At 63.8% G+C, this 57671-nt stretch carries 44 protein-coding genes (2 of these 44 running past the window's edge); 19 read left to right on the forward strand and 25 right to left on the reverse strand.

All coding sequences use genetic code 11. The annotated features are described in order from the left end of the window. The 5 genes from AC0ZT5_RS08985 to AC0ZT5_RS09005 form a co-directional block, all read left to right on the forward strand. Nucleotides 1-213: the 3' portion of an ABC transporter permease gene (locus AC0ZT5_RS08985; protein WP_488496160.1), read on the forward strand. The gene continues 1911 nt to the left of window position 1, outside the view; only the last 213 of its 2124 coding nucleotides appear in the window; its start codon lies beyond the left edge, outside the window; it ends in the stop codon at nucleotides 211-213. Next, nucleotides 210-1265, forward strand: a complete 1056-nt coding sequence (locus AC0ZT5_RS08990) for an SMP-30/gluconolactonase/LRE family protein (protein WP_488496161.1) — start codon at nucleotides 210-212, stop codon at nucleotides 1263-1265. Before AC0ZT5_RS08985 ends, AC0ZT5_RS08990 begins: the two co-directional genes overlap by 4 nt. Then, nucleotides 1265-2761: a sugar ABC transporter ATP-binding protein gene (locus AC0ZT5_RS08995; protein ID WP_488496162.1), complete on the forward strand. Its 1497-nt coding sequence runs from the start codon at nucleotides 1265-1267 to the stop codon at nucleotides 2759-2761. Before AC0ZT5_RS08990 ends, AC0ZT5_RS08995 begins: the two co-directional genes overlap by 1 nt. Before the next feature lie 155 nt (nucleotides 2762-2916). Next, on the forward strand, nucleotides 2917-3324 hold the full coding sequence (locus AC0ZT5_RS09000; RefSeq protein WP_488496163.1) for a carboxymuconolactone decarboxylase family protein: 408 nt from the start codon (nucleotides 2917-2919) through the stop codon (nucleotides 3322-3324). Between the two features lie 30 nt (nucleotides 3325-3354). Then, nucleotides 3355-3885 (forward strand): GNAT family N-acetyltransferase, encoded by a 531-nt coding sequence (locus tag AC0ZT5_RS09005; protein WP_488496164.1) that lies wholly within the window; start codon nucleotides 3355-3357, stop codon nucleotides 3883-3885. A gap of 56 nt (nucleotides 3886-3941) precedes the next feature. Here the strand turns inward: AC0ZT5_RS09005 and AC0ZT5_RS09010 are convergent, their stop codons facing one another. From AC0ZT5_RS09010 to AC0ZT5_RS09065, 12 genes are all read right to left on the reverse strand, one after another. Further along, nucleotides 3942-4829: an amidohydrolase family protein gene (locus tag AC0ZT5_RS09010; RefSeq protein WP_488496165.1), complete on the reverse strand. Its 888-nt coding sequence runs from the start codon at nucleotides 4827-4829 to the stop codon at nucleotides 3942-3944. After that, complete coding sequence (locus tag AC0ZT5_RS09015) at nucleotides 4829-5971, reverse strand: vWA domain-containing protein (protein ID WP_488496166.1); 1143 nt, start codon at nucleotides 5969-5971, stop codon at nucleotides 4829-4831. Before AC0ZT5_RS09015 ends, AC0ZT5_RS09010 begins: the two co-directional genes overlap by 1 nt. Next, nucleotides 5968-6849, reverse strand: a complete 882-nt coding sequence (locus AC0ZT5_RS09020; protein WP_488496439.1) for an AAA family ATPase — start codon at nucleotides 6847-6849, stop codon at nucleotides 5968-5970. Before AC0ZT5_RS09020 ends, AC0ZT5_RS09015 begins: the two co-directional genes overlap by 4 nt. Nucleotides 6850-6858: 9 nt before the next feature. Then, nucleotides 6859-7863, reverse strand: a complete 1005-nt coding sequence (locus AC0ZT5_RS09025; RefSeq protein WP_488496167.1) for a xanthine dehydrogenase family protein molybdopterin-binding subunit — start codon at nucleotides 7861-7863, stop codon at nucleotides 6859-6861. Between the two features lies 1 nt (nucleotide 7864). Further along, nucleotides 7865-9232: a xanthine dehydrogenase family protein molybdopterin-binding subunit gene (locus tag AC0ZT5_RS09030; protein ID WP_488496168.1), complete on the reverse strand. Its 1368-nt coding sequence runs from the start codon at nucleotides 9230-9232 to the stop codon at nucleotides 7865-7867. An 11-nt stretch (nucleotides 9233-9243) separates the two neighbouring features. After that, on the reverse strand, nucleotides 9244-9726 hold the full coding sequence (locus AC0ZT5_RS09035) for a (2Fe-2S)-binding protein (RefSeq protein ID WP_488496169.1): 483 nt from the start codon (nucleotides 9724-9726) through the stop codon (nucleotides 9244-9246). A 61-nt stretch (nucleotides 9727-9787) separates the two neighbouring features. Beyond that, complete coding sequence (locus tag AC0ZT5_RS09040) at nucleotides 9788-10582, reverse strand: FAD binding domain-containing protein (RefSeq protein ID WP_488496170.1); 795 nt, start codon at nucleotides 10580-10582, stop codon at nucleotides 9788-9790. 12 nt (nucleotides 10583-10594) lie between these two features. Next, a complete protein-coding gene (locus AC0ZT5_RS09045; RefSeq protein ID WP_184875027.1) occupies nucleotides 10595-11038 on the reverse strand; it encodes an SRPBCC family protein in 444 nt (147 codons plus the stop codon). Nucleotides 11039-11175: 137 nt separating this feature from the next. Then, entirely contained in the window at nucleotides 11176-12003 is an 828-nt protein-coding gene (locus AC0ZT5_RS09050) for a helix-turn-helix domain-containing protein (RefSeq protein ID WP_488496171.1), read from the reverse strand. 185 nt (nucleotides 12004-12188) lie between these two features. Beyond that, the gene (locus AC0ZT5_RS09055; RefSeq protein ID WP_488496172.1) at nucleotides 12189-12956 is read right to left on the reverse strand and encodes an SDR family oxidoreductase; all 768 of its coding nucleotides are present in this window, start codon (nucleotides 12954-12956) and stop codon (nucleotides 12189-12191) included. An 87-nt stretch (nucleotides 12957-13043) separates the two neighbouring features. Continuing rightward, on the reverse strand, nucleotides 13044-14042 hold the full coding sequence (locus AC0ZT5_RS09060; protein ID WP_184875024.1) for an ABC transporter permease: 999 nt from the start codon (nucleotides 14040-14042) through the stop codon (nucleotides 13044-13046). 35 nt (nucleotides 14043-14077) lie between these two features. Continuing rightward, nucleotides 14078-14818, reverse strand: coding sequence for an ATP-binding cassette domain-containing protein (locus AC0ZT5_RS09065; protein WP_095091448.1), 741 nt, complete (start codon nucleotides 14816-14818; stop codon nucleotides 14078-14080). A 469-nt stretch (nucleotides 14819-15287) separates the two neighbouring features. On the opposite strand from AC0ZT5_RS09065, the gene AC0ZT5_RS09070 reads away from it, so the two are divergent. Beyond that, complete coding sequence (locus AC0ZT5_RS09070; protein ID WP_488496173.1) at nucleotides 15288-16277, forward strand: sugar-binding protein; 990 nt, start codon at nucleotides 15288-15290, stop codon at nucleotides 16275-16277. 183 nt (nucleotides 16278-16460) lie between these two features. After that, complete coding sequence (locus tag AC0ZT5_RS09075) at nucleotides 16461-17243, forward strand: FadR/GntR family transcriptional regulator (protein ID WP_488496174.1); 783 nt, start codon at nucleotides 16461-16463, stop codon at nucleotides 17241-17243. Between the two features lie 62 nt (nucleotides 17244-17305). Here AC0ZT5_RS09075 and AC0ZT5_RS09080 read toward each other — a convergent pair whose 3' ends face one another. Beyond that, nucleotides 17306-18244 (reverse strand): NAD(P)-dependent oxidoreductase, encoded by a 939-nt coding sequence (locus tag AC0ZT5_RS09080; RefSeq protein ID WP_488496175.1) that lies wholly within the window; start codon nucleotides 18242-18244, stop codon nucleotides 17306-17308. A 119-nt stretch (nucleotides 18245-18363) separates the two neighbouring features. On the opposite strand from AC0ZT5_RS09080, the gene AC0ZT5_RS09085 reads away from it, so the two are divergent. Beyond that, entirely contained in the window at nucleotides 18364-19260 is an 897-nt protein-coding gene (locus tag AC0ZT5_RS09085) for an NAD-dependent epimerase/dehydratase family protein (protein WP_488496176.1), read from the forward strand. A gap of 102 nt (nucleotides 19261-19362) precedes the next feature. Next, nucleotides 19363-20139 (forward strand): FadR/GntR family transcriptional regulator, encoded by a 777-nt coding sequence (locus AC0ZT5_RS09090; protein WP_477286699.1) that lies wholly within the window; start codon nucleotides 19363-19365, stop codon nucleotides 20137-20139. Between the two features lie 18 nt (nucleotides 20140-20157). On the opposite strand, the gene AC0ZT5_RS09095 is transcribed toward AC0ZT5_RS09090, so the two are convergent. After that, nucleotides 20158-20445 carry a DUF3175 domain-containing protein gene (locus AC0ZT5_RS09095; protein ID WP_477286701.1) on the reverse strand — a complete coding sequence of 96 codons (288 nt, stop codon included), beginning with the start codon at nucleotides 20443-20445 and terminating at the stop codon, nucleotides 20158-20160. A 176-nt stretch (nucleotides 20446-20621) separates the two neighbouring features. Between AC0ZT5_RS09095 and AC0ZT5_RS09100 the strand changes: the two genes are divergently transcribed. The 7 genes from AC0ZT5_RS09100 (at nucleotide 20622) to AC0ZT5_RS09130 (ending at nucleotide 28597) form a co-directional block, all read left to right on the forward strand. Further along, on the forward strand, nucleotides 20622-21851 hold the full coding sequence (locus AC0ZT5_RS09100) for an MFS transporter (protein ID WP_488496177.1): 1230 nt from the start codon (nucleotides 20622-20624) through the stop codon (nucleotides 21849-21851). 156 nt (nucleotides 21852-22007) lie between these two features. Next, a complete protein-coding gene (gene gntR / locus AC0ZT5_RS09105) occupies nucleotides 22008-23036 on the forward strand; it encodes an HTH-type transcriptional regulator GntR (RefSeq protein WP_477286705.1) in 1029 nt (342 codons plus the stop codon). A gap of 304 nt (nucleotides 23037-23340) precedes the next feature. Further along, a complete protein-coding gene (locus AC0ZT5_RS09110) occupies nucleotides 23341-24468 on the forward strand; it encodes a sugar ABC transporter substrate-binding protein (protein ID WP_488496178.1) in 1128 nt (375 codons plus the stop codon). 79 nt (nucleotides 24469-24547) lie between these two features. Next, complete coding sequence (locus tag AC0ZT5_RS09115) at nucleotides 24548-26095, forward strand: sugar ABC transporter ATP-binding protein (protein WP_488496179.1); 1548 nt, start codon at nucleotides 24548-24550, stop codon at nucleotides 26093-26095. Further along, nucleotides 26092-27072, forward strand: a complete 981-nt coding sequence (locus tag AC0ZT5_RS09120; protein ID WP_488496180.1) for an ABC transporter permease — start codon at nucleotides 26092-26094, stop codon at nucleotides 27070-27072. The genes AC0ZT5_RS09115 and AC0ZT5_RS09120 overlap by 4 nt, the downstream gene beginning before the upstream one ends. Further along, complete coding sequence (locus AC0ZT5_RS09125) at nucleotides 27069-28055, forward strand: ABC transporter permease (protein WP_477286711.1); 987 nt, start codon at nucleotides 27069-27071, stop codon at nucleotides 28053-28055. Before AC0ZT5_RS09120 ends, AC0ZT5_RS09125 begins: the two co-directional genes overlap by 4 nt. A 2-nt stretch (nucleotides 28056-28057) precedes the next feature. Then, nucleotides 28058-28597: a gluconokinase gene (locus AC0ZT5_RS09130; RefSeq protein WP_488496181.1), complete on the forward strand. Its 540-nt coding sequence runs from the start codon at nucleotides 28058-28060 to the stop codon at nucleotides 28595-28597. Here AC0ZT5_RS09130 and AC0ZT5_RS09135 read toward each other — a convergent pair. From AC0ZT5_RS09135 to AC0ZT5_RS09185, 11 genes are all read right to left on the reverse strand, one after another. Continuing rightward, on the reverse strand, nucleotides 28594-29043 hold the full coding sequence (locus AC0ZT5_RS09135) for an RrF2 family transcriptional regulator (RefSeq protein ID WP_013530871.1): 450 nt from the start codon (nucleotides 29041-29043) through the stop codon (nucleotides 28594-28596). The two genes, AC0ZT5_RS09130 and AC0ZT5_RS09135, sit on opposite strands and share 4 nt — an antisense overlap. A 353-nt stretch (nucleotides 29044-29396) precedes the next feature. After that, nucleotides 29397-30383, reverse strand: coding sequence for a sulfate ABC transporter substrate-binding protein (locus AC0ZT5_RS09140; protein WP_488496182.1), 987 nt, complete (start codon nucleotides 30381-30383; stop codon nucleotides 29397-29399). 230 nt (nucleotides 30384-30613) lie between these two features. Next, nucleotides 30614-31654: a sulfate/molybdate ABC transporter ATP-binding protein gene (locus tag AC0ZT5_RS09145; RefSeq protein ID WP_488496183.1), complete on the reverse strand. Its 1041-nt coding sequence runs from the start codon at nucleotides 31652-31654 to the stop codon at nucleotides 30614-30616. 13 nt (nucleotides 31655-31667) lie between these two features. Next, nucleotides 31668-32552 (reverse strand): sulfate ABC transporter permease subunit CysW, encoded by an 885-nt coding sequence (gene cysW, locus AC0ZT5_RS09150; RefSeq protein WP_488496184.1) that lies wholly within the window; start codon nucleotides 32550-32552, stop codon nucleotides 31668-31670. Next, on the reverse strand, nucleotides 32545-33396 hold the full coding sequence (cysT, locus tag AC0ZT5_RS09155; protein WP_184875007.1) for a sulfate ABC transporter permease subunit CysT: 852 nt from the start codon (nucleotides 33394-33396) through the stop codon (nucleotides 32545-32547). Before cysT ends, cysW begins: the two co-directional genes overlap by 8 nt. Before the next feature lie 22 nt (nucleotides 33397-33418). After that, nucleotides 33419-34447, reverse strand: coding sequence for a sulfate ABC transporter substrate-binding protein (locus AC0ZT5_RS09160; RefSeq protein ID WP_488496185.1), 1029 nt, complete (start codon nucleotides 34445-34447; stop codon nucleotides 33419-33421). A 223-nt stretch (nucleotides 34448-34670) separates the two neighbouring features. Beyond that, nucleotides 34671-35774, reverse strand: a complete 1104-nt coding sequence (locus tag AC0ZT5_RS09165; RefSeq protein WP_488496186.1) for a TIGR03032 family protein — start codon at nucleotides 35772-35774, stop codon at nucleotides 34671-34673. 182 nt (nucleotides 35775-35956) lie between these two features. Next, a complete protein-coding gene (locus AC0ZT5_RS09170; RefSeq protein ID WP_488496187.1) occupies nucleotides 35957-40246 on the reverse strand; it encodes a beta strand repeat-containing protein in 4290 nt (1429 codons plus the stop codon). 167 nt (nucleotides 40247-40413) lie between these two features. Continuing rightward, entirely contained in the window at nucleotides 40414-41097 is a 684-nt protein-coding gene (locus AC0ZT5_RS09175) for a M15 family metallopeptidase (RefSeq protein WP_488496188.1), read from the reverse strand. Between the two features lie 57 nt (nucleotides 41098-41154). After that, nucleotides 41155-43245 (reverse strand): penicillin-binding protein 1C, encoded by a 2091-nt coding sequence (gene pbpC, locus AC0ZT5_RS09180; protein WP_488496189.1) that lies wholly within the window; start codon nucleotides 43243-43245, stop codon nucleotides 41155-41157. 108 nt (nucleotides 43246-43353) lie between these two features. After that, entirely contained in the window at nucleotides 43354-48834 is a 5481-nt protein-coding gene (locus tag AC0ZT5_RS09185; RefSeq protein WP_488496190.1) for an alpha-2-macroglobulin family protein, read from the reverse strand. Nucleotides 48835-49106: 272 nt separating this feature from the next. On the opposite strand from AC0ZT5_RS09185, the gene AC0ZT5_RS09190 reads away from it, so the two are divergent. The 3 genes from AC0ZT5_RS09190 to AC0ZT5_RS09200 form a co-directional block, all read left to right on the forward strand. After that, the gene (locus AC0ZT5_RS09190; RefSeq protein ID WP_488496191.1) at nucleotides 49107-51035 is read left to right on the forward strand and encodes an autotransporter assembly complex protein TamA; all 1929 of its coding nucleotides are present in this window, start codon (nucleotides 49107-49109) and stop codon (nucleotides 51033-51035) included. A gap of 3 nt (nucleotides 51036-51038) precedes the next feature. Further along, entirely contained in the window at nucleotides 51039-57092 is a 6054-nt protein-coding gene (locus AC0ZT5_RS09195; RefSeq protein WP_488496192.1) for a translocation/assembly module TamB domain-containing protein, read from the forward strand. A gap of 265 nt (nucleotides 57093-57357) precedes the next feature. Continuing rightward, nucleotides 57358-57671, forward strand: partial view of an ABC transporter substrate-binding protein gene (locus tag AC0ZT5_RS09200; protein ID WP_488496193.1) — the 5' portion only. It continues 1339 nt past the right edge of the window; the window shows 314 of its 1653 coding nt (coding positions 1-314); it begins with the start codon at nucleotides 57358-57360; its stop codon lies beyond the right edge, outside the window.

Below are 57671 nucleotides of genomic sequence, written 5' to 3' on the forward strand. Positions count from 1 at the left end.
GGCGGCGTGGTGAAGTTCAATGAAAAGGGCGGCATCGTCGAGGCGATGGGCGACCTCACCGGCGGCGCACACCCGATGGTCACCTCGATGCGCGAGCACAAGGGACATCTGTTCGTCGGCGGCATCCTCAACAACCGCATCGGCCGCTACAAGATATCAGGTGCCGACCCGAACTGGACCAGCCCCGCTTCCTATTGGGGAGCGAAGTCATGATCCTCGATCCGGTGCTTGACCTGTTTCGCGGCAAGGCAGTGACCATTCCGCCGCTCGACGGCGCCTTCCGTCCCAACACGCGGCTGGACGACGCGCCGGCGGTCGCTGAGCTGACCGAGCCGGACAATCTGCTGATTTCCAGCGACAGGCTGTTGGCCTCCAGCGGCAATGCCATACACGCTATTGCTGCCGGCGCCGTGCCAACCTTGGTCGAGACCTTTCCATCTCCGGTTACGGCGTTGGCGCTGTCGCCATCGGGCGAACTGACGGTCGGGTTGGAGAGCGGTAGGCTGTTGATTGCCGGCAAGGAGATTTCGCTGCCGGCCGGGATCGGCTGCATCACCGCACTTGCCTATGCAGACGACGGCACGCTGTGGCTGGCCAATGGTTCGGCTGAACACGCGCCGTCGCTATGGGCCGCCGACCTGATGAAGAAGGGTGCGTCTGGTTCGCTGTGGAAGCGGGACGCGGCGGGCGGTGACTTCCGCAAGGTGGCCGGCGGGATCGCCTTTCCCTATGGGCTCCATCCCATAGGGCGGGATGTGCTGGTCAGCGAAAGCTGGCGCCACCAGCTCGTCCGCTTCGACGGCGCGACCGGCAACCGCTCGACGGTGCTGGCGCATCTGCCCGGCTATCCCGCACGGCTGTCGCCGACCGCCGATGGCGGGGCGTGGCTGACCTTGTTTGCGCCGCGCAACCGGTTGATCGAACTCGTGCTGCAGGAAACGCACTACCGGCAGGACATGATCGAGCAGGTGCCGCCGGCCTACTGGATCGCGCCGGCGCTGGCTTCCAGCCGCAGCTTCCTCGAACCGCTGCAATGCGGCGGCATCCGCACCATGGGCATCCACAAGCCTTGGTCGCCAAGCCGCTCCTACGGGCTGGTGGTCAGGCTCGATCAGAAGCTGCAGCCGCAATTCAGCCTGCACAGCCGCGCCAACGGCACGCGCCACGGCATTTGCAGCGTCGCCGAAAGGGCCGGCCTTCTGTTCATCGCCTCGAGGGGCGGCGACTGCGTGTTGTCCGTCGACCTCGCGTCGGGAGGGTTTTGATGGAACCGATCGTCCGCCTGGAAAACGTCACCAAGACTTATCGCGGCGTGCCCGCGGTGAAAAACGTCAGCTTCGACCTGCGTAAGGGCGAGATCCACGCGCTGCTCGGCGAGAACGGTGCGGGTAAGTCGACGCTGACCAAGATCGTCGCCGGGGTGGTCGACGCCACCTCTGGCAGGATGTTCCATAAGGGCGCCGAAATCGCCTACGCCTCGCCTCATGCGGCGCTCGAAGCCGGCATTGCCATGGTGTTCCAGGAGACCAGCCTGGTGCCGTCGATGACGGTGGCGCAGAACCTCTATCTCGGCACCGAAAAATTCCTCAACCGGCTGCGCGGCACCTACATTTCGGCGCAGCAATTCCTGCAGTCCCTCAACTTTCCCGTCGACCCGAACGCGATGGTGGCGATGCTGGGTGCCGCCAAGCGGCAGATGGTCGAGATCGCGCGCGCGGTACATCACAATGCCGAGGTCATCATCTTCGACGAGCCGACGGCGACGCTGACGCCGGAGGAGAAACGGCATTTCTTCGCGCTGATCCGGCGGCTGAAGGCGAATGGCGTGTCGATCGTCTTCATCAGCCATGCGCTGGAAGAGGCGCTTGATATCGCCGACCGCATCACAATCTTGCGCGACGGCGAGCTGGTCATCACCGACGACACGTCCGCCTTCGACCGCGACCGGATCGTCGCCGCCATGGTCGGGCGAACACTGTCGGGACAGATCTACCGCCAGCGCGACGAAGCGAAACTGCGCAAGGCCGGCAAGAAGGCGCTGTCGGTGCAGGACATTTCGATGAGCAATGTCGTGCGCAACAACTCCTTCTCGATCTTCGAGGGCCAGATCACCGGCGTGTTCGGGCTGATCGGGTCTGGCCGCACCGAGACGTTCAAGATCGTCTCCGGCATCTACAAGCGCGATTTCCTGCGTGGCGGGGCGATCGAACTCGACGACAAGCCGGTGCGCTATCTCGTGCCGAGCGAGGCGGTGGCCGACGGCATCGTCTATGTCACCGAGGACCGCAAGAGCGAGGGCATCTTCGAAACAATGGGCATTGCCGAAAACCTGTTCGGTGGGCTGCTGGCGGCGGGCCGCGAAAAGGCCTGGGTGATCAACCAGCAGGAGATGCGGGCATTGTCAGCAGAATGGACGAAGACGCTGAACATCAAGGCGATCAACGACAATGCACGCGTCGTCGAGCTGTCCGGCGGCAACCAGCAGAAGGTGGTGATCGGCAAGGGGCTGGTGCAGCGGCCCCGCATCGTCATCTTCGACGAGCCGACGCGCGGCGTCGATGTCGGCGCGATCGCCGAGATCCACCAGATCATCAACCGGCTGGCCGATGATGGCCTCGCTGTCGTCGTGATTTCCTCCTACCTGCCGGAGATCATGAACCTGTCGGACCGCATCCTGGTCTGCCGGCAAGGCCGCATCGTCGAAGAGTTTTCGCCGGCGGAGGCAACCGAGGAAAAGATCATGTACGCGGCGGTTCACTAGATTCAGGTGAGGCCAGCCTGCAAATGGCGACTTTCTTGGGCTTCCTGACCTGGATCGCCACGCCGCCGCTAAAAAGTGAATCGGGCAAATGGATTGGCTGCGATTGCTCAAGACCTGATTTAATTCACAAGACGATTCAAACGAAAGGACCAGCCATGGCCACCACGAAACTTCTGAGCGATGCCGAGGTGGAGAAGATCCCGGCTGTGAAGGCGGTGTTCGACGACATCCGTGCGACGCGCAAATCCGATTTCGTCAACAATTTCTGGCGCGGGCTGGCCAATGATCCACCGGCGTTGAAGCGGATCTGGGAGCAGTTGAAGGTGGTGATGGTCGCTGACAGCGCCATCGACCCATTGACCAAGGAGATGATCTATATCGCGGTGTCGACCGCCAATGGATGCTCCTACTGCGTCCACTCGCACACGGCCGCCGCTCGTGCGAAAGGCATGACAGACGTGCAGCATAGCGAACTGGTGTCGATCATCGGGCTGGCCGGGCAGACCAATCATCTGGTCACGGCGATGCAGATCCCGGTCGATCCGCAGTTCGAGGTGAAGTGAGGGCGGCTGCTTTCCGGGGCTGGAATTTTCATGAACAAAAGCACCAGATTTCCAACGTCGCTCTCTGGTTACGAGATTGAAGGCCTGATTGGAATTGACGCTCCCCGACTGGTGCCGCTGTATCAGGGCTGCTCTGACTATGTCGTGCTGGAACGAGGCGAGCCGCCCAACGCTGCCACTGCAAAGGAGGAATTTGAGACCTTTCCACCGAACCGGACGGAAGCCGATAAGTTCATATTCGGGGTGAAGGCGATCGATGGTGAATTTGTAGGCTTGCTGGCCTGCGACCGCAATTATCCGCGAGTGGAGTGTTGGTGGATCGCGTTGTTCATGATCGACAAAACACTTCGCGGAAGAGGGTTGGGGCGAGCACTGTGCGACGACTTTTTCAGGTGGCTGAAATCCCAGAACGTCAAGCGGGTGGAACTTGGTGTGATCGCAGAGAATGAGCGGGCTCTTCGGTTTTGGCAGGGGCAAGGCTTCGAGCTGGTGCGGACCGCGGGGCCAGTCAGCATTGGGGCAAAACGGCATATGGTCCAGATTTTAGGCCGGCCGTTGTGAGCAGATCCAACACATGCACTCGGCCACCTTCATGAAATGAGAAGGGAAGGCGAGCGCTATGCCGGCCGATAAACCCTCTCGGCCGTGTTCCAGAAAATATCCGCCTCAGCTTTCGCGCCATGCTTTGACACCGCAGTGCGATGCGCCTTGAACAGCTCGGCGTGGCTGGTCCACAGTTTCTCGATCGGGAAGTTCGAGCCGAACATCAGGTGGTCCGCGCCCAGGATGTCGATCGCATTGTCGACGATATAGGCGATCAGCGCCGGGTCGTTGCGATGGACGAAGGTGCCGAGGCCGGACAGCTTGGCGTAGACGTTTGGCGCTGCCGACAGCGTGCGCAAGCCAGCCTTCCAGGCTTCCGTGATTTCAGGCTCCATGCCGGTGAGCATGCCGGCATGGGTGAGGATGAAATTGGTCTCGGGGTTCTCGCCGACCAGCGTCAGCCCGTCCTTCATCTGGGCGGGAAAGAGCTGAAGGTCGAAAGAGAGGCCATAATCCCTGAGTCGCGCCACATTCGCCCGCACCTTGGGGTCGATGACCTGATCGGCCGAAGTGGCAAAGCGGAAGGCCGGCGTCTCGTGCCAGTGCAGTTGCATGCGCACGCCGCGCAGCAGCGGATATTTTTTCAACCGGTCGATCTGCGGCCTGATATCGTCCACGGTCATCTCGGTATAGCCGACGATGGCGTGCGGCCAGCCGGTCTCATCGGCAGTTTTCTGCAGGAAGGCGACCTCCTTCTCGAAATCCTCCTTGGCCCAGTTGGTCTGGACATAGACGGCCTTTTCGACACCGGCACCCTTCTGGTCGGCCAAGAATTCCGCGATCGGGTAGTCGCGGCGGATCGGCTCGTACGGGCCGAAGATGCGCGGCACCATCGGCCCGACCAGCCAGGGCTGGTCCTGCTGGCGCCAGATGTGGAAATGCGCATCGATTGCTTTCCGCATCACGAAACCTTCTTCCAGATTGTCGCCGCCGCCGGTGCTGGACGGGCGAGCGACAGGATGAAATCGGTGAGGCCCTTGAGCGACGAGCCGTCGATGAGATCGTCGAGCATTGGCAGGATGGCGCGCAGTGCGGCCGTCGCCGGCCAGAAGCGCGGATCGCCGGCCAGCGGCGTTGCAAGAGACAATCGGAAGGCACGCGCGCTCAGCCGGCGCATCGCTGTCTCCAGTTCGGCATGGTCGCCGCGCTCCAGCGCATCGGAGAGGATGACGACCGCAGCACCGCGTGCGAAAGCGGAGAAGCGTGGCACCGACAGGAAAGCGAGCAGCGTCGGCCCCATGCGGGTGCCGCCGTCCCAGTCGTCGACCTGGGCTGCCGCGCGGGCCAGCGCCTGGTCGCGGTCGCGAATGCGAAGTGCGGCGGTGATGCGGGTGAGCCGGGTGCCGAAAGTGAATATTTCAGCGCGGTCCGCGCCCTGCACGGCGGCATGGGCCAGCCTGAGATAGTCGGATGTGTGCAGCTTCATCGAGCCGGAGACGTCGATCAGGATCAGCAGCTTGCGCGGCACGGTCTGCCTGCGGCGGAGCAGCGGCGAGGGTACGTCGCCATCGGCGCTGACGATTTCTCTGAGCGACCGGCGCAAGTCGAGCTTGCCGCGCGAGTGGGTGCGCACGGTGCGGAAAGAGCGACGGGCAGGCAAGGCCGACGACAGCTTGCGGCGGAAAGCGGCCAGCCTGTCGTCGTCGCGCTGAAAATCGCGCGTGCTCAGTTGTTCGGCGCCGGAGGACAACTCGCCGCCTTCCTGCCGGCTGATCACCTCGATCTCTTCCTGGCTCGCGCCACCATCGTCCTTGATGCGGGTTTCCTCGTCGGCATCGCCTTCGAGCACGGCGGACGCGTTGCCGTAGAAATGGTTCTGGAAATGCGCCTCGAATTCGTCGCGGCGGTCGGGCGGCGGTGCCAGCGTGGCAAGGGCCGCTTCGCGGATGTCGGCCATCGAACGCGGCCCGAGCAATGTCACGGCCTGCATGAAGCCCGACACCTGCTCCGGCGCGACGGCAAAGCCGTAACGGCGCAGCAGCCGGCCGAAGCCGAGGAACGGCGTGGCCGCGCGGGGCAAGGCTGGTAGGCGCTCCGTGCTCACGCCAGGGCCTCCTCGACAATCCGGCCAAGCTCCGGCGCGATGCAGGTCAGGTCTTCTTCGTCCTTGATCAGTACGCCGATCGATCGGCGGAAGGCTTCGGGCCACGGGCTGCCACCCTTTTCCAGAATGGTCGCGGCGTTGGCCCATTCGACCGCCTCGGCAATTCCGGGCGGCTTGGCCAGCGGGCGGGCACGGATGCTCTGTACGGCTGCCGCCACTGCGCGTGCGGTGTCTTGCGCCACATCGCCAGCGCGCAGCATGATGATGGCGGCCTCGCGCTCGGCGTCGGGATAGCCGATCCAGTGGTAGACGCAGCGTCGGCGCAGCGCCTCGGCGAGTTCGCGGGTGCGGTTCGAGGTGAGGATGACGATCGGCTGGGCTGTGGCGCGGATGGTGCCGCGCTCGGGAATGCTGATCTGGAAATCGGAGAGGAATTCCAGAAGCAACGCCTCGAATTCATGATCCGAACGGTCGATCTCGTCGACCAGTAGTACGCGTCGCTCCGGCGCCTTCAGCACCTGCAGCAGCGGCCGGGCGATCAGGAAACGGTCGTCATAGATGTCGATCTCGTGCTCGCCGGCGTGGCGGATGGCGAGCAACTGGCGCTGGTAGTTCCATTCGTAGAGCGCGTGTGCGGCGTCGATGCCCTCGTAGCATTGCAGCCGCACGAGATCGCGGCCGAGCAACAGCGCTATCGCCTTGGCCGCTTCCGTCTTGCCGACGCCCGGCGCGCCTTCGAGCAGCAGCGGCTTGCCCAGCCGGATGGCCAGGAAGATGGCGGTTGCCAGGCTGTCATCGGCCAGATAGCGCGAGGCGGCCAGGTGTTGCGCCATTGCCTCCGGCGAGGTCGCTGATGTCTCGGCGTTCACCTCGGGCATTTCGATCACTCAGTTCGCCGCTTGCGCCCTGAGCGCGCGCAGGATGCGCTCTGGCGTGATCGGCAGCGTGTCGATGCGCACGCCGACGGCGTCGAACACGGCATTGGCAAGCGCTGGTATCTGCGGGTTGGCGCACATTTCGCCCGGCCCCTTGGCGCCATAAGGCCCGTCGGCCGACGGCCGCTCCAGCACGATGATCTCGGTCTCGGCAAGATCGCCGGGGCCGGGCATCAGATATTGGTTGAAGTCGGTGCCGCCATGGTCGCGGTTGGGATAGTAGGGCTCGGTCGTCTCGTAAAGCGCATGGCTGATGCCCATCCATGAGCCGCCGACCAGCTGCTGCTCGACCATTTTCGGGTTCAGCGCACGGCCGATCTCAAAAATGTTCTTCACCGTCAGCACGGTGACCTCGCCGGTCTCGTCATCGACCTCGACCTCGGCCACGGTGCAGGCATGCGCATAGCAGGTCGACGGCTTCATCGCGCCGGTCTCTTTCTCGGGATAGGAGCGCGGGATCAGGAACATGCCGCGGCCGGAGATCGAGCGGCCGCGCTTGAAATGCGCCGACAGCGCGACATCGAAGATCGAGATCGACTTTTGCGGCGCGCCCTTGACCAGGATGTTGCCCTGTCCATCGGTCTCGAGGTCGGAGGCGTTCACTTCCAGCTCCTCTGCGGCCACTTCCAGCATCACCTGGCGGGCTTCCCTGGCGGCCTGGATGACGGCGTTGCCGGCGCGGTGGGTGCCGCGCGAGGCGAAGGTGCCCATGCAGTGCGGGCCGGTGTCGGTGTCGGCGGTGTCGACGACGACGCGGTCGGTCGGCACGCCGATGGTCTCGGCGCAAATCTGCGCCATGATCTGTTTCATGCCCTGGCCGAGATCGACCGATGACAGCGTGACCATGAAATTGCCGGTCGGCGTCGAATGCACCAGGGCCTGGGTCGGGTCGCCACCAAGGTTCATGCCGGTTGGATAGTTGATGGCGGCAACGCCGCGTCCGCGCCTGATCGCCATCTCAAGCTCCCTTCACGTAGGACGACATCGCCATGAATTTTTCCGCCACAGGCCAGTTGGCCGCGCGCGAAGCTTCCTGCATGCACTCGATCAGCGCCGCACCCTCGGTCGGCTGGCGATGCGCCTTCATGTCGCCGTCACGATAGGCGTTGATGAAGCGGAATTCGAGCGGATCCATGCTGATCAGCCGCGCCAGCTTGTCCATCTGCACCTCAAGCGCGAAGTCGCCAATGGTGACGCCGAAGCCGCGCATGGCGGAGGAGGGCGTGCGGTTGGTGTAGACGCAGTAAGTATCGATCCAGACATTGGGGATGGTGTAGGGGCCGGGATAGTGGCCAGCGCCCTTCTGCGCGCCGTAGGGCGAATGGCGCGAATAGGCGCCGGCGTCGGTATAGCCGGTGACCTTGCGCGCGACGATGCGGCCGTCCTTCATGACGCCGTCCTTGATGACCACCTTTTCGGCGGCGCGCGGCGAGGAGATCTGCATCTCCTCCTCGCGGCTGTAGATGAAGGAAACCGGACGGCCGGTGAGCTTGGCGCCGAGAATGGCGATCGGCTCGACGATGACGTCGACCTTGCCGCCGAATCCGCCGCCGACGGTGCCGCCGACGAAATGCAATTTGTTGCCGGGCATCTGCAGGATGATCGAGGCGTTGTCGAGGGTGAAGAACATCGCTTGCGTGTTGGTGTAGCAGGTGAAGCGGTCATTGCCTTCGGGCGCCACCACGCAGCCGGTGGTCTCGGTCGGCGCATGCTCGATCGGCGAGGACTGGTAGCTCTGCTCGAGGACGTGGTCCGCGCCCGCGAAGCCTGCCTCGACATCGCCGAAACGCACCTTGCGGCATTCGCCGCTGTCATAGAGATAATAATTCTGGCCGTGGTACTCGTTGACCAGCGGGGCGCCGGGCTTCAGCGCTTCCTCCATGTCGAAGACGGCCGGCAGCACTTCATAGTCGACCTTAACCTTGGCGGCGGCTTCTTGCGCGGCGCGCTCGGTTTCGGCCAGCACCGCGACCACGGCCTCGCCCTTCCAGCGCACTTTGCCGTCGGCCAGCACCGTCTCGTCCTCCGGTCCAATCTGGATCAGGATCAGGATGGTGTAGACATTGTGCGGCACGTCCTTGGCGGTGAGGATTTTCACCACGCCTGGATGCTTTTCCGCCTCCGAGGTGTCGATCGAGCGGATGCGGGCGTGATGATGCGGGCTGCGCACCATCTTCAGGTGCAGCATGCCGGGGAAACTGCGGTCGGCGAAAAAAGCGGTCTTGCCGGCGACATGACCGGGTGAATCCGAGCGCGGCCGGGGCTGGCCGATCTCGTGCAGATCATCCTTGCGGACATCGGCGAAGTAGCTCTTGCGCAGTTCCATGTTTGCTTCCCTCAGGCCGCGTTCTGCGAATTGGCGCGGGCTGCACGCAGCACCGCCTGGATGATCGGCTCGTAGCCGGTACAACGGCAGATGTTGCCCGACAGCGCCTCGACCACGTCGTCGCGGCTGGGATTGGGTGTATGGTCGAGCAGCACCTTGGCGGCCATGATCATGCCCGGCGTGCAGAAGCCGCATTGCGTGGCGAAGGTGTCAAGGAAGGCGTGCTGCAGCGGGTGCAGGACGCCACCCTCCGAAAGCGCCGATGTCGTCGTGATGGCAGCACCATTGCAGGTCTCGGCCAGCGTCAGGCATGACAGCCGGAGCTCGCCGTCTATGATGACCGAACAGGCGCCGCAGGTGCCTTGATGGCAACCGCCTTTCGGCGAGGTGTCGCCGATCTTGTCGCGCAGTGCCCGGAGCAGCGTCGTGCCGCTGTCGATGAATTCGGCCTTTTCAGAACCGTTGAGCGTGAACTGGACCGGAACCTTTGCCATGTTTCCTCCTTGCGCGCCTGCCCGATTGATCGGACAGACGCGCGCCCCCCAACGGGTGTTTTCAGGTCAGCAGCAGCCGGCCGAGATGGACCGGCAGCACTTCGTTGCGATACCAGGCGCTGGCGATCGGATCGGTGATTGGCGAGGTGCCTTCGCTGCCCACGGCGAGCGCAGGGGCGATGCCGTCCTTGGTCAGGCTTTGGCCGATCAATGCTTTTTCCGCCGCCTTGGCGCGCATCGGCCGGTCTGCCATGCAGCCGAGCGCGATCCGCGCCGAGGACACGGCGCCGTCGCCGGCCAGTTCAAGCACGGCGGCGATGCTGAGCACCGAGACGCCCTTCGGCTTGACCCGCGACACTTTCAGGAAGCGCAAGCCGTCTGCCTTCGGAAGCGCGAAAGCGACCGAAGTGACGATGGCGCGGTTGCTGTCGCGCCCGGCCAGGAAGGTTTCTATCGGCGTTTCGCCGTCATTGGTGCCAACCGTGGCATCGAGCGCCAGCAAGGCAACGGCGAAGTCGCCATAAGGCGCCGGTGCGAACAGATTGCCACCAACGGTCGCCATGTTGCGGACCGCTGGGCCGCCGACGGCGCGCGCGGCCTTGGCAAGGAAGCCGAGGTCCGGATGGCGGGCGATCGTCGCCATGGTCACCGAAGCGCCGATGCGGACCTTGCCGTCGGTGACTGCGATGGATGACAAGGCTGGATCGGTCGAACGGACCAGGCTGGAGACCGAAACATCGCCTTCATTGGCGGCGCGCACGACCAGCGTGCCGCCACCGAGATAGCGGGTGCCCTGGGATTTCAGCGCCGCGTTGGCCTCCTTCACTGTCACAAAAGTCTGCAGTGCTAGCGCCATAGCCGGGCTCCCTCAGCTCTGGCCGGCGAAATGGCTCTTCAGGGCATTGAAGCCGCCCTGGAAGACATTGGCGCCCATGCCCTCGGCCAGCTTGCCCGCTTCCTCGGGCGCTGCGTCGAAGCTGGCGGTCCATTCGGCATAGGTTCGGTCGCCATCAGTCACGCGTCGCAACTGCAGCGTCGCCTTGTGGTTGGTGAGCGGCTGCGGCGTCTCCAGGATCGAGTAGCTGACGAGGAAATTGTTGTCGGAGAAGTCGAGCAGCTTTTCGCGAATGCGGGCGCCACTGGCGAGCTGGAAATTGCGCACGCAGCCGATCGTCGACGCGTCCTTGCCGTCCTCGATATGGCTTTCCACCATGCGCGGGTGCCAGCCTGGCAGGCCGTTGAAGTCGCGAATGCGCGCCCAGACCTGTTCGACCGGTGCGTCGATGACGCTGGAGATGGTGACGTTCGCCATATGGATGTTCCCTTGCAGATGCGGCAGTCGGGCAAGGGTAGGGCGGCCAAGTCAAAGACGCTTATCAATGCGTCTTGAGCCCGTATCAAGGAGTCTGAAAAACGGTGGGAGTCTGAAAAAGGTGGCAGCCGGTTGGCTCAGGCGATCATCCGCGCCGCTTCGCGGTAGAGTGTCGGCGGCACGCCGACATGGTCGCGGAAGAAGCGCGAGAAATTGCCCTGCGTGGTAAAGCCGAGATTGCAGGCGACCGAAATCAGTGGCTCCTGCGACCACTGCAATTGCCGCACCGCTTCCTCCATGCGCAGCGTGTTCCAGTAGACATTGGGCGTCAGATTGGTCTGTTCCTTGAACAGGGCGAAGAAGTGGGGCCGTGACAGGCCGACCGCGCGCGCCACGTCGTCGAAACAGATGCGCTCGCAGACATTGGCCTTCATCAGCTGGATTGCCTTGCGGACGCGGAAATCCTGCATGGTGTTTATGCGGACGCGCGCTTCCTGCGGCGCCGACGCATCCGCGGCATCGAGGACGCTGTCGATGAAACGCTCGATCTCGTAATTGGCGACATCGTCGACGCTTTCATTGTCTATGAGGTGATCGAGCAGACTGGCGGCGGCCTGGTGCAGCCAGGGTTCCAGCGTGATTGCGGCCTGCGAGAACAGCGGTGCGGACGAAGGCAGGTCGCGGCGCCGCCGCGCCCAGTCGGGATCGATGTAGAAGGCGAGGAACAGGCCCGGCGTCCCGTTCCGCGACAGGACATGGCTGTGCGGCTGGAAGGAGTTGATGCCGGCGGCGGTGTGCGGTCCAAGCCGAACCGTCTCGCGGCCGATGGTCATCTCGCCGGCCGTGCCTTCCAGCCAGATGATCAAATGTGCTTCGACATGGGCATGGGTGACGAAGTCGCTTGCGACATTCAGGACAGAAACATGTCCGAACCGGCCCCAGTAGAGCCTGATCGCTTCCGTCATGGGTATTCCTCCCGCAGACGACTGGCCTCCCTTCGCCTGCGGGGGGATTGTGCGGCGGAGTTCGGGGCCGCGTCAAGACGTGGGCCTGTGGCGGGGGTGGATGACGGCCGATGCCGGTGGATTTTCAGACTGAGCGATAGGTAGTGAACCGAATAGCGGTTGGGGGCCTCGCCGGAGTTGGTGCCTCAAACCGAAGCCGTCATGCCGCCGTCGACATAGAGCGTATGGCCGTTGACGAAGGACGATGCGTCGGAGGCGAGGAACACGGCGGCGCCGATCAGTTCGTCGACATTGCCCCAGCGCCCGGCAGGCGTGCGCTTCTCCAGCCAGGCGGAAAATTCGGGATTGTCGACCAGCGCCTGGTTCATCTCGGTGCGGAAGTAGCCGGGCGCGATCGCGTTGATCTGCAGGCCGTGTTTCGCCCAGTCGGCGCACATGCCCCTGGTCAGGTTCCTGATCGCGCCCTTGGTTGCGGTGTACGGCGCGATGTTCGGCCGGGCCAGTTCGCTCTGCACCGAGCCGATGTTGATGATCTTGCCCGTGCCGCGCGCGATCATGTGGCGGGCAACCGCCTTGCCGGCATGGAAGGCGCCCGACACATTGGTCTTGAACAGCCGCTCCCATTGCTCCTCGGGAAAATCCTCGAGCGGGGCGCGAAACTGCACGCCGGCATTGTTGATGAGGATATCGATGGCGCCGATCTCTGCTTCGATGCGGGCGATGTCCGCATTGACCGCTTGAAAATCGGTGACGTCGAAGGTCGAGGCGTGCGCCTTGAAGCCGGCATCGCGCAGCTTTTCGACGGCGCCGCCGATCCTGGCGGCATCGCGGCCGTTCAGCACCACGCTGGCGCCATGTTCGGCCAGGCCACGCGCCAGGGCAAAACCTATGCCCTGGCCAGAGCCGGTTACCAGCGCCAGCCGGCCCTCAAGGCTGAACAGCGAGTTTGCCATCAGTCTTTCTTGTGTTCGACCATGATCTCTGGACAAACGGTTTCCGTTTGTCCGAAAAGCCGGTTTCCACTTTTCGGGATCATGGTCCTAGTCGTTGCGGCGGAAATTGCGGATGCGGTCGAAGAGGACCGCCAGCAGGATGGCGCCGCCGATGAACACGCCCTGCCAGAACGCATTGATGCCGAGCAGGCCGAGACTGTTGCGGATCACCTCGATGAGCGCCGCGCCGACGATGGCGCCGAAGGCGGTGCCAACACCGCCGGCAAGGTTGGCGCCGCCGATGACGGTGGCGGCGATGACCTGAAGCTCCATGCCGGTGCCTAGATTGGTGGTGACGGCACCCAGCCACCCGGTCTGGATGATACCGGCAATGCCGGCCGACAGCGCCGAAATCATGTAGACGGCGACCTTGATCTGGCGCACCGGAACGCCGGTCAGCGTCGCAGCATGCTCGTTGCCGCCGATGGCGAAGATGTGCCGGCCGAACTTGGTCCAGCGCAGGACGAAGCCGGTGATCAGCGCTAAAAGGATCATGTAAAGCACTGGGTTGGCGATGCCGAACACCCAGGCGCCGCCGCCCAGCGCCAGCAGCTTGTTGTGGTCCGGTCCGAACTGGAAGACGACGGTGTTGTTGGAGGCGACCATGGCCAGGCTGCGGGCGATCGACAACATGCCGAGCGTCACCACGAACGGCGGAAAGCCGAGATAGGCGATCAGAATGCCGTTGAAGGCGCCGATGGCAAGCGCGGTGGCGATAGAGGCCAGGATGCCGATCTCGATCGAGTAGCCGGCATGCATGGTGACGGCCAGCACCATCGACGACAGGCACAGCACCGAACCGACCGAAAGGTCGATGCCGCCGGTGATGATGACGAAGGTCATGCCGAGCGCGATGATGGCGACGAAGGTGATGTTGCGGGTGATGTTGTAGAGGTTCTTCTGCGTGGCGAAGGCGTCGGTGGCAAACGACAGGAACAGGCAGGCGAGGATGACCGCGATCACTACCCAGAAGGTCTGGCTGGCAAACATTTTCGACAGCAAGGTGTGCTGTTTCTGTGCGATCGTCTGATCAAGGGTGACTGCCATTATCGACCTTTATCTGCCGGTGGAACGCGCTGAAATCAAACCTGTTCGATCGCACCAGTGATCAGCCCGGTGACTTCTTCGGGCGAGCTGGACGCGATCGTCTTGTCGGCGACCTTGCGGCCACGCCGCATGACGATGACGCGGTCGGCGACGGTGAAGACGTCGGGCATGCGGTGGCTGATCAGCACGACGGCAATACCCTGGTCGCGCAAATGGCGGATCAGGTTGAGCACCTCGGCGACCTGCCGCACCGAGATCGCCGCCGTTGGCTCGTCCATCAGCACGATCTTGGCTTGCGACAGCATGGTGCGGGCGATCGCCACCGCCTGGCGCTGGCCACCCGACATCTGCTTGACGAGGTCTCGCGGGCGGGTCTCGGATTTGAGCTCCGCGAAGATCTGGCCGGCGCGCTTGTACATAGAAGCGTAGTCGAGAATGCGGAAGGGGCCGACGCCGCGGCGCAATTCACGGCCGAGATAGACATTCGCCGCTGCCGTCAGATTGTTGCAGAGTGCCAGATCCTGATGGACGATCTCGATGCCGTGCTGGCGGGCCTCGACCGGCTTGTGCAGGATCAAATCCTTGCCGTCCATCTGCATGGTGCCGTGGCTCGGGCGGAAATTGCCGGCGATCATCTTGACCAGCGTCGACTTGCCGGCGCCATTGTCGCCCATCAGGCCGACAACCTGGCCGGGCTCGATCGACAACGACACATCGTTGACCGCCTGGATGGCGCCGAAATGCTTCGATATGTTGGTGAGTTCGAGAACCGCCACCAGCCTTCTTGCCTCCCCGTGCTTTGCGACCTGCTGCTGTTCCCGGCGTGAATGCCGGCCCTGCTTTGGCCCGCTCTCCCCAGCTCCTCCCGGAAACAGCGTTAGCGTTCTTTTACGCAAAAGCCGACGCGCGTCAATCAATTGTCGGACGAATTAAGGTTGGATTATTCTAAAAATCCGTTTTGTAGGACAAATAGCATTGACGTTGGCGGCGAGCCGATATTAGCTAAGCGTCGGAGGAGATTATGCCGATCCCTGCCTGCGGTTCGCCGGGTGGAATCGGTGGAGGTTTATCGGTCGAGGTTCCGGCTGCACCCCGTGTGTTGAGCCGGTCTAAGGCCGCATCTGGAAATGCTTATCGATCTGTCTTGGCGACACGAGAGCTCGCGAAACGAACCTCGGTCATCACGCGTCCGGTCGATCTGTGTGGCGGGCACGCCGTGTCCGTCTGTTTCAAGGGAGGACTGATATGAGGAAATCACTTTTGCTTGCCGCCGCCGCCATGATGGCGCTTGGCGCCGGGCCGGCTTTGGCCAAGAAACAGCTCGTCATTGTCGTGAAAGGTCTCGACAATCCGTTCTTCGAAGCCATCCACCAGGGTTGCGAGAAATGGAACAAGGAAAACGCCAGCTCGGAATATGAATGCTTCTACACCGGCCCTGCTTCGACCTCGGACGAGGCCGGCGAGGCGCAGATCGTCCAGGACATGTTGAGCAAGGCCGACACCGTGGCGATGGCGATTTCGCCATCCAACGCGCCGCTGATCGCGCAGACCATCAAGACCGCCAATCCGACGATCCCGATCATGACGGTCGATGCCGACCTCAGCAAGGAAGACGTGGCGCTGCGCAAGACCTATCTCGGCACCGACAACTATTTGATGGGCAAGAAGATCGGCGAGTATATCAAGAAGGGCAAGCCGAATGGCGGCACGATCTGCACCATCGAGGGCAATCCTGCGGCCGACAACATTCTGCGCCGCGCGCAAGGTATGCGTGACGCACTGTCGGGCAAGGAAGGCCTCGCGGCGCTCGCCGGAGAAGGCGGCTGGACCGAAGTCGCCGGCTGCCCGGTTTTCACCAATGACGATGGCGCCAAGGGCGTTCAGGCGATGACCGATATCCTCGCCGCCAACCCCAAGCTCGACGCGTTCGGCATCATGGGCGGCTGGCCGCTGTTCGGTGCGCCGCAGCCCTATCGCGATCTGTTCGGGCCGCTCAAGGACCGCATCGCCAGCAACGACTTCGTCATCGGCGCAGCCGACACGATCGGCGACGAGGTGGCGATTGCTCGTGACGGCCTGGTCACCGCACTGGTCGGCCAGCGGCCGTTCGAAATGGGCTACAAGGCACCATCGGTCATGATCGACCTGATCGAAGGCAAGGCCGTCGCCGATCCGGTGTTTACCGGTCTCGACGAATGCACCAAGGACACCGTCGACACCTGCATCCAGAAGTAGGTTCTTGATTTGGGGCGCTCGGTAACGGGCGCCCCCCGTCGATTCCTGAACGGGATGCTGCGGTTGGGGCGACAGGCTCCGGCTTTGACGCGTCCATGGTCTGGATTTTTCGGCAACGAGATCGGCGCGCCGTGCGGGTTCGGACCAGTCCGGACGACAGACGGCCGACGCATTGGAACGTGGATGCCGGACAAGAAGTCAAAGAAGCGAACCGACCGGGCCAAGGCACAAGACAGCCTCCGTCCGGTTGTCATGCGCAGGGCTGGCTCTGCACACTTTTCGGGAGCGAGCGTTCATGTCTCGCTGGCCAGCGAGATTGGCCTCAGGATCGTGCGCGGCGATTATCTGCCCGGCACCATCCTGCCAAACGAGGCCAAATGGGCCGAAATCTTCAATGTCAGCCGTTCGGCGGTGCGCGAAGCCATCAAGATGCTGATGGCCAAGAGCCTTCTGGCCTCGCGCCCCAAGATCGGCAGCTGGGTCGAGCCGAAAGAGCGCTGGAACCTGCTCGACCGCGACGTGCTGGCCTGGTACGCGACGGCGCCAGACCGCGAGGCTTTCCTGCGCACCGTGCAGGAGTTTCGCCATATCATCGAGCCGGAAGCGTCGGCCTTTGCCGCCATGCGGCGCAGCGACGAGCAGATGGCCGAGATCAGCCAGGCCTGCCGCGAGATGGGCGATGCCTTGAGCCTGCAGGAGCGTATCCGCGCCGACACGCGTTTTCATCTCGCCATCCTGCGCGCCTCCGGCAACGATCTGCTGGTGCCGCTCGGCGTGCTGATCGAATCGGCACTCGACCATCTCTTCGACTTCACGACGCAGAGGGTTGGTGATCAGCGGCATGCGCAGAAGCTGCATGAGGCGATCGAGAAGAACATCCGCCTGCGGCGTCCGACAGCCGCGCGCAACGCCGTGCAAAAACTGCTTGAGAACACCGATGAAGGGATCGGGCGGTCACGGCGGTGATAGTGCGGCAGTGACGCCGGCCCTTAGTTGGCTTTCCGTCCGCTGCGCGGACCGCTTCTCCCTCAAATCGTCTGTTTCTTGCCATCCTTCGATGGCATCAGGTCGACGCCGTTGACCTTGCCGATATGGGTTGCCAGCATCGGCACGAATTGCTCGGCCGGGCCGGTGGCGAAGGCGCCGGCGAAAGAGTTCTTGGTGGCGTTGCCGAGCGGGTTGGCGATGCCGGCCGCGCCGGCCATCGATTCCAGATAGGTCAGGTCCTTGAAGGCGTTGGCGATGGAGAATTTGTGGGCGTCGCGGTCGCCCTCCAGCGTCCAGCGCATGAAGGTCTGGTAGAAGCCGCAATCCATGCGGCCGTTGCGGATGACGCTGTCGAAGCGCGGCGGCGAGATGCCGACCTTCTGCGCCAGCGCCAGCGCCTCCGAATAGATCGCGGCATAGCCGAGCGAGATGAAGTTGTTGAGCAGCTTCATGCGGTGGCCGTCGCCAGTGTCGCCGATATGAACGATGCGGCCGGCCCAGGTTTCGAGCACCGGCTTCAGCCGGGCGAAGACCGCGTCCGGCGCGCCGACCATGGCGTCGAGCGTGCCTTCCCAGGCCTCCTTCGGCGTGCGGCTCAGTGGCGCATCGACATAGTCGATGCCGAGCGCCTTGAGTTCGGCCGCGAGTGCAATGGTCGAGACCGGATCGGAGGTCGAGCAGTCAACGACGACCGCGCCCTTTTTCAAGCCCTCCTTGAGGCCGCCGGGGCCGCGAATGATGGCCTCGACTTCGCGCGATCCGGTGACGCAGATGAAGACGATGTCCGATGCCGCCGCGACGTCGCGCGAGGTCGATGCTTCCACGGCACCGCGGCCAAGCAGGTCTTCCGCCGGCTTGCGGTTCTTGCGGCCGAGAAATGTCAGGCTGTAGCCCTTGTCGACGATGTTCTTGGCGATCCCGTGCCCCATCAGGCCAAGGCCGATGAAGCCGATCTTTTCGCTCGCGGCAGTCGTGTTCATGTCTTCAAGTCCTGTTGCAATGATTGATGATCAGCGCTGCCGTTTTGCAGGCGAGGGTGGTTGCGGATTGCGATTTTGTCTGACAATACACATAAATCCCAGCGTATGTGGAGAGCAAAATGACGAAGCGGATCATGTTCACCGGCGGCAGCGGCAAGGCCGGACGCCATGTCGTGCAGTATCTGGTGGAGCAGGGCTGCCAGGTGCTCAACATCGACACCAAGCCGCTCGACAATCCCAAGGTGCGCACGCTGATCACCGACATCACCGACAGCGGACAAGTGTTCAACGCGCTGTCGAGTTATATGGGTTTGCACGAATTCGACCCGTCGCTGCGCGCCCAACCGGTCGATGCGGTGGTGCATTTTGCCGCCATCCCACGCATCATGATCACCACCGACAACGAGGTGTTCCGCATCAATGCGCTCGGCACCTACAATGTCATCGAGGCGGCGGTGAAGCTCGGCATCCGCAAGGTGGTGATTGCCTCCAGCGAAACGACCTATGGGCTGGTGTTCGCCAACGAGCCGCGTGATCCCCAGTATTTTCCGCTCGACGAGGATTATGACGTCGATCCGATGGACAGCTACGCGCTGTCCAAGGTCGTCAACGAGAAGACGGCGCGCGCCTTTGCGCTGCGTAGCGGCACCGACATCTATGCGCTGCGCATCGGCAACGTCATCGAGCCACATGAATATTCACTGTTTCCGAAATGGTTCGCCGACCCGGGTTTCCGCAAGCGCATCGCCTGGAGCTATGTCGACGCGCGCGACCTCGGCCAGATCACGCTGCGTGCCGTCGAGAAGGACGGGCTCGGCTATCAGGTGTTCAACGCCGCCAATGACGATACCTCATCCGACCTGCCGACCGCCGAACTCTTGAAGCGGTTCTATCCCAGCGTACCGGTCAAGGCCGAACTGGGCGAATACGAGACGCTGCTGTCGAACCGCAAGGCGCGGGATATTCTCGGCTTCCGCCCGGAGCACAGCTGGCGCAAATACGTCAAGCAGGCCTGATCCGCAGGAGCAATCGGGCTCATCTGTGCACAGCGGCCGGCTTTGCCGTCTGAGCCGCTTGCCGCGCTTGACAGCCCCTGCAATCCGGCCTTTCTGGAGCCTATGCGGGACGCGAAGCCGAACAAGGAAAAATCGCCAGCGAAAGCGGCCTCCGGCGAGCGCCCGGCAGGCGTTCGCCGACCTGACGCGGCGCGCATCCCCGGCTCGAGCGTCCATGCTTCGCTGGCCAGCGAGATTGGTCTCAGGATCGTGCGCGGCGACTATCCGCCCGGTACCATCCTGCCCAATGAGGCGAAATGGTCGGAAACCTTCAGCGTCAGCCGCTCGGCGGTGCGCGAAGCGATCAAGATGCTGATGGCCAAGAGCCTGTTGGCGTCGCGCCCCAAGATCGGCAGCTGGGTCGAGCCGAAGGAACGCTGGAACCTTCTCGATCGCGACGTGCTCGCCTGGTACGCGACATCCCCGGATCGCGAGGTGTTCCTGAAGACCGTCCAGGAGTTCCGCCATATCATCGAGCCGGAAGCGACCGCCTTTGCCGCCATGCGGCGGACCGACGAGCAGATGGCCGAGATCAGCCAGGCCTGCCGCGAGATGGGCGAGGCGACGAGCCTGCAGGAGCGCACGCGTGCCGACACGCGTTTCCACCTGGCGATCCTGCGCGCATCCGGCAACGACCTTTTGGTGCCGCTCGGCGTGCTCATCGAGTCCGCGTTCGACCACCTGTTCGCTTATACGACGCGGGAGCTGGATGATTTGCAGCACGCACAGAAGCTGCACGAGGCGATCGAGAAGAACATCCGCCTGCAGCGGCCGGATGCGGCGCGCAACGCGGTGCGCAAGTTGTTGGCCAACACCGACGGCGTCATCCGTTCGCGCTAGGCACCCAAAGGGTCGCGGCTAATCCTCTTTCTCTCGCCCGAAGGCGGCGCGCAACTCGTCTTTGGCGTCCTCAAGCACTTGTCTGCGCGAAGCGGGCAGATTCTTGCCGGCGCGGTTGATGTAGAAGTTCAGCATCGACATGGCGGACTGGAACGGCTCGGCCTTGCGCCGGTGGCTGTGTTCAGCGGATCGCTTGAGGGAGGCTGCGATCTTCCTGGCGTCGTCGGGTTCAAAGACGTGGTCCTCGAGATCCATAGCGTCGCTGTGCTCGGTCACCTCGGCCGACCATTTCTTCTTCGCGGTCATGGCAGGACTCCTTTGCAGGGTGGCTTGCCGGGAAACTCCACACCTTGGCATCGGTTCCCCATTGGTCTTGGGTCTGGTGCGACGGATTTGCCCGCCGTGGCGCTGCTGCGCGTTGCGAATGTGCCGATAGTGGCGCAACGGCAGCCGATTTTCGAGGCCGCTGACAGGAAAACGCCTTGACCCGAACCGACTTGAGCCGGCCGAGCCCCGGTATCGACAGCAGCTATTCCTGGATGCGGCTCGCCATTTCGATGCTGCTTGCCACGATCGGCGGCGTCGGCATGTGGGCCGTCGTCGTCGTGCTGCCCGCTGTGCAGGCAGAGTTCGGCGTTGATCGCGCCGCGGCGTCCATGCCTTACACCGCGACCATGGTCGGTTTCGCCGCCGGCAACGTGCTGGTCGGCCGCGCCATCGACCGCATGGGCTACTGGATCCCGGCGCTGCTTTCCTCGATTGCGCTCGCCGCCGGCCTCCTGCTCGCGGCGCTGTCGACCTCGATCATGCAATTCACCCTTGCTCAAGGGCTATTGATCGGTGTCGGCACGTCGGTGATCTTCGGGCCGCTGATCGCCGATATCTCGCACTGGTTCAACCGCCGGCGCGGTGTCGCGGTGACCGCGGCGGCCGCCGGCAACTACCTTGCCGGAGCGATCTGGCCAACCATCATGCCGACGCTGATGAAGTCTGAAGGCTGGCGCTTCACCTATGCCTCGATCGGCGTCTTCTGCCTGGTGACCATGGTGCCGCTGGTGCTGTTGCTGCGGCGCGGTGCTCCGGAGACTGCCGCAGCTGGTTCGCCGGGAAGCCGGCCGGTGCAGCCGATCTCGCTGTCGCCGGCGGCCTTGCAGGTGCTTCTGGTCGTCGCTGGTCTCGGCTGCTGCGTGGCGATGTCGATGCCGCAGGTGCATATCGTCGCCTATTGCATGGATCTCGGCTATGGCATGGCGCACGGCGCCGACATGCTGTCGATCATGATGGCGGCGGGCGTCGCCAGCCGGCTAGCCTCCGGTTTTCTCGCCGACCGCATCGGCGGCGTGAAGACGCTGCTCATCGGCTCGGTGCTGCAATGCCTGTCGCTGCTGTTCTACATTCCCTTCGACGGGCTTGCCTCGCTGTACGTCGTGTCGCTGGTGTTCGGCCTGTCGCAAGGCGGCATCGTGCCCTGCTACGCGATCATCGTGCGCGAATACATGCCGGCCAAAGAGGCCGGCCAGCGTATCGGCATCGTCATGATGGCGACGATCTTCGGCATGGCGATCGGCGGCTGGATGTCGGGCTGGATCTACGATCTGACCGGCTCCTACGCCGCGGCATTCCTCAACGGTATCGCCTGGAATCTGCTGAACATACTGGCGATCGGTCTGTTGTTTTGGAAGGCAAGGCAACGTGCCGTGGCGATGGCTTGAAATGGGCTGAGCTACTTCGCGTTGCTTGACAAGGGCGAAAGGCTGCGCGACGCCAGAGCATGAGTGGGTGCGGCAAGGCAAGCCGGGTGAGATGACGACAGCAAGGACGATCGTATCCCCGCGCTTTGGTGGGTGCTCTTCCGAGGGAGCGGGTCCTTGATCAAGCCGCGCTCGCGCCGGGGCGGCGGCCGCCCGACCATTGCCGATGTCGCGCGCAAGGCCGGTGTCGGCGCCATCACCGTGTCGCGCGCCCTGCGCGAGCCGGGGCGCGTCTCGGAGGAATTGCGCCGCCAGATCCAGGCCGCGGTCGACGAACTTGGTTATGTGCCGGACCCGAATGCGCGGGCACTGGCTTCGGCGCGCGCCGAGGTGTTCGGCGTGCTGGTGCCGTCGCTCACCAACAACGTCTTTGCCGAGGTGGTGCGCGGCATCTATGACAGCCTGTCGGCCAGCCCGTTCCGCATCCAACTCGGCAACACCCATTATTCCGGCCTCGAGGAAGAGCGGCTGCTGCAGGTCTTCGGTTCGCAGCGGCCGGCAGCGCTGATCGTCGCCGGCATCGACCAGACACCGACCTCGCGAAAACTGCTGGAGAGCGCCGGCTGCCCGGTGGTGCAGGTCATGGAAACCGGGCCCGATCCTGTCGACATGATGGTCGGCTTCTCGCATTTCGACGGCGGCAGGGCGGCGACCGAGCATCTGATCGAGACAGGCTACCGCCGCATCGGCTTCATCGGCGCGCGCATGGACCCGCGTTCGCAGCGGCGCCTGGCCGGCTATCGCGCGGCGATGGAGGCCGCCGGGCTGTTCGACCCACGCCTCGTCACCACCACGCCAGTGCTGTCGAGCGTGCCGCTCGGGCGCGAAATGCTCCGCGACGCGCTAGCAAAGGTACCGACGCTCGACGGTGTGTTCTGCAACAATGACGACATCGCGCTCGGCGTGTTGTTCGAGTGCCATCGCGCCTCGATCGCGGTGCCGAAGACGATAGGCATCGTCGGCTTCAACGACCTCGACATGATGCAGGTGGCGTTTCCTTCGATCACCAGCATCCGCACCCACCGGTATGAGATCGGCCGACGCGCGGTCGCCATGGCGCTGGCGGCGATCGCCGGCAACAGGCCGGAACAACGGATCGTCGATCTCGGCTTCGAACTCAAGCGCCGCGAGAGCACTGCCCGTTGAAACACACAGGAGCGACTGTGTGAATGCCGGTTTACACAACGTCATGGTAGCGCTACCAGTTGCCTAGAGTGGAAACTTACGACAAAAGCCAAGGCCTGTTTATTATATATAAGCGACAGCTGATGCTTGTTTATTATGTATAATATGATAGTTTTTATTTCCCATTTAGAGGTGGCAAGGGAGGGAGCCGGGTCGACATTGGCGACTTAGGAAAGCGCGACAGGCAAGACAGGAGGTGTCTGGCCGGACGCGTGAAGTGCATGGCAGCCAACAACAATCAAAACTGCAACTGGGAGGAATATCGATGATCAAGTCACTCGTGGGTGGCATCGTTGCCGCCACTGCATTTGTCATGCTCAACTCGGCCGCAATGGCCGCCGGCCCCGAAGTCGTGAAGGGACCAGCCGCCGAACCGGACTGCTTCGCGCCCTGGGCCGCAGATACGCAGTTCTTCAAGTTTCCCAAGAAAGATGGCCCGTACCGGATCGCGCTCGCCAATGGCTATATCGCCAACACGTGGCGCATCCAGATGATCCAGACGGCCAAGGCTTACGCAGCGCAGAAGGACGTCGCCTCCAAGCTGAAGGAATTCAAGGTGGTGTCGACCGGCGAGGATGTGCCGGCGCAGATCTCGGCGATCAACAACTTCATCGATTCCGGCTATGACGCCATTGTTGTCAACGCGCAGAACCCGACCGCTTTCGCGCCGGTCATCAAGCGCGCCAAGGAAGCCGGCGTAGTGCTGGTCGCCTTCGACAACATTCTCGATACCAAGGATGCCATCAACGTCAATGTCGATCAGAAGGGCCTTGGCGAACTTTGGGGCAAATGGCTGACCGGCCATATACCCGAAGGCGGCAAGATTCTTGAAGTCCGTGGCGTTGCCGGTACGTCGGTCGACACCGATCGCCACAATGGCATCCATGAGGTTCTCGACGCTTCGGGCAAGAAATGGGACGTCACCGAAGTCGCCGGCAAGTGGGACGATCCGACAGCGCAGAAAGTCACGGCTGACGCGATCGCCACCAATGGTCCGTTCGTCGGCATCACCGGCCAGGGTGGCGATACCGGCATCGTGCAGGCGATGATCGACGCCAAGCATCCGTTCGTGCCGTTCGGCGGCGAAACAGAGAACGGCTTCCGCAAATTCTGCGCGGCCCATGCGGCGGACGGATTGAAATGCTCGTCAGCCGGTACCGGCCCCGCCCAGGTGGCGGTTGCCATCAAGACGGCGATAGCAGCCCTTGAAGGCAACGTCGTCCCGCAGTCGGTCAAGCTGCCGCTTGCGATCGTCGAGGATCCGAACTTCAAGGCAGGTCAGGATTTCTTCCCTGATCAGTCCGACAATTTCTTCGTCGGCAATTCCTTCCCGACCTGCGGTATCAATTTCACCGCGCAGGAAATCATGGGCCAGACCAAGGCCGACCAGTAGCTGCACCCAGGCGCCGCGGGATATTCCGCGGCGCCGACCACTCGATATCCCTAGTCGTCAAAGAGCCTCGGGAGGCCCGATGGACGGTGCGATTCCGCTTTTCCGAATGGAAGGCATATCCAAGCGCTATGGTGGTGTGCGGGCGCTGGAAAAGGCCGAGCTTTCGGTCTCATCCGGTAGCATTCACGGCATCCTCGGCGAAAACGGTGCCGGCAAATCGACGCTGATCAAGGTGATGGCCGGTGTCGTTGCGCCCGACGAAGGGCGCATGACGCTAGATGGCCGCGAGGTGACGTTCGCTTCGCCGGCTGCCGCCAACCAGGCCGGCATCGTCTGCATCTTCCAGGAACTGTCGCTGGTTCCCGAACTCAGCGTTGCCGACAACATTGTTATCTCAGACCCGCCGACGCGGTTCGGCATGATCGACCGCAAGGCACAACGCCGGATCGCGGAGGAAGCGTTGGCGCGCGCGGGCGCCGCAGACATCCACCCGCTGGCGCTGGTCAAGGACCTGCCGCTGTCGCGCCGCCAGATGGTCGAGATTGCCAAGGCGCTGGCACGCAAGCCGCGCATCCTGATCCTCGACGAGGCGACCTCGGCGCTGACCGCGACGGATGTCGCCAAGATTTTCGGCGTGCTGAAGCGACTGCGCTCGGAAGGGCTGGCGCTGCTCTATATATCGCACCGCATGAACGAGATCGCCGAACTGGCCGACCAATGCACGGTGTTTCGCAACGGTCGCAATGTCGCCAGTTACGCGGCGGGCACAAAGAGCGACAATGAAGTCGTCGAACTGATGATCGGGCGAGAATACAGCCACATCTTTCCGCCGAAGCCGCCACGCGCTTCGGCTGCCGCCGTTCCGGTGTTGGAGGCACGCAAGCTTTCATGGACCGACCGGTTGGACAATGTCTCGCTGACCGTTGGGGCAGGTGAGGTCGTTGGTCTTGGCGGCCTCGACGGTCAGGGCCAACGCGAACTGCTGCTTGCCTTCTTCGGGGTGTTGCGCGGCCTGTCGGGCCAGATCTTCATCGACGGCAAGCCCGTTGCCATCGCCAGCCCCGCCGCCGCACGTGAAGACGGTATCGGCATGGCGCTCATTCCCGAAGACCGCAAGACCGAAGGGCTGATGTTGCCGATGACGGTGCGCGAAAACCTGTCCTTCGCCGCGCTCGACCGGCTGTCCAAAGCCGGCATCATCGACCGTGCCGCCGAGCAGCGGCTGATCGACGACATGGTCGGCCTGCTGGCGATCAAGACCGCGGGGCTCGACATTCCGGTCGGCGCGCTGTCGGGCGGCAACCAGCAGAAAGTGGTCATCGCCAAATGGCTGATGCGCCAGCCGCGCATCATCCTGCTCAACGATCCGACGCGCGGCATCGATGTTGGCACCAAGCAGGAGCTTTACCAGCTGATGCGCAAGCTCGCCGATGCCGGTGCTGCGATCCTGTTCTATTCGACCGACTATGACGAGCTGATTGGCTGCTGTGACCGCGTGTTGGTGCTCTATGATGGGGCGGTCAAGCGCGAGTTGATCGGCGCGGAGATCACCGAGCGGGCGCTGATCGCCAGCGCGCTCAACATCCATGGCGAGGAGAGCCCTGTGAGCCTGGGAGCAAACGCGTGAAGGATTGGCGCTACTGGCTGGCCGAGCAGCGCGGGACGCTGCTGGCGCTCAGCATCTTCATCGTCATGTTCGTCATCTACACCTCGAACCACCCGGCCGGCTTCACCGCCAATGTCGTGCAGACGGCAGCGAACAAGGGCGTGCTGCTCGCCTTCGTCGCAATGGCCCAGACGCTGGTGGTGATCACCGCCGGCATCGACCTGTCCGTAGGCATGATCTTCACCCTGACCAATTGCCTGGCGTCCTGGCTGGTCATCGGCACTGGCATCGAAACCGCCTTCGGCGTCCTCGCGGTGCTCGGCACCGGGCTGCTGTGCGGGGCGATCAACGGCGCCATCGTCATCTATGGAAGGCTGCAGCCGATTGTCGCCACCATCGCCACCGGCGCCGTCTACTTCGGCATTGCCCTGCTGCTGCGGCCTTTTCCCGGCGGCTCGGTCAACGAGGACCTCGCTGACGCTTTGACCGGACGACTGTTCGGCGTGGTGCCGGCAAGCTTGGTCGTGCTGCTGGCCGTGGTGTTGTTTGTCTGGGTGCCGTTCAGCCGCTCGGTGCTCGGTCGTGCGGCTTACGCAGCCGGCTCGTCGGAGACGGCGGCCTACATGTCCGGCGTGCCGATCCGCCGTGGAAAATTCGCCGCCTACGCACTAGCCGGGCTGCTTGCCGCAGTCGGCGGGCTGTTCCTGACCTTCTTCACCTATACCGGCGACGCAGCCTATGCCAGCGGCAACGCCTACACGCTGTTCTCGATCGCCGCCGTCGTGCTTGGCGGTGTTTCGCTGTTCGGCGGCAAGGGCAGCGCCATCGGCGCGATCTTCGGCGCGCTGGCGTTCCGCACCATCGGTGACCTGCTCTTCGTCTTCGATTTCGATCCGCTCTGGCAACCGCTGTTCCAGGGCGTTATCCTGCTGATCGCGGTCAGCCTCGGCGCCTTCGCCCTGTTTCGGGTCCGCAACCGGCTGGAGTGGTTCCTGTGAGCGAAACGACGCTTGGCGGCATTGCCGGCCGCATGCCCAGATTCATCCGGCACGCCGATCCGGCTGTGCTGACGGCCTTTGCCTGCATCGTGCTGCTGCTGTTCCTAGGCAGCCTCTATTCCAGAAGCTTCCTGTCTCCTGAATACCTTCTGCAGCAGCTCAAGGTGGCGTCGTTCCTCGGCGTCATCGCGACCGGCATGATGCTGGTCATCCTGCTTGGTCAGATCGACCTGTCGGTGCCGTGGTCGGTCGCAATGGGCGCCATGATGGCCAGTGCGGCGGCCGCCTATGGTCCCGTCGGCGTGGCGCTGGCTATTCCGTTCGGCATCGTCTGCGGCATGCTGATCGGCGTCGTCAACGGCATCGGCGTCGCTTATCTGCGCATCCCCTCGATGATCATCACGCTGGCCACCAACGCCGTCGCGCAAGGGCTGATGGTGGTCTACACCGGCGGCTTCTCGCCACAGGATTCGGCAACGGGCGCGATGCGTTACCTGGCGACCGGTTTTGCCGTTCCGGGCGTCCCCAACGCGGTCATCATCTGGGCGCTGATCGGTGCGGCGATGGTGTTCGCATTGACCCGCACCAGCTTTGGCCGCGCCGTCTACGGTATCGGCAATCGCGAGCGCGCCGCCTATCTCTCGGGCATTGACACACGGCGCGTGGTGATGATTGCCTTCGCCGTCTCGGGCGGGCTTTCGGCCTTCGGGGGCGTGCTCCTGGCCGGCTATGCTTCCAAGGCGGCGCAGTCGATGGGCGACGCTTATTTGCTCCCGTCGATCGCCGCGGTGGTGCTTGGCGGCACGTCGATCCTGGGCGGACGCGGTTCCTATCTCGGCACCGTCGCCGGCGTCATCCTGATCACGCTGCTGCAATCCATCCTTTCCGTCATGCAGATGCCGGAGGCGGGGCGGCAGATCATCTATGGCATCGTCATCGTTGCCATGCTGTTGCTCTACGGCCGCGCGCCGGCAAGCCGCTGACAGTGGACGAAAAGACGGAACAGGCGCCAACGGGCGCTCCCGGTTCGGTGCCGGCCATTGTGGTGATGGGCGTCGCCGGCTGCGGCAAGTCGGCCGTCGGCACGGCGCTGGCCGCCACGCTGGGCGCCATCTTCATCGAGGGCGACAGATTGCATCCGCCCGAAAACGTCGCGCGCATGGCAAGAGGCGAGCCGCTCACCGATCAACTCCGTGAAGGCTGGCTCGACGCGATTGGCGAGCGCATCGTGATGTCGGTAGGGCAGTGCGAAGGCGTGGTTGCCGCCTGCTCGGCGCTGAAGCGCAGCTATCGCGAGCGGCTGAGCGGCTTCTGCCCGGAGATCGTCTTCCTTTATCTGGAGATCGACGCTGCCACGGCGAGGCGACGCGTCGCCAGCCGCAAGGGTCATTTCATGCCGGCGAGCCTGGTCGACAGCCAGTTCGCCATCCTCGAGCCACCGGCGGCGGATGAGCGGGCATTGACGCTCGACGCGACGCGCCCGGTCGGCGAACTTGTCGCCGCCGCGGTTCGTCAGATGCGCTAAATCTGCGACGTCAGTTCGACCGGAAAATCATCATTGTCGGCGTCGCGCATGGCGGCGAGGCTGCGATTGTCCAGCACTTCGGCAATCGCCTGGCGTACTTCCAACATCATGTGCCGGACCTGGCAGGTCGCCTCGTCGCAGTCCTCGCAGCGCTGATACTGTGTGCGGCTGGCGCAGGGGATCGGCGCCAGCGGTCCGTCAAGCACGCGCACGACATGGCCGATCTTGATTTCGGAGGCCGGCCGGGCAAGGCGATAGCCGCCTTCCTTGCCCTTGCGGCTCTGGACGAAGCCGGCGTTGCGCAACTCGCCCAGGATGGCATCGAGGAACTTCTTCGGGATGTTGTTGGCGACCGCGATGTCGTTGACAAAGGCCAGTTGGCCAGCCGGCAGGCCGGACAGATGCACAAGGGCCTTGAGGCCGTATTTGCCTTTTTTAGTCAGCATACCCAGATCAACCCATTGAAGCCCCAACCACCCGCATCTGGCGACTGTTTGTGTGCAAATAATGACGTTTTCGCCGCGCGATGACGTTTCGCGAAAACAAGCCGCCAGATGGCACGTTAGGCACAAACGCGTTGATTCTTTGTAACGTTTTGCATCATGAAGCCGATAGAGCCTGTTCCACCCGATAGAATCGGGATGGAACTCTGCTTCTCGGCTTGAACATGATTCTGGTGAAAACCGGATTCCGCTGTTCGGGATCATGCTTTGGTCCGCTGAATACCGGATTGCCGGCGCACGAAACGAAAAAAGCCGGCACAGCGCCGGCTTTCGCGTTCACCTCGGATGCTGCCCCGTCAGCGGCTGCCGTAGGTCTGGTCGAGCAGGCCGCCGGCGGCGAAATGCTCCTTCTGGACCTTATCCCAGCCGCCGAAGACGTCGTCCACGGTCAGCAGGCGGACATCGGGGAAGTCGGCCTTGTATTTGGCGGCGACGGCTGCATCGCGGACTCGGTTGCCGTTCTGCGCGAGGATGTCCTGGCCTTCCGGCGTGTAGAGGAAGTCGAGGTAGGTCTTGGCCAGATCGCGCGTGCCATGCTCGTCTGCCACCTTGTCGACGATCGCTACCGGGAATTCGGCGAGCAGGCTGACCGAGGGCGTGACCTGCTCGAACTTGTCGTCGCCATATTCCTTGCGGATGCCGCGGGTCTCGGACTCGAAGGTGATCAGCACGTCGCCGATCTCGCGTTGCACAAAGGTGGTGGTCGCGGCGCGCCCGCCGGTGTCGAAGATCGGCACGTTGTTGAACAGCTTGGTGATGAATTCCTTCACCTTGGCGTCGTCGCCCTTGAAGGCTTCCTTGGCGTAGGCGGTGGCCGCCAGATAGGTGTAGCGCGCATTGCCCGAGGTTTTCGGGTTGGGGAAGATCACCTGGACGTCGTCGCGCACGAGATCGTTCCAGTCCTTGATGTGCTTGGGGTTGCCGGCGCGCACGAGGAAGGACGGCAGCGAATAGAAGGGCGAGGCGTTGTCGGGAAAATCCTTCTGCCAGTCGGCCGAAACGAGGCCCTTCTTGACCAGGAAATCGATGTCGGTGACCTGGTTGAAGGTGACGACATCGGCGCCGAGCCCTTCGGCGATGGCGCGCGCCTGCGCCGAGGTGCCGGCATGCGACTGGTCGACGGTGACGCCGGGATGCCCGGCGATGAAGGCCTTGTTGACCTGGACGAACAGTTCACGGCCGACATCATAGGATGCGTTGAGCAGTTTGTCGGCCGACCAGGCTTGGGAGGATGCGAGGAACAGGCCGGCGACGGCGGCGGCGCCAAGGAAAAATCGCTTCATGAAAACAGACCTCCGATGCAATGCGTTTATGGTCGGACCATAGCCGTGGGGCATGATGCGCGACGAGGCACGCGCAGCGGCTCCATGCTCGTGCCGCGAGAAAAGATATCGCCAAAACGGCCGGATGTTAGGATCTCCTTCCAGGCATGCGTCTTTTCGATGTCCCGGCCGGCACAATGGCGCTGCGTGCGCGCACAATCCTTCCAGAACCGATGGGCAGGCGGATTCTATCAACCGGCCGGGAAGAGCTTCCACCGGCCGGGGCGGAAGGCCACCCGGCTTTTCTGCGCCGCGGGGTGATCGACCGGCAATTCGATTTCGACCCTCTGGCGCTCGCCGCCGATCTCAAGCTCCACCCGCCGCGTACCGGCGACGCGGCGGCTGGCGGCGACCGTGCCGGCGATGCAGCCGCTGCAGCCGTCTAGCAATTCGACATCGTGCGGGCGGAAGAACAGCGTCGCATCGCCCGAGGGCTCGTGAGGCGCGGCAAGTCCGATAGGGCGGTCGGCAAGCCAGATCTCGCCATTCTCGACCTTGACGGGAAGCGAGCTCGATTCACCGATAAAGCCATAGACGAAGGGCGAGTTCGGCGTGTCGTAGATGTCGTCGGCGGTGCCGACCTGCTCGATGCGGCCCTGGCTCATCACCACGACGCGGTCGGCAAGCTCCAGCGCCTCTTCCTGGTCATGGGTGACGAAGACAGTGGTGTGGCCGGTGGCGTCATGGATTTCGCGCAGCCAGCGGCGCAATTCCCGGCGCACCTGTGCGTCGAGCGCACCGAACGGCTCATCGAGCAGCAGCACCTTGGGCTCGATCGCCATGGCGCGCGCCAGCGCCACGCGCTGGCGCTGACCACCGGAGAGCTGTGCCGGATAGCGCTTTTCCAGCCCCGAAAGCTGGACGAGGTCGAGCAGTTCCGAAGCCCGGCGGCGGATCTCCTGCGCCGGCGGGCGCGACAGCCCATGCCGGACCTTGAGGCCGAAGCCGATGTTGTCGGCCACCGTCATGTGCCGGAACAGCGCATAATGCTGGAAGACGAAGCCGACATTGCGCTCTTGGATGGACCTTTGCGAGGCGTCCTCGTCACCGAAGAAGATTTTCCCCCGCGTCGGCCGCTCCAGCCCGGCAATCAGCCTGAGCAGCGTCGTCTTGCCGGAACCGGACGGCCCCAGAAGCGCGATCAGCTCGCCCGACTTGATGTCGAGCGACACGTCGTGAAGCGCCGGAAACCGGTCAAACTCCTTGCGCACGTTGGCAACGCGAACTTCCATGCAAATCCCTCTATCAGTGTCCGCGCGTCGCGGCGATCTCGGCGCCGTAGCGCATCTCGAGAAGTGTTTTCAAGACCAGCGTGACGAGCGCCAGGCCCGCAAGCAATGAAGCGACGGCAAAGGCGCCGACGGCGTTGTACTCGTTATAGAGGATTTCGACATGCAGCGGCATGGTGTTGGTCAGGCCGCGTATGTGGCCCGACACCACCGACACCGCGCCGAACTCGCCCATGGCACGTGCATTGCACAGAAGCACGCCATAGAGCAGCCCCCATTTGACGTTGGGCAAGGTCACGTACCAGAAGGTCTGCCAGCCATTGGCGCCGAGCGACAGGGCTGCCTCCTCGTCGCCATTGCCCTGTTCCTGCATCAGCGGGATCAGTTCGCGGGCGACGAAGGGAAAGGTGACGAAGACGGTGGCCAGCACGATGCCCGGCACGGCAAACAGGATGACGATGCCATGCGCCTTCAGCCAGCCGCCGAGCAGCCCCTGGGCGCCGAACAAAAGCACATAGACAAGGCCAGAAATGACCGGCGAGACCGAGAAAGGCAGGTCGATCAGCGTGGTCAGGAAGGCCTTGCCCTTGAACTCGAACTTGGCGATCGCCCAGGCGGCGGAGATGCCGAAGACGATGTTGAGCGGCACCGAGATCGCGGCGACAAGCAGCGTAAGCCGGATCGCCGAGCGCGCGTCGGGATCGCTCAGCGATTGGGTATAGGCGCCGACGCCTTTCGCCAGCGCCTCGTGGAAGACGATGATCAGCGGCAACAGCAGGAAGATGCCGAGGAAGGCGAAGGCAAAGGCCATCAGCGCCAGGCGCGCCGGGCGGCTCTCCGTGACCGCCGCCGACTGGCTCTCGTGATGCGGCTCATAGGATTTGATCTCGGGATCAGCCATAGCGCTTGCGGCTCCATGCCTGCACGAGATTGACGACCAGCAGCATGACGAACGACAGAGCGAGCATGATCGCCGCGATCGCGGTCGCCGCCGGATAATTGTATTCCTCCAGCCGGATGACGATCAGCAGCGGCGCGATCTCGGATTTATAGGGCAGGTTGCCGGCGATGAAGATGACCGAGCCGTATTCGCCGACGCCGCGGGCGAAGGCCAGCGAAAACCCGGTGACAATGGCCGGTGCCAGCCCCGGAAACAGGATGCGGGTGATGATCTGGAAGCGGCTGGCGCCAAGCGTGGCGGCGGCTTCCTCAACCTCCTTGTCGATCTCTTCCATGATCGGCTGCACGGTGCGCACGACGAAGGGCAGGCCGATGAAGACCAGCGCGATGACGATGCCGAGCGGCGTATAGGCGACCTTGATGCCGAGCGGCATCAGCAATTTGCCGATCCAGCCGTTCGGCGCGTAGAGCGTGGTCAGCGCGATGCCGGCCACCGCCGTCGGCAGCGCGAACGGCAGGTCGACCATGGCATCGACGATGCGGCGACCGGGAAAGCGGTAGCGCACCAGCACCCAGGCGACCAGCGTGCCAAAGACGACATTGACGGCAGCCGCGATGAAGGCGGTGCCAAAGCTGATTTCCAGCGCCTTGATCGTGCGGCGATCGGTGGCGATGGCCCAGAATTCAGGCCAGCCAAGCGCGGCCGAGCGCCAGAGCAGCCCGGATAGCGGGATGAGGATGATGAGGGTGAGGTAGGCAAGCGAGAAGCCGAGCGTCAGTCCGAAACCCGGAATGACACTCGGCTGTCTGAACCGCCACCCCGCCTGCGCGGGTGCTGTGGTCATATCGTCCTGATCTAGATCTAGCTCACTGGGCCGGCTTGTAGATCTGGTCGAATATACCACCGTCGCCGAAATGATAAGGCTGTGCTTTCTTCCAGCCGCCAAAAAGCGGATCGTCGATGGAGATCAGCTTGATATCGGGTGTCTTGGGAAGATCAGCCGGAGCCACAAGGTCGGGCTTGGCCGGACGATAGTGGTTCTTGGCGATGATTGTCTGGCCTTCCTTGGAATAGAGCCAGCCCAGATAGGCTTCGGCGACCTTGCGGGTGCCCTTGGCGTCGACATTGGCGTCGACAACCGCCACTGGTGGCTCGGCCAGGATCGATGTCGGGGGATAGACGATGTCGAAGTTGTCAGCGCCGAATTCGTCGAGCGCCAGATAGGCATCGTTCTCCCAGCCAATCAGCACGTCGCCGATGCCCTTTTGCGCGAAGGTCACGGTCGAACCGCGGGCGCCGGTGTCGAGCACCGGGGCATTGGCATAGAGCTTGCCGACGAATTCCTTGGTCTTGGCCTCGTCGCCGCCGTCGTTGGCGTTAGCGTAGGCCCAGGCCGCGAGATAGTTCCAGCGCGCGCCGCCGGAGGTCTTGGGATTGGGCGTGATCACCTGGGTGCCGTCCTTGACCAGGTCGTTCCAGTCATGGATGCCCTTGGGATTTCCCTTGCGGACAAGGAAGATGATGGTCGAGGTGTAAGGCGCTGAATTGTTTTCGAATTTTTTTCGCCAGTCGGGATTGATCTTCTTCGATTTCGAGACGATGGCGTTGATGTCGCCTTCGAGCGCCAGCGTTACCACATCGGCGTCGAGGCCGTCGATCACGGCGCGAGCCTGGGCGCCCGATCCGCCATGCGATTGCTGGATGGTGACCGTCTCGCCGGTCTCGGCCTTCCAATGCGCCGCGAAGGCTTCGTCATAGGCCTTGTAGAGCTCGCGTGTCGGATCGTAGGACACGTTGAGGATGGTGGTGTCGGCAAACGCGAAACCGAGCGTGCCGAACTGGACAGATGTGGCGACCAGTGCGCCGAGCAGTTTCCTGAAATGAGGTTTGGTCATTTCTGCCTCCGTTGAACCGGCGCCAAATCTACCGAATTGATAGCAATTAGATGCATTCAATGTTGCCTTTTTTGCCCTCCTGAAGAAAATGTTCGACGATATCTCGGTGTGTGGAGAAATTTCTTCCTCATGGCTGCGCTGAGCGAACTCTGAGCCTGCCTGATGATTGATCTAGGCTTTGGACCGGCCGGGACAAGGACTTCGCAGGCCGAGCCCGATTCGCTCAACCTTCCCTGTCGATGGTGATCAGCGAAGCCAAGTTCGGGCTGTTGAGCGGCACCGACGAGGGACAGCGACAGCCGGCAATGACGGCGACGTCGAACAACTCGGTAATGTGTCCCTTCAACTCGATCCACTCGGCTATGCCGCCGGTATGCAGGTCGATGATGTAGAGCGCGCAGCGCGGCTCGGCGTCGCGCGTCTGCAGATTGTCCTGCAGCGGCAGGTCCTTGAACAGGCCGTCGCGCGGCAGCGAGGTGGTGACGATGGCAAAGCGGCCATGAAAGCTCAGGCCGCGCAGGAAGCCGGGGCAGAAGGCGATGTTCTGCCGCTGTCCGGTTGCAGGATCGATGCGGACCAGGAAGCCGCGGCCGGAATCGAGCACCCAAAGCGCGCCGTCATGGACGCGCGGCGAATGCGGCATCGACAGATCGTCGACCACCACCCTGTCCTCGGTGATGTCGATGATCATGCCGCCTTCCCAGCGGCGGTCGCGCCAGCCGCCGACCGAGTCCGACCGGCTGATCGCGCTGACATAGCGGGCGCGCCCGTTCTGCATGGCGAGACCATTAAGATGACAGCGGTCCTCAGGCACCAGCTTGCTGATGAAGGAGGGCTTCCACAACGGCCGGAAGGAATGCGTCGGGCTCAGCGTCGCCAGGCAAGAGAACTTGGTGTTGATGAAGACGATCTGGCCATCTTCGCGGACGGCCAGCTCATGGATGTCGAGGTCGCCCGTGTATGAAGCAGCGCGCGGCATGTACATGCGGTCGTAGATGGCATTGGCGACCTGGTCGGGCCCGAGGATGTTTTCCAGTCGCCACACCGCCGTGTCGGAGGCCAGGATGATGCGCTGCCCGGTAACGGTCACGCCCATGGCCCTTACGAAACTGGTCTGGTGGATCGAGGCCTTCCTGTCGCCGGTGAGGCCGACCAGGAACAGCTGTCCGGTCTGGTAGGAGGTGAAGGCCAACGAGCACTGCGCCGTCTCCATCCAGTTGATGAAGCCGCGCGACAGCGAGATGTTGGTCTGCTGTTCGGCCGCACTGGGAGACGCGGCTTCGGGCGGTTTCGCCGGGGCCTCGTCAGTGGCCTTGGATGTGCTCACGCTTGCTCCATAGGTGGACCTAGAGCGGTTCATCGTTTCACGGAACCGCAGAACCGTTCTATCTCTCTGTTTTGACGCAATTCCGGACGGAAAACCGTTTCACACTTTTCCTGGAATTGCTCCAGTCATGACTACGCCGGCCGCGAGGGCCGGCGCAAGAAGTTCAGATGCAATCCGCTGGACTACCAGCCGTAACGGAGTGCCGCGCCAACAGAGCCGGCGCTGTAATTGGCGCCGAAGCGGACGCTGCCGCGGACCACGCCGGACCAGTTGCTGGCGCTGGCCACGTTCACGCCGACGCCGACCTCGCCGAATGTGCCGTTGCCGGCGCTGTCGGTGGCCGAGAAGGCGCTGCCGGGGAAGTTGATGTCGACGGCGTTGCTGTCGCCGAAATGGTTCCAGACACTCAGCGTCAGATCCGGACTGACGGTCATGTCGTTCATCTGCATATCGGTGCCGATGCGCACGCCGATCCTGGCGCGGCCGCTGCTGCCGTTCTGGAAGTCGATGTCGCCGCCAAACAGCGATACCGAATCCATATTGGTGCGGACCCATTCCAGGCTGGCTTGCGGCTCGATGAAGCCCCAGCCCATGGCGACGCGGTAGCCGGCGTCGAGGCGCGCGCCGATATTGGTGGCGTTGGTGCTCGCCTTGCCGCCGACGTCGTTGATGTCGACATCGAGGAAGTCGGCCTTGACGAGGCCGTCGAGGTAGAAGCCGCCATTCAGGTAGGTGGCATAGGCGCCGACCGTGCCGCCCTTGTAGTCCCAGCTGTCGTCCGTCGCCTTGAAGTCGAGCCTGGAGGTGACGTAGCCGCCCATGACGCCGAACAGCATATCGCCGCCGGCGATACCTTCGAGCCCCATGTCGATGCCGCCGAGGAAGGCACCGGTGCGCTGCTTGCGATCGAGGTTGAGGGTCTCGCTCTGCAGCGAGACCGGATCGGTGAAGTTTACGCTGCTGTCGCGATTTGACCAATCGCCGGACGCCCGCGCCCAGAGGCCGCCCATGCGTGCCGCGAGATTGTCCTCCGGCATATCCGCGTTGTGGACACCGCTTTCCTGTGTGCGCAGATCCGCCATGCGGTCCTGCCAAAAGCCGGTCGTGTCCAGCCACACATCCTGTGCCCCGGTCACGCCGGCAGGCAGTTCGAAACCGGCATTGTCAAGGCCGATGGAACGCAGGCCGTGTGTGTTGCCCTGCAGGAACAGGCCGTAGGTGAAGAAGCCGGCATTGACGGGACCAGCCAGATCGAAATCGCTGTCGGCGGTTGTTCCGGTCACCGTGACCACGGGGATGAAGACCGCCGGCGCGCCGGCGCCGACAACATTCACGACCAAATCGGTATGACCGGACGAATTGCCGCCGATCGTCAGAGTATCGGCGACGCCGTTGGTAAAGTTGGCGTCGACGCCGAGCTTGGAATTGCCTTGGCCGGTAAAGTTGCCGCTCGTGGTTAGTCTGTCGCCGGCCACGCCATCGATCATCGTTGTCAGGCCGGCTCCGGAGCCCAGGCTGCCGTTGACGAAGTTTTCGAGGCCGATGAAGCTGACAGTGCCTGGTGAAGACCCAAAGAAGCTGCCTGATGCGTAGAGGGTGCCAAGATTGTTGAGCGCATCGGCTCCGGCGCCGAACTTGCTGTCGGTGAATGCCCTGAAGATGCCGGCGTCATTGACGCTCATGACATTTCCGGCGTCGCTCAATTCGACCCGGCCGGCAATCACGCCGGCATCGTCGATCCTGGTTGTTCCAGCGGTCGACTTGATGGCCAGGTTGTTGTTGGCGCCGACAAAGCCGGACGTGCCGATGGTGACCGTGGAGCCGCCGCTCGAACTGACCTGCAGGCCGCCAAGCTGGCCGTGAATCTTGCCATCGTTGGTGACGAGCACTGTGCTCGACGCGCCGGTTGCGCCGGCGATTGCGCCGAAACCCACGCTGCTGAACAATTCCGCATTGTGTCCGCTGTTGTTGATGACGATGTTGCTACCGCTGCCGCTCGTGTAGGCAGCCAGCCCGGCAACGCCGCCCTTGGCATTGACGAATGCCGTATTGGCGACGGTAACGCTGCTGTTGTCGCCACTGGACTTGGCATAGAGGCCTTCGCCGGCCGTCGAGACGATGTCGCCACTGTTGGTGACGCTGATGGTGCCTCCGGCTCCGTAAGTGCCGGCGGCAATACCCTTGCCCCCCGATTTGATGACGGCGGCATTGGCAAGGCTGATCTTGCCGCCATCGTCGGGATTGGAATTGCCCGGGTCGGACGGATCCTTGTTGCCGGCCTGTGCAAAGATGCCCGACGCATCGCTGCCTGTCGTGGTTATCGTGCCGCCAGCCTTGTTGCTGATGACGATGCTGCCGTTGCTGGTGGCCGGGAAAAGGGGCCCTTGGCAGCTGCAGGTGCCATACAGGTTGGCGATCGCGGTGATGCCGTTCGCACCAACGCCGATGGTTGTGATCGCGCCACTGTTGGTGACGCTGATCTGGCTGTTGTCGCCATTGACATTGGCGGCGATGCCGGACGAACGACCGTTCGTCGAGGTGCTGTCGCCGGTCCTGATGGCGCCGCTGTTGTCGACAGCAACCATGCCGCCGTCACCGTAGGACTGGGCGAAGATGCCTTCGGAATTGGCGGCGGTGGTGATGCTGGCGCTGTTGGTGACCGAAATGTGCACGTTGCTGGCCGAGGAATAGGTGCCCGTGGCCTGGATGCCCGTCGCGTTAGGACCGCCGGCAGTCGTGTCGATGGCGCCGCTGTTGGTGATGTCGATGGCGATGTCGCTGCCAATGGCAACAGCCAGGATGCCGTAGGAACCGTTCCCGCCCAGTTTTCCGGCTGTGATCGCGGCCGAGTTCGAAACCGTTATGGCGCCGCCATTGCCATAGGTGATGGCGGCGATGCCCGTGTGGCCGGAATTTATCGTGGCGGCGTTTGTAATAGTGATGGTGCCGCCATTGTCGGGGTCGGTATTGCCGTTGCTACCTGCCAGCGCGAAGATGCCGAACGTACCGGTGCTGGTGTCGATGGTGCCGCCGGCCTTGTTGTCGATGACGATGCTGTCGCCGCTGCTGCCATAGGAAATGGCGACCGCCGTAATGCCATTCGCGTTCGGGTCCGTGGTTGTGATCGCCCCGCTGTTGGTGACGCTGATCTGGCTGCTGTCGCCGTAGACGTTGGCGACGATACCGAGCGAGCCGGCATTGATGGCGCCGCTGTTGTCGATGGTGACCGTGGCGCCGGTGCCATAGGAGCGGGCGAGGATGCCCTCGGAATAGGCGCCGGTGGTGATGCTGGCAGTGTTGGTTACTGAAATGTGCGCATTGCTGGAGTCGTAGTAGCCAGCCGTGGCCTCGATGCCGACAGACCGGTGACCGCCGGCGGTCGTGTCGATGGCACCACTGTTGGTGATGGTGATGGTCGCGTCACTGCCGTAGGCGACAGCCATGATGCCGTCGGAGACATTGGCGCCGCTGGTGCCGGCCGTGATGGTGCCCTTATTGTCGATGGTGATGTTGCCGCCTGCGCCATTGGTGAAACTGGCGATGCCGATATTGCCGGCACTGACGGTGGCTGCATTGGTGATCTTGACCGTGCCGCCATTGTCCGGATTGCCGGCCTGGGCGAGGATGCCGTTGGCGCCGGCGCCCGTCGTGGTGATGGCAGCCTTGTTGACGATGACGATGCTGCCGTTGTCGCCATAGTAATGATTGGCGATCGCCGAGATACCCGAAGCGGTGTCGCCGATCGTGTTGATGGCGCCACTGTTGGTGATGTTGATCTGGCTGTTGTCGCCGTCGACGGTGGCGAAGATGCCGGACGATGTGCCGCTCTGGGAGGCACTGGCGCCGGTCTGGATGGCGCCGCTGTTGTCAATGGTCACGACGTTGTTGGAACCGTAGCTGGCGTTGGCATAGATGCCCTCGGCGTTGGGGCCAGCGGTCAAGTTGCCTGAATTGGTGATGGTGATGTGGGTGTCGCTGCTGAAAACGGTGCCGCTCGTGGCGGCGTCGGTCGCCTTGATGCTGTCGCTGTACGAGTTGATGGTGCCGGTGTTGTTGATAGTGATGTCAGCTCCAATGCCGTTGGTGCCGGCATAGATACCGCGCGCGCCGGTAGACTGCGAGAAAGTCGGCCCCGGAATGAGTGAAGTCGACGTCGTGGTCAGCAGCCCGCTGTTGGTGATGTCGACGATGTTGCCATTGCCGGCGGTCACAATGCCGATGGCGTTGTCGCCAGCCACGCTTGCGGCGCGTGCGACGGTGTTGGTGCACGAAATCGGCGTTGCAGCAGCGTTGACGGTGATCGGCGAGGGTGAGGCCGGCTGCATGCAGTTTGCCGCGAAGGACGGGGAGGCGGAGAGCGCTGCCAGCGTCGAGCCAAGCGCCGTGCCCAAAAGCAGCGAGCGGCGACGCTTTGGACATAGTTGAACGACGTCGCGCACGAACACGACGTCAAAACCCGACGTAAAACCCATTGGAAGCCCTCCAGCGGCCATGCGTATCCTTGCGGAAGGGAATTGCAATTCGAGTCTGCGCGATTTCAGGGCAATTATTAGTGACGGGCAACTTAAGTTGTATTTATACAACAACTTGTTGAAGTATCAGTTCGCTGAACAGCAGCTCCACCGATTTGGTGGCTGTCTCACCTGGCGGTCACGGGAAAGTCGAATCGCTGCTTGGCGAACGGTTCATTTGCCAGCGTGAAATGCCACCACTCGCGGGCATAGTTTTTGAAGCCGCCGGTGCGCATGACATCGAGAAGCATCTTGCGGTTTAGCGCGGCTTCGCCTGCGAGGCCGCGGTGGGCAGTTTCGCTCATCGGGTCAAAGCAGTCGAAGCCGCTGCCGAAATCGAGCGTGTCGGCATCGACGGCGCCGCAGGCCGGTTTCGGCGCGGATCTTCTGTCGGCTCGCGCGATGGCGAGATCGACCGTCGAGCCGCGAGAATGGCTGGACAGTTCTCCGACATAGCCCTCGGCGATGAGGTCGCCGCGCTTGACTCGCGGATACCACTGCGGATCGGGCGGCCCGCCCTCTCGTGTCCATTGCCCCATTGCGGCGACGGCGCGCGCAGGGCGGTAGCAATCGAACACGACCAGCGTCAGGCCCTTGGCGGCAATTGCCTTCTGGACGCCGGAAAGCGCCTTGGCCGCCTGCTCGGTGAGTATGCAGGCCGGTGCCTCATAGCCGTTCACCTTGCGGTGCAGGAAATTGCCCGATCCGGCGTAACGGATATCCTGGCGGATCGAAGGGTCGATATCGGCGAGGCGAACAAAGCCGGCGGGCAGGATATCGGCATGTGCCGGCAGAGCGAAAGCCGCGACCATCAGTGCGCAAAAGCCAATGCACTGAGTCGCCTGGCGCATTCTATTCAAGGAACGCTTTCACTCGACGAACACTTTCACGCTGGCTGCGCGTCCAGCTGCATCGATCACAGTCAGTGTCGAGTAGCCGGCGCCATCCGGCTGCCAGGTTGCGGTGCGGCGGCGGTCGATGCCGGTCAGCGGCTTGCCGTTGGCCAGCCAGCGGAACGGCGCGCGGCCGCCCTGCAGCTTCAGCACCAGCGGCGAGGCATCGGCTGAGTTGGTGCCGAGGTCGACGCGAGCGCCGTCCGGCGGAAAGATGATGGTCGGCGCGGGTTCGGTCGGTGTTGCCTGCACGAGCCCGTCCGAACCGGTGCCGAAGCGGGCGAGCGTCGTCGGCAGGTCCTCACGTTTGGGGCTGAAGACGCCGGGCGGCTTGCCCGGCAACGGCACGGTGACCAGACCCGAACGAACAAAGCCCTCGAACAGGATGGGGGCGGCCGAGACGTAGCCGGAGAGGCCCGGAACCGCGCCGGCGTCGGGGCGGCCGACCCAGACGCCCAGCACGTAGCGTCCGTCGAAGCCAACCGACCAGGCGTCGCGGTAGCCATAGGAGGTGCCGGTCTTGTAGGCGATGCCGCGCTGCGAGGCGCCCTCGGGCGGCTTGACGCCAGACAGGATGTCGATGATCTGCCAGTTGGCCTGACCGTCGAGGATGGTGGCGGTGGTGCGCTCGGCATTGGCCGGCTCGGTGCCGTCATGCAGCGTGTGCGTCTTGCCGCCATTGGCGAGGCCTGTGTAGAGCTGGACGAGATCGCGCAGCGACACACCGACGCCGCCGAGGCCGATGGCCAGGCCCGGCGCCTCGTTGACTGGCAGCGTGGGGCTCACCCCAGCCTGGCGGAAGCGCGCCATCAGCCGCGTTGGCCCGACCGCGTCGAGCACGCGGATCGCCGGCACGTTGAGCGACAGCTGCAGAGCCTGGCGGATGCTGACGTCGCCCTGGTAGCCCATGTCGAAATTCTTCGGCCGGTAGCCGGAGAAATCGACCGGGCTGTCGTCGATCAGCGTTTCCTGCGCCACCAGCCCCTGTTCGAAGGCGAGCCCATAGATGAACGGCTTCAGCGTCGAGCCAGGCGAGCGGACGATCTTGGTCATGTCTATCCAGCCGGAGCGGCTGGCGTCGAAGAAATTGGCCGAGCCGACCTCACCGAGAATATCGCCAGTGCGGGCGTCGGCCAGCACCATGGCAACGGAGAGGCGAGGCCCAAGCTTGGTGGCGGCGTCCCTGGCGACCTGCTCCAGCCCTTCCTGGACTCTCTTGCGGATCGTCAGCCGCAAGGGTTGGCCGGGGACGGCCTTGGGCAGCATCGCATAGGCGGCGTGCGGGGCAAGCGCCGGCAAGGTGCGGCGCAGGCCCGACACATCGTCGAGAGCCGCGCGCGCGGCCTCGCGCTCGCCGAGCAGGCCGGCTGACACCATGCGGGTCAGCACCCGGTCGCGCGCGGCGTGGGCGATCTGCAGGTTGCGGTCGGGCCGGCGCTTTTCCGGCAGCTGCGGCAAGGCAACCAGCAGGGCGGCTTCCGAAACGGTGAGCCGCTTCGGCTCCTTGCCGAAATAGGCCAGCGAGGCGGCGCGCACGCCTTCCAGATTGCCGCCATAGGGTGCCAGGGTCAGATAGCGTTCGAGGATTTCGCGCTTGGACAGCCTGCGCTCGATCTGGATGGCGCGCAGCATCTGCTTGATCTTGGAGCCGAGGCTGCGGCTTTCGCGCGGCTCGATCAGCCGGGCGAGCTGCATCGACAGGGTCGAGCCGCCGGAGACGATATGGCCGGTTGTGGCGAACTGGCCGGCGGCTCGGGTCAGCGCCAGAACGTCGACGCCCTCATGGTCCCAGAAGCGCTTGTCCTCATAGGTGACCAGCATGTCGACGAACTGCTTGTCGACCTGGTCGAGCCTGGTTTCGAGCCGCCAATAACCGTCCGGCGTGGCGAAGGCGCGCAACAGCTGGCCGTCGCGGTCCTGGACTTCCGTCGAAACCGTGAGCTCGGCCGGGAGCGGCGGCGGAAAGGCGCGGTCGAGTTCCCAGAGGGAGGCGACGGAAAGGGCAAGGATGCCGGTGCAGGAAGCTGCGGTAATGGCTGCGCGGCGCAGGATTTTTTTTGAGAGCATGCCGCTGCCCCTCATCCGCCTGCGGGCACCTTCTCCCCGTATGGTGACGGGGAGAAGGGGGATGTCGCTGGCGCCATCGTTCTGTTCATGATCGCCACCATCGGCGCCTTACGGCGCCTTGACCTCCATCATGCCGGTGGCGGTGCGGGCCGAATATTGCGGCCGGTACATATCCTCCACCGTCGCCGCCGGATGGGCGTAGGTGCCCGGTGTCACTGCGCGAACGACATAGGCCAGCGTGATGTTGCGGTCGCCGTCGCCCTCATTGGGGTTGAACGCCGCGACGAAACGGTCGTCGCGGAATTCGAGATGGGCGGCGTCGGTCTGGGCGAGCCAGGAGAAGTTCGACAATTGCGCACTGGAGACCAGGCCCGGATTGTCGATCTCGAAGCCTGCCGGCAACAAGTCGGTGATCAGGAGGCGCGAAGGCCAGTTGTTCTGCTCGTAGATCTTGAGCACAACGACATAGCGTTCGTTCTGCGTCGCCTCGGTGACGTTGGCTTCGGTGCCATCGAGCTTGTAGTAGGTTCGGCCGATGGTGAAGCCGTCGCCGCTGGCCGGCAGCGGCTGGATCGGCGACGCCACGGTGGTGACGACGGCCTGCAGCGGGGTCTTGCCGGTGTTGGCGATGGCGAGCGGGCTGTCGACCAGGTCGCTGCCGTTGATCTGGTTGGAATAACCGCCAGAATGCGGCGCGCCATTGACGGTCAGCGTGATCGAATCATTGCCTTCCTTCAATGCGCGGGCCGCCAGCAGCATCCAGGATTCGTCCTGGGTGGTGGTCCAATCGGCTTCGGCGCGTTCCTTCGTCACCAGCTTGATAAGCTCCGGCACGATCGTCGGCACCGGCTTCGATTCCGCCGCCAGCGCCAGCATCGCGGCGCCATCACGCAGCGGCGAGCCATAGTCGGAGCGGTAGTAGTCGTAGTCGGTTGTCGCCTTGGCGAGCTGCAGCGCCGTCTTGAACGTCGCCTCGGCGCGCGGCGTGTCGCCGTAGAGCGCCAGGCTCGCCGCCAGCTGGGCAACCGCCATCGGGCTCGAGAAGGCTTCGAGCTGGGTGTCGGCATAGTAGCGAAGGTCGCCGATCGAGGCCTTCTTGTTGCGGGCCAGGACGTAGAGGGCATAGGCGATCTCGCTGCCACGGTCCTGTACGCTCTGATCGTAGCCGAGCGAGTTCTGCAGGTTGCTCAGCGCCTGGTTCATGGCCAGGCTCGGCACGTCGTATTTCTGCTCACGCGCCCGGGTCAGGAAGTCGGTGACATAGGCGTCGAGCCAGAGGTCGCCGGAGCCCGGACCCCACAGGCCGAAGCTGCCGGCAGAGGCCTGGTAGCTCAGAACCTTGTAGATGGCATCCTGGATGCGGCCATGCAGGTCAGGATCGCTGGCCATGCCGATGCCGGAGGCCAATTCATTGACGTAGAGAAGCGGCATGGCGCGGCTGGTGGTCTGCTCGGCGCAACCATAGGGGTAGCGGTCGAGCGTCATCAAAAGCGACGGCACGTCGAAGGCTGCGGCCTGCGAAACGCCGACGCTGACAGAAGCGCCGTCGAGCAGGCTTGCCGCCAGGAGCTCCTTGTCGACGCGCAACGCACCGCCATTGCCCTTGAGGTCGACGACCAGGCGGGTGGTGACCGGCAATTGCGCCGGACGCACCGGCACGTACAGCGTCTGCTCGACAGCGGTGCCGTCGGCATGGGCAAGCTTGATGGTGATCGAGGCATTGCCCGCCGTCTGTGCGATCAGCGGCACGGTCAGTGTCTGTCGCTTGCCCTTGGCCAGCGTCAGCTTTTCAGGCAGAGGCTTGTCGCCGGTCGACAGGTCGCCGGTCGTGTTTATCGACAGCGCATAGTCACCGGCCGGGCCATCGGTGTCGGCGACATCGAGGCGCATGACGGCGGCGTCGCCAGGCGCCAGGAAGCGTGGCAAGCCGGCGGTGATGACCACCGGATCACGCACGATGACGTCGGACTGGGCATGGCCGACCGCTTCCTTGGTCCAGGCGACAGCCATGACGCGCACGGTGCCGTTGAACTGCGGGATGTCGAAGTCGATCCGCGCCTTGCCGTCGGCGTCGAGCTGAACCGGACCAGAGAAGAAGGCGACCAGCTTTTCGGTCGGAGGGCTGCCTTGCGTCTGCATGTTGGCGCCGTCGCCGCCGGTCCTGAGCTTGCCGGTGTTGCCCAGCGAGCCGTCGATCAGGCGGCCGTAGAGGTCGCGGATTTCCATGCCCAGCATGCGCTGGCCGAAGAACCAGTTTTCCGGATCCGGCGCTTTGTAGTTGGTCAGGTTGAGGATGCCGATATCGACGGCGGCAACCATGACATAGGCGTTGCTGCCCGGCTGTACGCCGGCCACCGCGACCGGGATCGACAGCTGCTGGCGCGGCATGGTCTTGTCCGGCGGCGTGAGGGTGACGGCGAGCTTCTTCGAGCCCGGATCGACCTTCAGCCATTTCACGCCGATGGCGCGGGCCGGCATGCGCGATTCCTGTGCGTCGCCAGGCCGGAACAGGGTTGCCGTGACATAGGCGCCGGCACCCCAGTTGTCGCCGACCGGGATGTCGACGGTGCTGCCGCCGGCCGGCACGGTTGCCGTGACGGTCTTCAACAGCTTGTCGGAGCCGATGTTGATCAGGAGTTCGCCTGCAAAATGCGGCGATACCTTGAGCTTGGCCACTTCGCCGGCGGCATAGGTGTCCTTGTCGAGGCCGATCTCGAGGCCGTCAGGCGTTTCGGTGGTGGTCGAGGAAACGTACCAGCCTGCGTCGAACTCATAGCTGGTCGCTGGTCCCTCGGGATCCGACGTCTCGACCTCGAGCCGGTACTGGCCCCAATCGACCGGCACGGAGACAGTTGCGTCGCCGTCGGCGCTGAGGTCGACCTGCCCGTTGGCGATCGACTTGGTGAAGGTGACCGGCTCGTAGTTCCACGAGTTGTTGGAGCGATACCACTGGTAATTGCGTTCGACCTTGACCAGCGTCCAGTGCGCGCCTTTCAGCGGCTCACGCTTGCCGTCGGGATCGACAGCGATCAGGCTGAACTTCGCCGTGCCGCCTTGCGGCACTTCATTGTCGGCGAAATCCGGGCGGATGCCGATCATATGGCCTTGCGGGCGGATGCCGATGTTGAGCGAACGCTCGATGGCACGGCCGCCGGTCTCGCGCATCCGGACCGTCACCTTGGCGTCGACCAGCTTGGTGGTCGAGGGCAGTTGCTCGACGGAGACCGGGAAGGTCGCCTTGCCGTCATCGCCAACCACCGGCAGATCTGTGAGAGGGGTGACCGTGGGTTCGGCCGACTGCTCATCGGCGAGGCCGAAGGAGAAGCCCTGGAAACGGTCCCAATCGCGGGACGTCGACAGGGTCAGCTCACCCTCCAGCGCCAGGCCCGCTGCCGGCGCGCCGTAGAGGAAGCGGCCGTCAATGTTGATGTTGGCGGTTTCGCCCTGTGCGATCTCCTGCTTGTCGGCCTTCATGTCGAATTCGATGCGATCCGGCACGAAATCCTCGACCAGGAACATCTGGCTGGCGACCGCCGGCTGCTTGGGATCGGTGTAGATCGACACCGACCAGGTGCCGCGCATGGCGTTCGGCTCGAGCGGCAGGTCGACGGCGTGGCCGCCGGCCGATGCGCCGTCGCTGACGATGCGGCGGTCCTCGACGCCGTCGGGGCGCGAGAAGATGAAGGTCAGCGGCAGGTTCTCGACCGCCTTGGCGGCGCCGTCGCGGGCAAGGGCCGCGACATGGACATCCTCGCCGGCGCGGTAGATGCCGCGCTCGGTCCAGGCATAGACGTCGAGCGCGCCGGGCGCCGCGCGTCCGGTGACACCGCGGTCGGACAGGTCGAAGCCGGCCCGGCCCATGTCGAGAAAGACGAAATCATTGTCGCCCTGCTTGGCCATCAGCACGGCCGGCACCATGCCGCCGTCGCCACGCGTCAGGCCGGGGTTGAAGACGGCGTGGCCGTCGGCATCCGTGGTCGCGGTGCCGAGAACCTCGTTGTTCCGGGCAACCAGCGTCAGTTCGGCGCCCGATATCGGCTTGGCGCTGCCCAGAGAACGGGCAAAGACATTGAGCCCGTCCTGGCCGGTATAGGTCGACAGGCCGATGTCGGAGACGACGAACCATTGCGTGGCCATAGAATTGTAGTCGTCGCTCTTGTCGTTGACGGCCTGGGCGGTCAGCACATAGACGCCGGGCTTGCGTTGCGGCAGCGCCTCGTCGACCGGGAAGGAGGTGGTGACCTCCTTGTTCAGATCATTGGCGATGTCGAGCTGGCCTTGCCAGACCGGCTCGCCCATCTGCTCGGAAATGTTGGAGATATCATAGCTGTCGAGCTGGTGGAGGAACTGATAGCCGGAAAGAAGCTGCGCCAGCGAACGGTCGCCGATGCGGTAGAGCTTCATCTCGGCCGCGTTCATGTTGACGGTGACGACCGGAATGCCGCGGCGCGCGCCGGCCGGCAGCACGAAGCTGTCGCCGGTGAAGCGGGCCGATGGTGCCCGATCCTGCACATAGATCGACAGCACCACGGGGGCGGCGGTCACCTCGCCGATGGCGGCCGGCAGACCGGCGCGGAAGGTGACGTCGTAGTGCTGGCCATGCTCCAGACCTTCGACACAGATCTGCTTGTCCTTGGCCTCGACTCCCTTGGGCGGCGCGTTGTCGACGGTGACGAACTGGGCGTAGTCGACGCCGGTCTTGACCAGGTCCTCGGAGAATTGCGCGCAGATGCGCGGCGCACTGGTGTCGGCATCGACAGTGTGGTCGATGACGCGGAAACCCTTGCGGGCCTTCAGGTCGGCATAGTCGGCCTGGACCGCCGGCGAAGGGACCAGCGCAAGGCTGGCCTCATAGGCCTGGAGGGCTGGGCGGTAGAGATCGCGCTTGTCGAGGCCGTTGCCGAGCAGCGCCAGCACTTCGGCGCGCGTCTTGGTGGTGCGCAGCAGCTTATAGGCGTTGAAGGCGGCGGAGGTGCCGTTTGCCGGCAAAGTGGAAGCCTCGGAGGTGTTGGCGGCAGGCTGCACGGCCAGAGTTTCGCGCGCGAGGTCGAGCCAGAGCTGGCCATCATCGGGCATGACGGACACGGCGCCTTCATATCTCAACATGGCGGAGCGGTGATCGCCGGTAAGCACGGACTGTTCGGCGGCATTCGTCAGCGCCGTCAGCCCTTCCGTCGGCTTGACATAGGCCGGGCCCAACAGCTTGTTGCGGTATTGCTGGGCCTGATCGGCCATCCAGTTGGGAAAGAAGGCAAGTTCCGGCGGCGCGCCGATGTCGGGGTCGCCATCGATGTTGGCGACCTTGCCGGCGACCGCACCGTTGAACGGCTTCAGCTGATTGTAGTCGGATTTGAGGAAACACCATTTGGCTTTGTTGTTGTAGGTGAAGGCGCGGCAGGCTGGATCACCAAGACATGTCGTCTTGCACTGGTCGAGCGTGACATTCTGGTCGGACCTGAGATCAAAGCCGAAATAATCGGAATTGTCCGTTGTCGCGATTCGCCTGGCTTCAGCCGCTTGCGCGACACCACTCCAGGCAAAAAAGAGAAGAATCAGGATCGACAGACCACGAGCCGCGCGCATTGCCATAACACCCTCCCAGACACTGCTGACGTCCAGGCATGATCAAGCATCAGTCCTGCTTGTCAACACAAGGACGCGACAGGGTTCCGCCTGCCAACGGTTTCCTTTCCGGCCGATCGCCGGTAGTAGCTCCATAGGACAGGGGATCACGCTTTCTTGCGGCGACGCAGAAGGTGTGAATTCCAAGCCCGTCCTATTTCAGACAATTGGATTGTGGCCCCTTTACGAGCGCTTCAGAACTTCATTCCAATTTTAGGTTTTCATTCTAGGTTGTCTTAATGCCGGCGCATGAAGAGCAGATGTCAGGAGGTACCGCGCCAGGGCGTGTGCTTTCGCGCGCCCTGCTTTTGGTCATGATCTGCTCAACCGCGCTTGTCGCCGAGGCCGGAAATGCTGCTGCTTTCGAGCTTTTCGGCATCAAGCTGTGGGGATCGTCGAAGGACGAGGACGCCGACATCGTCGACCCCCTGCGCTATGCCGTCACCATTTCCGCGCCCGATGCCGACAAGGATCTCCTCAAGAAGCTCGAAAATGCCTCGGCCCTGAAAAGCGACGAGGAGCGCCCGGTTTCCGGCTCGCTCGGGCTGATGGCCAAGGCGCGTAGCGACCGTGAACAGCTGGTCGCGGCGCTCTATGCCGATGCCCGTTATGAAGGCGTCGTCACCATCACCATCGACGGCAAGCCGCTCGACGATTTGCCGCCCGATGCCGAATTCAAGGGCCCGCAACCGGTACCGGTGGCCATCGATATCGCCAGCGGGCCGAAATTCACTCTCGGCAATGTCCGGTTGGAGGGTGACGCGGCGGGGCTGATGAGCGCCGATTATGGCCTGATCGCCGGCGGCGACGCCGGATCCGGCGCCGTGCTCAAGGCCGAGGCGCTGATCGTGCGGGCGCTGAAGCAGGAGGGCAGACCGCTGGCCAAGGTGACCGACCGGCAGATCGTCGCCGACCATGCCACCTCGACGCTCGACGTGACGCTGACGGTCGCCGCCGGGCCGGTCGCCGGCTATGGCGACACCACGGTGGAAGGCACCGAGAAGGTCGATCGCGACTTCACCGAATATATGACCGGCCTCAAGCGCGGCCGGCAATACTCGCCCGACGAGATCAGCGATGCGCGCGACCGGTTGCTGGCGCTTGAGGTGTTCAACAGCGTGACGTTCAAGGAAGCCGACAAGCTCGATGCCGACGGCAACATTCCGATCGGCGTCCAGGTCAGCGAGCGCAAGCCACGCTATTTCGGTGTCGGCGGCACCTTCTCCAACACTGAGGGGCTAGGCCTGGAAGGCTATTGGGGTCACCGCAACCTGTTTGGGCGGGCCGAAAAGCTGCGCATCGACGGGGCCATCAGCGGTATCGGCAGCAACGACCTCAGCGAGCTCAACTATAATGCCGGCATCATGTTCGAAAAACCGGGCGTGATCGGGCCGGCGTCAAAGTTCTTCGCCAGCTTCAAGACCGTGCTCGAGCATCCGGACGCCTATGACCATTTCTCGGTCAAAGGCAGCACCGGCCTGTCTTACGAACTCACCAAGAAGCAGACGGTTTCGGCGGAAGTGTCGCTCGACTATTCGCGAATCCACGATGCTTTCGGCAAGCACAAATATCTGATCGCCAGCATTCCGCTGCAGTATGTCTACGATAACCGTGACAACCGGCTGAACCCCACCGGCGGCTTCCGGGTGCTGGCCTATGCCGAACCGAGCTATGACATTCTGAGCGGTGCGGCCTTCCTCAAGCTGAAGGGCGAGGGTTCGGCCTATCAGTCGCTGGATTCGGCTTCGAAGTTCGTGCTGGCCGAGCGTGTCGCCGTCGGCTCGATAGTCGGCACCAGCCTCGAAAATGTACCGGCCGACCGGCGCTTCTATTCCGGCGGCGGCGGTTCGGTGCGCGGCTATGCCTACCAAGGCATCGGTCCCAAGGATTTCACCGGCCAGCCGATCGGCGGTCTGTCCTTCTTCGAGACCTCGGTCGAAATGCGCATCGCGATCACCGACACGATCGGCATCGTGCCGTTCGTCGATGCCGGCACGGTGTCGACCAAATCGGTGCCCAATTTCTCCGATGTCAAAGTCGGCGCCGGTGTCGGCTTGCGCTATGTCACGCCATTCGGGCCGCTGCGCATCGACGCGGCCGTGCCGCTCAATCGCGATCCAGACGATCCGCATTTCGGCATCTATGCCGGCATCGGGCAGGCGTTCTGAGCGATGAAGATATTCAGGCGCATCCTACGCATTGTCCTCTACACGCTGCTCATCGCTGTCGCCGGGGCGATCGGCGCGCTGTTGGTGCTGACCAAGACCGAGCGTGGACGCGACAATCTTGCCGGCATCATTTCGCGGCTGGCCTCGAGCGATGACCGCAAGATCACGGTCAGCGGCATCGACGGCATCTGGTCGGGTGCGCTCAGCGTCGACCATGTCGTGCTGGAAGACCGTGAAGGCGCCTGGCTGGTGGCGCGCAAGGTCGCCGTCGACTGGTCGCCGCTGGCGCTGCTGTCGAAAAGCTTCAGTGCCGACCGCATCGCGGCCGGGCGCATCGAATTGGCGCGTCTGCCAGTCGCCAGTACGCAGCCGGCGCAGAGCGGCGGCACGACGACGCTGCCGGTCTCGCTTGACATCAAGCAGATCGACCTTCCCGAAATCGCGCTCGGCCAGGACCTGGCCGGCAGCGGCATCGCCGAACTCGCCGCCAAGGGCATGCTCAAGGTCGACGCCGCGCCGCTGGCGGTCGAGACGACGCTCAACGTCTCCCGCCATGACGGCAAGCAAGGCAATGTCGACGCCAAAGTCCATTTCGCGCCAGCCGACAACAAGCTCGACCTCGATCTGAAGGCATCGGAGCCGGCGGGCGGCATCATCGCCAACCTGCTCAATCTGCCTGATACGCCGCCGGTCGACATCATCGTCTCGGGGACGGGCCCGCTGGCCAACTGGAGCGGCATCGGTACCTTCGTTGTCGACGGCCAGATCATCACCCAGCTCACCGGGCGCCACCAACTGACCGACAAGGGCAATCACATCGAGGCCAAGGGCGACGGTGATTTCGCGCGCTTCCTGCCGGAGAATTTGAAGCCGCTGTTTGCCGGCAAGACCAGCTTCGAAGTCGCCGGCACCGGCACATCGGCCGGCGGTGTCAGTGTCGACCGCGCCAGCATCGACAGCGATGCGATGCACGGCACCGCATCCGGCATCGTCGATCCTGCCGGTGCCAGCGATCTCGCGGTCGAACTCGCCGCCAAGGGCGCGCCTGTGGTGATCAGCGTCGGCAGCAAGGCGCAGCCGATCACGCTGGCGATCAACAACGCCACCGCACGCGCGTTCGGCGACGGCAAGACGCCGATCATCGACATCGGCGCCTCCTTCGTCTCCATCGTCGCCGGCGGCACTCGGCTGGACGATCTGGCGGCGCAAATCCATTCGGACGGCTTCGATATCCAGAATCGCGCCGGGCCGGTCACCGTCAAGCTGGCGGCGGGCGGCCTCAAAACCGACGTGGCGACACTGGCGCCCTTGGTCACCGGCAAGGTCAATGTCGATCTGGCCGGGTCGGTCAGCAAGGATGCCATTGCCATCGACGAGGGCACGTTGCGCTCCGACGCGGTCAACGCCTCGCTGACCGCCACGGTCGCGCTTGCCGACCTGTCGATGCAGCTCAAGATGAACGCCGATGCCGTGGCAACGGCCTTGCCGCCGCAGATCGCCTCGGTGCTCGGCGCACGGGTGAAGTTCTCGGCCGCGGCGACGCGCGATCCGCAGGGATCCTTCGCCGCCAACTCGATTTCATTCACCTCCGGCACGCTCAGCGCCAGCGGCACCGCCAGCGCGCAGGGCACCGACATCCAGGCCGATATCAAGGGCAAGCTGGGCGACGTTTCGGTGCTGTCGCCGATGGTTGGCGTGCCGGTTGCCGGCGGCGTCGATTTCGCGCTGTCGGCAAGCGGCGCCAGGACGGCGCCGGATTTCACGGTCTCCGCCGACAGCGACAGCCTGACGGCTTCGGGCCGCACGGTGAAGAGCATTAAGCTGACGGCAAGCGGCAAGGCCGACATTGCGAGCCCCGCCGCCGATGTCTCGCTGACCGGCTCCGTCAACGACCAGCCGCTCGACATCAAGGCAGCGCTGGTGACCAGCGAAGGCAAGCGTTCGATCAACGGGTTCCTGGTTTCGCTTGGCGACAACAAGGTCTCGGGCGATCTCACGCTGGATGACAAATTCATGCCCTTGGGCACGCTGACGCTCGCCGCGCCGGCTATCGACCAATTGGCCGCGCTCGCCGGCCAGGCGGTGACGGGCGACATCGACGGCACCATCCGCTTCGCCAGGGATGGCGACGCACCATCGGTCGCGATCGATGCCATGAGCACGTCGATCGCGCGCGGCGAGGTGACGGCCAAGGCCATCACCGTCAATGCGCTGATTGCCAATTATCTCAAGGCGCCGGCGATTGCCGGTTCGATCAAGGCCGAAAGCGTCACCTCCGGAACCACGGAAATCGGCGGCATCGGCGTCGACCTGAAGCGCGACGGCGACTGGACCAATTTCACCGGCGGCGCCACCGTATCGGGCATTCCGGCGACCGCTGCGGGACGGGTCAAGATCGCGGACGGGACGACCAGCATCGAGATCGCGTCGGGCGAAGCCACGGTTCGCGGTATAAAGGCCGCGATCGCGCAGCCATCGACGTTGAGCATCGCCAATGGCACGACCAGCATCGAAAAACTGGCGCTCGATGTCGGCGGCGGCTCGGTGACGCTGTCCGGCACCGCCGGCCAGGCGCTCGATCTCGCGGCGCAATTCTCGGCATTGCCGGCAGCACTCGCCAATGATTTTTCGCCCGGTCTCGATGCCGTGGGCATCCTCGGCGGTACAGCGCAAGTGACTGGATCGCCATCGGCGCCCGAGGTTCGGTTCAACGCACAATTGGCCGGCGTCGAAACCAGCCAGACCCGCCAGGCCGGGCTCGGGCCGCTCGCCGTCGACGCGGCCGGCAGCTACACCTTGACCGGAGGCGTCGCTCTCGACCATGCGACGCTCACAGGCGACAAGATTTCCGGCAAGGCGGCGGGCACCCTCAACCCGAATGGTGCCAGCGATTTCGCCCTCGATCTCGCCTCGACGGGACCCAGCCTGCCGCTGACGCTGGGCAGCGCGGAAAGCCCGATCAAGCTCGAACTGCAGGCACTGTCGGTAAAGGCAGTGGGGCAGGGCACGCAGCCGCGGCTCGACATTTCGGCGACGCTGCCGTCGGTCGCCACCAAGCTGACCAAGGTCGAGGGCGTCGCTGTCGCCCTGCATTCCGATGCTTTCGATCTGAAGGCCCGGACGGGACAGGTCTCCGGTACAGTGTCGGCCGATCAGATCGGCCTCGACAACCCAACCATCGCGCCACTGATCGCCGGCAAGGTCACGGCCAAGGTTGCCGGCAGCCTCGCCAAGGATGCCATCACCATCGACAGCGGCTCGGTGACGAGCGATGCGCTGAACAGCGGCTTTAGCGGCCGGGTATCGCTGGCCGACGGCGCCATCGAGCTCAATTTGAAAGCCGACGCCGCCTCCGCGGCGCTGCCGGCGGCGGTGCGCGGCGTGCTTGCCGAACGCGCGGAACTGAGTGCGGCGCTGAAGCGCGATGCGTCGGGCAATGTCAATGTCGACGGATTGAAGCTGGTTTCGGGCGCGCTGACCGCGCATGGCCAAGCGAGCCTCGCCGACAACAAGGTCGCCGCCGACATCAAGGGCGCGCTAAGCGACATCTCGCTACTTTCGAAAGACGCCAAGGGCGCCATCGGCTTCGCCCTGAATGCACAGGGCCCCGCGACCGCGCCCGATCTGTCGCTGACGGTCGACAGCGATCGGCTTTTGGTGGCCGCGCGCGAGATCACCGGGCTGAAGCTCACCGCCACCGGCAAGGCCGATGCCGCCAACCCGGCGGCGAATGTGCAGCTCACCGGCAATGTCGCCGGCCAGCCACTGCAAGGCAGTGCGGTGCTGGCGACGGCGGACGGCAAAAGCGCCATCAACGGCCTGCTGCTGTCGCTCGGCAAGAACAGGATCTCCGGCGATCTGGCGCTGGACGAGAAGTTCGTGCCGACCGGCACCATCGCGCTCGACCTGCCTGATATCGGCCCACTGGCGGCACTTGCGCTGGAAAAGGCGGAAGGCGACGTGCGCGGCACCATCGCCTTTTCCAAGAACGGCACCGCGCCGCAGGTCGCGATCAAGGCGGCGACGGCGTCGATCTCGCGCGGCGACTTGCAGGCAAAGGCCGTTTCCGTCGATGCGCTCATCGCCAATTATCTCGCGGCTCCGGTGATTTCCGGAAAGGTCCGCGCCGACACCGTCACCTCCGGCGGCACCGTGATCAGCGGCATCAGTGTGGATTTGAAGCGCGATGGCGACTGGACCGGCTTTTCCGGTGGCGCCACCGTCAAAGGCATCCCGGCGCAGGCCGCTGGCCGCGTGAAAGTGGCCAACGGCACGACCACCATCGAGCTTGCTTCCGGCCAGGCCACGGTCAAGGGCATCAAGGCGGCCATAGCCCAGGCCTCGACCGTCAGCATTGCCAATGGCACGACGACGCTGGACCGGCTGGTGCTCAACCTGGGTGGCGGTACGGCGACAGTGACCGGCAAGGTCGGCACAGCGCTCGACATCAACGCGACGCTGGCGCGAGTGCCGATGTCACTTGCCAACAGTTTCTCGCCGGGCCTCGATGCCGCCGGTTCGATCTCGGGCACAGCGAAGGTGACGGGTGCGCCGGCGAGCCCCGCTGTTGCCTTCAACATCGACGCGACCGGCGTGCAGACGTCGCAGACCCGGGGTGCGGGTGTCGGTGCGGTGAGTGTTGCTTCGTCCGGTACCTTCGCCCCCAACAAGCTGACCTTCAACGCCAATGTCAGCGATGGAGCTGGCCTTGGCCTCAAGGGCGGCGGCACCGTGACAACGGCAGGCACCCCGGCGCTGGTGCTCGACTTCAATGGCGCCGTCCCGTTCGGGCTCATCAGCCAGAAACTCGCCGCGCAGGGGCTATCCCTGTCTGGAACCGCCAATGTCAATGTGCAGGTGCGCGGTCCCGCGACATCGCCGGTCATCGGCGGCTCGGTCAGCACCTCCGGCGCGCGGCTCGTCGATGCGCGCTCGGGCCTCGCGGTCAACGATATCGCCGCCGACGTATCGATCGCCGGCGGCGTCGCGAGGATCAACCGGCTGACCGGCACGTTGTCGACGCGCGGCAGCCTGTCGGCCAGCGGCACGGTCGGCATCAATCCGGCGCAGGGCTTTCCAGCCGATCTGTCGATCAAGCTGGTCGACGGCCGTTATACGGACGGCCGCGTGGTGACGGCCAATCTCGGCGGCGACCTGACGATCAAGGGGCCGCTGACCTCCGCACCGGTGATTGCCGGCACCATCAATCTCGCCAAGACGGTGATCACGGTTCCAGACAGGCTGCCAGGCTCGCTTTCGGCACTCGACGTCAAGCACAAGAATGCGCCCGGTGCCGTGCGGGCGCAGGACAAGGCGCTGCGCCCGCCGACGACCAGTGGCGGTGGCGGCGGCAGCGGCCTCGTCCTCGATGTCACGGTCAACGCGCCGAACCAGATCTTCATCCAGGGCAGGGGCGTCGATGCCGAACTCGGCGGCTCGCTCCGGCTGACCGGCCCGGCTTCGTCGCCGCAAGCGGTCGGCACCTTCACCCTGCAGCGCGGGCGGCTGTCGATCCTTGGCAAGCGGCTGACCTTCACCGAAGGCACGGTCGGCTTCTCCGGTTCGCTGGTGCCTTATCTCAATTTGACGGCGACAACGACGACGACCAGCACCACCGTCACCATCGTGGTGTCGGGTGAGGCGACCAATCCGAAATTCAGCTTCTCCTCGGTGCCGGCGCTGCCGGAGGACGAGGTGCTGGCGCAGCTGATCTTCGGGCGCTCGATGTCGAACCTGTCGCCGCTGCAGATCGCCCAGCTCGCCGAAGCGGCCGGGCAACTGGCCGGGGTCGGTGGCTCGACGTCGCTGCTTGAAAACCTGCGCAGCGCGATCGGCGTCGACGATCTCGACGTCACCACCGACGACAAGGGCGGTACAGCGGTCTCGGCGGGCAAGTATTTGAACGACCGCACCTATGTGACGATCCAGAAAGGTGACAAGCCGGGTTCCGGCAAGGCAACCATCGACCTCAATGTCGGGCGCGGCGTCAAACTGCGCGGCGAGGCCAATGATGCCGGCGAAGCCAAGGGCGGCATCTTCTACGAGAAGGAATATTGAGATTTCGGCGGGGCTTTTGGCCCCATGGTGGCCCCAGGCTGGCGCTGTCCGGCCTTCAGTAAATGTCTCAGTTTATTCGACTATCGAGATTCCAGAGGAATCCGTCGGGCAGTAGCAATTTTGCGCCAAGACTGTCGTTATCACGCGAACCGCTCGCTTTCCAAAGTTGCACATTCGCTAACATGTTCCAATCCATACCGGCTTTGACATCATGGCCTGGATGCGGAATGTTAAAAGGCGGAAAGCCAACAATGGGAGTTAAGTCATGACAATTTATAAGAGTAACGGCGATCGCGTTCCCGATCACATCCTGGCCATGGCCGAAGACGCCAAGGCAGGCAAAGTGGATCGTCGCGAATTCCTGGCCATGGCCAGCGTGTTCGGCGCGTCGACGGCAATGGCTTACGGCTTGCTCGGCCTCGCCGGCCCGACGCCGGCGAAGGCCGAAGAGGTAAAAGGCAAGAAGGGCGGCACGCTGAAGATCGCCCAGTGGATCAAGGATCCGAAGGACCCGCGCAAGGCCGACTGGTCGGAAATCGCCAATGCCGAGCGCCAGGCGCTTGAGCCACTGGTCAAGTA

This window comes from Mesorhizobium sp. CNPSo 4670 (assembly GCF_057784235.1).

Bases quoted from the DNA above. Each gene is read 5' to 3' on its own strand.
- AC0ZT5_RS08990 (WP_488496161.1), top strand. From the start codon at position 210: ATGATCCTCGATCCGGTGCTTGACCTGTTTCGCGGCAAGGCAGTGACC.
- AC0ZT5_RS09030 (WP_488496168.1), bottom strand. From the start codon at position 9,232: ATGGAACTGCGCAAGAGCTACTTCGCCGATGTCCGCAAGGATGATCTG.
- AC0ZT5_RS09085 (WP_488496176.1), top strand. From the start codon at position 18,364: ATGACGAAGCGGATCATGTTCACCGGCGGCAGCGGCAAGGCCGGACGC.
- AC0ZT5_RS09060 (WP_184875024.1), bottom strand. From the start codon at position 14,042: ATGGCAGTCACCCTTGATCAGACGATCGCACAGAAACAGCACACCTTG.
- AC0ZT5_RS09110 (WP_488496178.1), top strand. From the start codon at position 23,341: ATGATCAAGTCACTCGTGGGTGGCATCGTTGCCGCCACTGCATTTGTC.
- AC0ZT5_RS09040 (WP_488496170.1), bottom strand. From the start codon at position 10,582: ATGGCGCTAGCACTGCAGACTTTTGTGACAGTGAAGGAGGCCAACGCG.
- AC0ZT5_RS09135 (WP_013530871.1), bottom strand. From the start codon at position 29,043: ATGCTGACTAAAAAAGGCAAATACGGCCTCAAGGCCCTTGTGCATCTG.
- AC0ZT5_RS09175 (WP_488496188.1), bottom strand. From the start codon at position 41,097: ATGGTCGCGGCTTTCGCTCTGCCGGCACATGCCGATATCCTGCCCGCC.
- AC0ZT5_RS09070 (WP_488496173.1), top strand. From the start codon at position 15,288: ATGAGGAAATCACTTTTGCTTGCCGCCGCCGCCATGATGGCGCTTGGC.
- AC0ZT5_RS09075 (WP_488496174.1), top strand. From the start codon at position 16,461: ATGCCGGACAAGAAGTCAAAGAAGCGAACCGACCGGGCCAAGGCACAA.
- AC0ZT5_RS09050 (WP_488496171.1), bottom strand. From the start codon at position 12,003: ATGACGGAAGCGATCAGGCTCTACTGGGGCCGGTTCGGACATGTTTCT.
- AC0ZT5_RS09000 (WP_488496163.1), top strand. From the start codon at position 2,917: ATGGCCACCACGAAACTTCTGAGCGATGCCGAGGTGGAGAAGATCCCG.
- AC0ZT5_RS09080 (WP_488496175.1), bottom strand. From the start codon at position 18,244: ATGAACACGACTGCCGCGAGCGAAAAGATCGGCTTCATCGGCCTTGGC.
- pbpC (WP_488496189.1), bottom strand. From the start codon at position 43,245: ATGCTCTCAAAAAAAATCCTGCGCCGCGCAGCCATTACCGCAGCTTCC.
- AC0ZT5_RS09140 (WP_488496182.1), bottom strand. From the start codon at position 30,383: ATGAAGCGATTTTTCCTTGGCGCCGCCGCCGTCGCCGGCCTGTTCCTC.
- AC0ZT5_RS09020 (WP_488496439.1), bottom strand. From the start codon at position 6,849: ATGCCCGAGGTGAACGCCGAGACATCAGCGACCTCGCCGGAGGCAATG.
- AC0ZT5_RS09005 (WP_488496164.1), top strand. From the start codon at position 3,355: ATGAACAAAAGCACCAGATTTCCAACGTCGCTCTCTGGTTACGAGATT.
- AC0ZT5_RS09045 (WP_184875027.1), bottom strand. From the start codon at position 11,038: ATGGCGAACGTCACCATCTCCAGCGTCATCGACGCACCGGTCGAACAG.
- AC0ZT5_RS09025 (WP_488496167.1), bottom strand. From the start codon at position 7,863: ATGGCGATCAGGCGCGGACGCGGCGTTGCCGCCATCAACTATCCAACC.
- AC0ZT5_RS09115 (WP_488496179.1), top strand. From the start codon at position 24,548: ATGGACGGTGCGATTCCGCTTTTCCGAATGGAAGGCATATCCAAGCGC.
- AC0ZT5_RS09160 (WP_488496185.1), bottom strand. From the start codon at position 34,447: ATGACCAAACCTCATTTCAGGAAACTGCTCGGCGCACTGGTCGCCACA.
- AC0ZT5_RS08995 (WP_488496162.1), top strand. From the start codon at position 1,265: ATGGAACCGATCGTCCGCCTGGAAAACGTCACCAAGACTTATCGCGGC.
- AC0ZT5_RS09010 (WP_488496165.1), bottom strand. From the start codon at position 4,829: ATGCGGAAAGCAATCGATGCGCATTTCCACATCTGGCGCCAGCAGGAC.
- cysW (WP_488496184.1), bottom strand. From the start codon at position 32,552: ATGGCTGATCCCGAGATCAAATCCTATGAGCCGCATCACGAGAGCCAG.
- cysT (WP_184875007.1), bottom strand. From the start codon at position 33,396: ATGACCACAGCACCCGCGCAGGCGGGGTGGCGGTTCAGACAGCCGAGT.
- AC0ZT5_RS09035 (WP_488496169.1), bottom strand. From the start codon at position 9,726: ATGGCAAAGGTTCCGGTCCAGTTCACGCTCAACGGTTCTGAAAAGGCC.
- AC0ZT5_RS09170 (WP_488496187.1), bottom strand. From the start codon at position 40,246: ATGGGTTTTACGTCGGGTTTTGACGTCGTGTTCGTGCGCGACGTCGTT.
- AC0ZT5_RS09190 (WP_488496191.1), top strand. From the start codon at position 49,107: ATGCCGGCGCATGAAGAGCAGATGTCAGGAGGTACCGCGCCAGGGCGT.
- AC0ZT5_RS09095 (WP_477286701.1), bottom strand. From the start codon at position 20,445: ATGACCGCGAAGAAGAAATGGTCGGCCGAGGTGACCGAGCACAGCGAC.
- AC0ZT5_RS09055 (WP_488496172.1), bottom strand. From the start codon at position 12,956: ATGGCAAACTCGCTGTTCAGCCTTGAGGGCCGGCTGGCGCTGGTAACC.
- AC0ZT5_RS09185 (WP_488496190.1), bottom strand. From the start codon at position 48,834: ATGGCAATGCGCGCGGCTCGTGGTCTGTCGATCCTGATTCTTCTCTTT.
- AC0ZT5_RS09145 (WP_488496183.1), bottom strand. From the start codon at position 31,654: ATGGAAGTTCGCGTTGCCAACGTGCGCAAGGAGTTTGACCGGTTTCCG.
- AC0ZT5_RS09195 (WP_488496192.1), top strand. From the start codon at position 51,039: ATGAAGATATTCAGGCGCATCCTACGCATTGTCCTCTACACGCTGCTC.
- AC0ZT5_RS09090 (WP_477286699.1), top strand. From the start codon at position 19,363: ATGCGGGACGCGAAGCCGAACAAGGAAAAATCGCCAGCGAAAGCGGCC.